Here is a 54,995-nt window from a genome sequence, read left to right on the forward strand (position 1 = left end):
CGCAAGCTCATCGACGTGCCGACCGGAGCCGCCCGCGCCGGCGTGATGGCGCTCGGCATCGTGGGCTACATCGGCAAGGGCATCGCGGTGGGGGTCACCGGGGTGCTGTTCGTGGTGGCGGCCGTGACGCAGGACCCGGAACGCGCTGCGGGTCTCGACGCCGCTCTGCACAGCCTCCTCAGTCTGCCGTTCGGCCGGCTCATCCTCGGTGCTGTCGGCGTCGGCTTCGCGCTGTACGGGGCCTTCTGCATCGCCCGCGCCCGCCTCGCCCGTATGTCCTAGTCCTTCCGTGCCTCCGCCGGGCCCCGGTCAGCCGGAAGATGGGAGACTGGAACGATGAGCGCTTCTCCCGGAGTCGACGTGATCACCCCGCTGACCGAGACCGAGGTGCAGCGGATCCGCGAGGACTTCCCGATCCTGCACACCCGCGTCCACGGCCACCCGCTGGCATACCTCGACTCGGGGGCGACGTCGCAGCGTCCGGAGTCCGTGCTCGACGCGGAACGCCGCTTCGCCACCACCATGAACGCGGCCGTCCACCGCGGCGCCCACACGCTGGCCGCCGAGGCGACCGAGCTCTTCGAAGGCGCCCGCAGCACCCTCGGCCGGTTCGTGGGCGCCGACGACGACGAGATCGTCTGGACCTCGAACGCCACCGAAGCGGTCAACCTCGTCGCCTACTCCCTCTCCAACGCCTCCCTCGGCCGGGGTGGTGCCGCGGCCGAGCCTCTTCGGCTCCGCGAAGGGGACGAGATCGTCACCACCGAGATGGAGCACCACGCCAACCTCATCCCCTGGCAGGAGCTCGCCGCGCGCACCGGGGCCACGCTCCGGGTCATCCCGCTCGACGACGACGGGGCCCTCCGCCTTGATGCGGCCGCGGAGCTCATCTCGGACCGCACGAAGCTCGTGGCGTTCACGCATGTGTCGAACGTGCTGGGCGTGATCAACCCGATCGAGATCCTCGTCGCGCTGGCGAAGGAGGTCGGCGCCTTGACGCTGCTCGACGCCTGTCAGTCGGCTCCGCACCTGCCGTTGGACCTGCATGCCCTGGGTGTCGACCTCGCCGTCCTCTCCGGCCACAAGATGCTCGGCCCCACCGGCATCGGCGCCCTGTACGGCCGGCGCGAGGTCCTCACCGCGATGCCCCCGTTCCTCACGGGCGGTTCCATGATCACAACGGTGACCACGACCGAGGCCGAGTACCTGCCGCCGCCGCAGCGCTTCGAAGCGGGCACGCAGCGGGTGTCCCAGGCGATCGCGCTCGCCGCTGCCGTCGACTACCTCTCCGCGGTCGGCATGGAGCGCATCGCCGCCCACGAGGCCGCGTTCGGGCAGCGTCTCGTCGAAGGACTCGGCGCGATCGACGGCGTGCGCGTCCTGGGCGCGGGCATCGAGCTGCCGCGGGTCGGTCTCGCGAGCTTCGACGTGGCCGGGATCCACTCGCACGACGTCGGGCAGTTCCTCGACGACCAGGGCATCGCGGTGCGGGTCGGTCACCACTGCGCCCAGCCCCTGCACCGTCGGCTGGGCGTGACCTCATCGACGAGGGCGAGCACCTACCTGTACACCACCGCGTCCGAGGTGGACGCCGTCATCGAGGCGGTCGCCGGGGCGATCGCGTTCTTCGGGAGGGGCGCATGAGCGACCTGCAGAGCCTGTACCAGGAGCTGATCCTCGACCACTCGCGCACGCCGCACGGCTTCGGCCTCCGCGAGGAGATCCCGGCCCAGTCGCATCAGCTCAATCCGACCTGCGGCGACGAGATCACGCTGCAGGTGCATCGCAGCGCCGACGGCGGCGTGGAGGCGATCGCGTGGGAGGGACACGGGTGCGCGATCTCCCAGGCCTCCGCGTCCCTGCTCGCCGAGCTCGCCGAGGGCCTCACCGTGGACGAGCTCGAGGTGCGGATCGCTGCCTTCCGCGAGGCGATGCGCTCCCGCGGCACGATCGAGCCGGACGAGGAACTGCTCGGCGATGCCGCGGCGCTCGGGGGAGTCTCGCGGTACGTGGCGCGCGTGAAGTGCGCCATGCTCGCCTGGGTGGCGGCGGAGGACGCGCTCACGCGCCTCTGACCGCGTTCGCCTCCCTCCTCGACGGGAATAGCATCCGGCGGCAGGCGTTGGCCCGAGCATGACAACTCTCGGAATCATCGGAGCAGGCAACATCGGCAGCCAGGTCGCGCGCGTGGCCGTGGCCAACGGCTATGACGTCGTGATCGCGAACTCGAGAGGGCCGGAGACCCTGGCCGATCTCGTCGCCGAGCTCGGGCCGCGCGCGAAGGCGGCGACGGCGGAGGAGGCGGCCGCCGCGGCCGACGTGGCCGTGGTGACGGTGCCGCTGCACGCGATCGATCAGCTTCCCGCCGCGCAGCTCGCCGGGAAGATCGTGCTGGACACGAACAACTACTACTTCGAGCGTGACGGGCACATCGAGGCCCTCGACAAGGGCGAGACCACCACGTCCGAGCTCGTGCAGGCGCAGCTCCCGGACTCGAAGATCGCCAAGGCGTTCAACCACATCTACGCCGCCGAGATCACCACGGACGGGACTGCGGCCGGTACGCCGAACCGTCGCGCGCTGGCCACGGCCGGGGACGACGCGGAGGCCGTGGCCTTCGTCACCCGCTTCTACGACGAGGCCGGTTTCGACACGGTCAACGTCGGCCCGCTCAGCGAGTCGTGGCGAGTCGAGCGTGACCGTCCGGCGTACGTCATCCGGCAGAACGCGGAAGAGCTGGCGGCGAACGTCGCGCGGGCGAACCGTCTGCCCTGACGCGGCGCGCGCCCCGGTCTGGGATACCAAACTTGGCCAATCCTGGGCCGGGGTGCGACAATGCCCGGATGGCGGGGGCTGTGGGGGTAAGCGGGGAACTCGAGTCGGTCAGGGTCACGAGGATCCTCCGGGATGACATCGTGCTGGGTCGGCGCGCGCCCGGTTCCCGGCTCGTGGAGCGGGATATCGCCGCCGAGCTGAATGTGTCCCGACTTCCGGTGCGGGAAGCCATCCGCACGCTGGTCGCGGAGGGCGTGGTCGTGGCACGGCCCCGGACGTGGGCCGTGGTGCGGGAGTTCACCCATGACGACATCCGCAACTTCGCGGAGGTGCGCGAGGCGATCGAGACCCTCATCTTCGTGTTCGCGGCCGAGCGTCACGACGCGAAAGGGCTCGCTCGGCTGCGCGAGGCGTACGAGCGCGAAGTCGCCGCGGCCCGGGCCGGCGACGCGGAGACGGCCCGGACGGCGGCCGCGGCGTTCCATGAGGTCGCCGTCGATCTGGCGGGCAACGAGATGCTCGGCGAGCTCATCGCCGTGTTCCTGACGCGCTTGCGCTGGTTGTTCGGACAGCACGACGATCTGGAGGCGATGGCGGAGGAGCACCGCGTCATCCTCGACGCCGTCCGTGCGCGCGATGTCGAGGCGCTGCGACGGATCGTGCCCGCGCACCTGGCGAGCGGGCACTCCGCGGCCGAACGGCGGCTGGCGCAGACGGCGACCACCTGAGGCGTCCGTCGGGAGAACGACCCCCGGACGCGCCGCGAGCGGTTGTATCCTTGTCCGGTCGGAGTCGGTCCGGTCTGTTCGCGCTGTCCTGGGGAGCGAGATGCGAAGTCTTGCTGTCGTCGTCGGGGGGATCCTCCTGCTCGGAGGTGCTGCGCTCCTGGTGGTGGCCGATCAGGAGCGCGCCGCCGGTGTCGCCGCCGTGAAGGCGGAGATCGCGCGGATCGAGCAAGTGCTCGCGGAGTCGCAGGCCGAGAACCTCGAACTGGCGGAGCGTCTCACCGCTCTGCGATCGCGCATCGCGGAGCAGGACGCCGAGCTGAACGACACGACGGGCTTCCTGCCGTGAGGCGCCGGGTGCTCGCAGTGACGGTGTCGGCGGCCGTGCTCGTCGCGGCGGCTGCCGTCGCGCGATCCGACGCACTGGACCAGGAGCGCGCCGAGGCGGTGGCCGAGCTCTCCGTGCTGGCCGACCGGTCCTACGACGCCGCACAGCGCACCGACCACCTGTCCGGCGCCGTGGCGCGGGCCGAGCAGGACGCAGAGGATCGGGCTGGCGTGCTCGCGGTGCGGCCGGCATTCCTGGAGGAGCTCTCGACGCTGGCCGCCGTTCTCCAGGGTGCGGACGGCAAGATCGACACGGCGGCACACCTCGCGTCCGCCCGGTCTGCCCAGGAGACCGTGCGCGCCGAGCGCCATGACCCGGACACCGTGGTCGCGGCGACCGCGACGGTGGAGGCGCTCACCCAGAAGGTCGGCACCGAGGTCGCCGGCTGGCAGGCGTCGCAGAGCGCCGGCCCCGGCGGGCCCGCATGGACATCGAGCGGGCCGGACGGCTACGCGCGGGTGCGCGCCGCCCTCGACAGGGTCGGCGGCGGGGGCGTGGGGCTGTACGAGTCGTCGTCGTGCGCGGGCGGCACGGCGCCTGCCTGTGCCAACAGCAACGGCTACATCAAGTACCGCGCCGACATCACCGGGTGGAGTGACGGACGCCTGAACTGGGCGATGGCGCATGAGCTGGCCCACATCTATCAGTTCCGCGTCTGGGGCTCCCTCACCTCCTCGGGCGCGTACGGGGCGATGTTCGGTGGCGACCCGGAGTTCCTCGCCAACTGCATGGCCGTGGTCCGCGGCTTCCCGGGGGCGGTGGGCTGCTCCGGCGAGCAGCAGGCCTGGGCCTCGGGGATCTGGGTCGGCGTCGTCGGCTGAGCCGCAGTCCGACGCGATGTCGGAGGTCTCCGGCATCCTGATCGGAGCCGTTCCGGCCGAGACTGCGCGGCATCGATACCGGTACGCTCGAGAGAAGGAGGTGCGGGTGGGACGGACTGCGGATGCCATCGCCGAAGGCGTCGCGATCGCGACGGCCGCTGCGCGCCTCGCCGTGAAGAATCACATCCTCATCGGCACCATCGCGGAGGACGGCGTCTTCGACCTCGACAAGTACGTCGAGGATGCGAGGGCTGCCCTCGGCGCGATGGCCGAGGAGTCGGAGGAGGCCGCCGCCACGGTCACGGCCCTGCGCAAGCGCGCCCGCGGCCGGCATTCCGATCCGGTCGGCACGCACGACTACCGTGACCGCGATGTGCGCAATCTTCGGCGGCGGGCCAAGCAGTCGCTCGGCGTCGCGCAGCGTCTGCGCGAGATGATGGACGACCGTGCCCAGCTGGAGAGCATCGTCGAGGAGGCGCGCGCGGCGGCCTGGGCCGACGTGCGGCACAACCTCGACCGCCGGCTGCGCGTCGAGGGCATGCGACCGGATCAGGACCCGGACTACGCGCGCATGCGGGAGGCGCGCATGCAGGCGCTGCGCCTTGTCGATCTCCAGGCGCTCTCGTCGCAGCAGCGGGCCAAGGAGAAACGGCGGAAGAAGCAGGAGAAGGCGGCCGCGAAGGGGGAGTGAGGCCTCGTTTCGCTTTCCGGTCCCGTCTGTTGTAGGCTGGTCGTCGGCCCGCTGAGCGGTAAAGCACCGCGGGTCCTGCGCCTCTAGCTCAATGGATAGAGCATCTGACTACGGATCAGAAGGTTGGGGGTTCGAGTCCCTCGAGGCGCACACTGTGTTGAGACAGTACGAGAACCCCCGTCGCGCAAGCGGCGGGGGTTCTCGCTGTTCCGGGGCGAGTGCTCCGGTCAGAGCAGGCTGGTGATCGCCGGGTCGCGCTCGGCGAGGTCGGCTGCCGTGGCCATGATGGCGGTGCGCATCGCGGCCACCGCGACCGCGGGGGTGACGTCGGAGCGATGGGCGAGACTGATCGTCCGCGACATCGCCGGGTGGGCGAGGCGCGCCGACCGCAGCGCGGGGCGTTCGTACAGCACCATGGCCGGGACCACCGCGACCCCGACGCCCCGTTCGACGAAGCGGAGCACCGCATCCATCTCCGCACCCTCCAGCGCGAGGGTCGGGGTGAGATCGGCGGCGCGGAAAGCGGCGTCCATCGCGGCCCGCAGCTCATAGCTCTCGTCGAACTGGATGAGCGGGAGGGTGGCGAGGTGCGCGAGGCTCACGGACGGGCCGTGGGTGACCGGAGGTGCGGACGCCGACGAGATCACCACGAGCTCCTCGGCGAGGAGCGGAACGTGCGTGAGGCTGACCCCCGCGGGCACCGGTCCCTCGGACTGGGTGACGAGGGCGATGTCGACCGCCCCGACCGCGAGCTGCTCGACCAGCAGCCGGGAGCCGCCCTCGGTGAGGTGGAGATCGATGCCGGGGTGGGTGGCATGGAACGAGCTGAGGGCCTCCGCCACGAGGCTGATGCAGAGCGTGGGCGGGGCGCCCAGGCGCACGCGGCCGCGGCGGAGTCCGGCGAGCTCGGCCACCTCGTCGCGGATGGCGTCGGCTTCGGCGAGCATGCGCTGCGCATGGGGGAGGACCGTCTCGCCGGCGGCTGTCAGGGCGATGTGACCGCGAGCGCGATGGAACAGCTCGGCGCCGAGTTCCCGCTCGAGGGTCGAGATCTGACGGCTCAGTGATGGCTGGGCGAGGTGGAGGTGCTCGGACGCGCGGGTGAAATGGCCGAGGCGGGCGACTTCGACGAACCCGCGGAGCTGCTCGAGGTTCATATCCATAGCGTACCCGCATGGTTTCCAGACCAACTATGCATTGGAGTTATTAGGATCGCCTAACTAGCGTCGAGAGCATGAATGCACCCGAACGACAGATCTCCACCACGGTCCTCGTGATCGGCACCGGAGGCTCCGGGCTCCGCGCCGCGATCGAGGTCGCCGAGCACGGCGTCGACGTGCTCGCCGTCGGCAAGCGCCCCCGGCAGGACGCCCACACGTCGCTCGCGGCGGGCGGCATCAACGCCGCTCTCGGCACGATGGATGCCGAGGACAGCTGGCAGCAGCACGCGGCGGACACGATCAAGGAGAGCTACCTCCTCGCCAATCCCCACACCGTCCAGATCGTCACCCAGGGCGCCGAACGCGGCATCCGCGACCTCGAGCGCTGGGGCATGGACTTCGCCCGCGAAGGGGACGGCCGCATCTCGCAGCGTTTCTTCGGCGCGCACACGTACCGCCGCACGGCCTTCGCCGGCGACTACACCGGCCTCGAGATCCAGCGGACGCTGGTCGCCCGTGCCGAGCAGCTCGACGTCCCCATCCTCGACAACGTCTACATCACGCGCCTGCTCGTGCGCGACAACGTCGTCTTCGGCGCCTACGGCTTCGATCAGGCGGACGGCACGCGCTACCTCATCCATGCGGACGCCGTGATCCTCGCCGCCGGCGGACACAACCGCATCTGGCGCCGCACGTCGTCGCGCCGCGACGAGAACACCGGAGACTCCTTCCGGCTCGCCGTCGAGGCGGGGGCGCGACTTCGCGACCCCGAGCTGGTGCAGTTCCATCCGTCCGGCATCATCGAGCCCGAGAACGCCGCCGGCACGCTCATCTCCGAGGCCGCGCGCGGGGAGGGCGGCATCCTCCGCAACGCCCTCGGCGAGCGGTTCATGGCGAAGTACGACCCCGAGCGGATGGAGCTGTCTACTCGCGACCGGGTCGCGCTCGCCGCTTACACCGAGATCCAGGAAGGGCGCGGCACCGCGAACGGCGGCGTCTGGCTCGATGTGTCCCACCTACCCCGCGAGACCATCATGACGCGGCTTCCGCGTGTGTATCAGACGATGATGGAGCTGCAGATGCTCGACATCACGGCGGAGCCGATCGAGATCGCGCCGACCGCGCATTACTCGATGGGCGGCGTGTGGGTGCGGCCGGACGACCACCAGACCGACGTCGACGGGCTGTACGCGATCGGGGAGGCGTCGAGCGGACTCCACGGCGCGAACCGTCTCGGGGGCAACTCCCTCATCGAGCTGCTCGTCTACGGCCGGATCGTCGGTCAGGCCGCGATGGCCCACGCCGCGGGGCTGGACGCCCAGCGCCGGTCGGCCGATGCGGTCGCCGCCGCCCGTGCCGAGATCGACGACCTCCTCGCCGCGGAGGGGCGCGAGAACGTGCGGGCTCTGCAGCGCGCGATCCGCAACCTCATGACGGAGTACGCCGGCGTGGTGCGGTCGGAGGACGGGCTGAACGCCGGCCTCGCCGACCTCGACATGATCGAGGGGCGGATGGAGGACATCGGCATCCACCCGGACATCGCCGGGTTCCAGGACCTCGCACACGCGTTCGACCTCAAGGCCTCCGCGCTCGCCGCCCGGGCCACGCTGGAGGCGGCGCGGGAGAGGCGCGAGACCCGCGGATGCCACAACCGCAGCGACTTCCCGGACACCGATCCCACGCTGCAGGTGAACCTCGTCTGGTCGCCGACCGCCGGCGTGACGCGCGAGGAGATCCCCGCGATCCCCGACGAGATCGCCGAGCTCATGCGCGACGTCGACACGACCGGCAAGCTCGTCGAGTAGTCCCCCGAGACCCCGCTTTCGCGTCGAGACCCCGCCCTGCAGATGTCTGCAGGGCGGGGTCTCGGCGATAGTGCGGGGTCTCGGGTAGGGGGTCAGTCGACGCCGAGGCCGACGGCCTCGTGGTCCGGCTCCGGGTCGTCACGCTTCGGGGCCTTCGGCTCCTCGCCCGGAGCCTTCTCGGTGCTGGGCTCCTCCAGCTCCTCGGTACTCGGGACCTCTGCCGGGTCGGCGTCTTCCGGAGAGTCCGCCTGCTCCGGCGTCGTCGCCTCGCCCTCCGTGGTGTCGGAGGCCGGGGTCGGGGTGGGGGTCTGCGCCTCGGGCGAGAGGTCGTCGTTCGCGGTCGGTTCGGGAGTGCTGTCGGTCATGATCGTCCCTTTCTGCGATGTCGTGTCCTCAGCCTGCCTCCGCCTCTGCGGAACATGAAGGGCCTTGACGCGGACCCGCCGGCCGCGCGGTTAATCGCGGTGAACCGGAATCCCGAACTCGGCGTAGCCTGGAGGGGTGACTGCGTACGTCTCGGCCTTCGACCTCTTCTCCATCGGCGTCGGCCCGTCCAGCTCGCACACCGTCGGACCCATGCGCGCCGCGCTCGACTTCGCGCGGCAGCTGACCGCCTCCGGGGAACTCGACCGCGTCGGCCGCGTCGAGTGCACGCTGTACGGCTCGCTCGGCGCCACCGGGATCGGCCACGGCACCCCGGATGCGGTCGTCGCGGGGCTTCGCGGTCTCGCTCCCGAGACGTGCGATCCGGCGGCCGTCCGTGCGGCGTGGTCGGCGTATCCGGAGGGGGAGCCGTTGCGGATCGACGGCGCCCATGCGGTGCCGTTCCGGAAGGACGACATCGTGTTCGCGCCCCGGACCCGCCTTCCCGGCCACCCGAACGCCATGACGCTCATCGCCCGTGATGCCGACGGGACCACCCTGTTCGAGCAGACGTACTACTCGATCGGCGGGGGGTTCATCCGGCGCGAGGGGGAGGAGGCGCACCTTTCGACCGGTGCCTTCCCGCATCCCTATGCCGATGCCGCCTCGCTACTCGCCCTCTGCGATGAGCACGGCCTGTCCATCGCGGAGGTCGCCCGCCGCAATGAGACGGCACTGCGCAGCGAGGAGGAGGTCGCCGCCGGCCTCGATGCGATCTGGGACGCGATGGCGGGCTGCGTGGACGCCGGCCTCCACGCCGAGGGCGTCCTTCCGGGCATGCTGCAGGTGAAGCGCCGTGCGGGCACGATCCGCGCGCAGCTCGAGGCGGTCGAAGCCGACGGGCACCGGGAGCTCCCCGGCGAGTGGCTCGGGGCTTTCGCGCTCGCGGTGAACGAGGAGAACGCGGCGGGTGGCCGCGTCGTGACGGCACCCACCAACGGCGCGGCGGGCATCCTCCCGGCGGTGGCGATGTACTGGTGGCGCTTCCTCGCCGATTCGGGTCTCGGAGCCGGGAACGCGGTGACGCCGTACGGGGAGCTCGTCGGCAGCGCGCTGCTCGGGTTCGACGGAGCTCCGCCGTCGCCTCCCGCGCTCGACGGCGAGGACGCGGAGATCGCGGAGGCCAACCGCCGCCGGGGCATCCGCAGGTTCCTGCTGACGGCCACCGCCCTCGGGTCGCTGTTCAAGGCCAACGCCTCGATCTCCGGCGCCGAAGGCGGGTGTCAGGCTGAGGTCGGCTCCGCCTGCGCGATGGCCGCGGGCGGGCTCACCGCGGTGATGGGCGGCACGAACCGACAGATCGAGAACGCCGCGGAGATCGCGATGGAGCACCACCTCGGCCTCACGTGCGACCCGATCGGCGGACTCGTGCAGATCCCGTGCATCGAGCGCAACGCCATCGCCGCCTCGACCGCCGTCACCGCCGCACGCCTCGCGCTCCGCGGCGACGGGAGCCACTACGTCTCGCTGGATGCGGTCGTCGAGACGATGCGCCAGACGGGTCTCGACATGTCGACGAAGTACAAGGAGACCAGCGAGGGGGGTCTGGCGGTGAACGTCATCGAGTGCTGACCTCGCCGAGCCACCCCCTTTCGCGCGCCCCGGCCCGCTGCGTGCGCACGGAGAGGGGTGGCAGGCACACAGAGGGGCGGGTCGACGGAGGAGGGAGAGGCACATGCGGCAGCACCCGGTCGTCGCGGTGCGGCCGAACGAGGAGGCGCCGATCCCGGACGGGACGTGGCCGACGAACATCCCCGCGGTGGCCCAGGTGCTGCGCGAGGGACTGGATCTCGGGCCGGGAGTGACCTTCGTCGTCGGTGAGAACGGCAGCGGGAAGTCCACCCTCGTCGAGGGCATCGCGATCGCGTACGGTCTCTCCCCGGAAGGCGGGTCGCGCCAGGCGCAGCACCGGACGCGGCCGAGCGAGTCGCCGCTGTCGGACTGGCTGCGCCTCCAACGAGGCGTCGGGGCGCACCGCTGGGGGTTCTTCCTCCGGGCGGAGACGATGCACTCGTTCTACACGTATCTCGAGGAGAACCCTTCCCTGCGCGGCGATGTGCCCTTCCATGAGATGAGCCACGGGGAGTCGTTCCTCGCCCTGCTCGACAGCCGCTTCGATGATCCGGGGTTCTACTGCCTGGACGAGCCGGAGGCCGCGCTGTCGTTCCACTCGACTCTCACGCTGATCGCCGTGCTGCAGCGCATCGCCGACGAGGGCGGCCAGGTGCTGTGCGCCACGCACTCGCCGGTGCTCGCGGCGCTTCCGGGTGCGGCCATCCTGGAGGTCGGGGAGTGGGGACTCCGCCCGGCCGCCTGGGAGGACCTCGAGATCGTGAACCACTGGCGCTCGTTCCTCGGACAGCCGCAGCGGTATCTCCGACATCTGCTCGGTGAGTGAGGATCCGCGGAGCCGTAGGCTGGCGGGCATGGCCGAGCAGAAGGCGTCGAGACGACGCGGGCGCCCGCGCGGCGGCACCGACTCCCGCGAGCGCATCGTGTCCGCCGCCGTCGACGAGTTCGGTGCGCAGGGGTACGACGGCGCCACGGTGCGGTCGATCGCCGCCCGCGCCGGGGTCGACTCCGCGCTCGTCCACCACTACTTCGGCACCAAGGCCGACCTGTTCGCCGAGGCCGCCGGAATACCGCTGCGCCCCGACCTCGACGTCCCCGAGATCCTCGCGGGGCCGAAGGACGAAGCGGGGGCCCGGCTCGTCCGCTATGTGCTCGACGCGTTCGAGAAGCCCGACGTGCGCCGCCGCGGCGTGCTGCTCCTGCGCACGGCGATCGGGAGCAGACTGACGACGCCCCTCCTCGCCGGTTTCCTCTCCCGCGAACTGCTCTCCCGTGTGGCGCGCCGCCTCGACGTGGAGGACGCCGACCTCCGTGCCGCCCTCGTCGCGTCGCAGATCGCCGGCATGCTCATCGGCCGCTACGTCCTGCAGCTTCCCGCGCTCGCCGGCGCCTCCGTCGACGAGCTCGTCCGCCGCGTCGGCCCCACGGTCCAGCGCTACCTCCTCGACTGACCCTCCCCGCGGCGGGCACAGCTTCGGAGATCTCGGTCGCCGCGCCGGACGGCACGGGCCGGCGGCGGCGTGTCGATCCGACGCTCCGAAGCTGTGCCCACCGAGGCGTTGACGCCCGACGAGGCGAGGCGCATAATTCATCGCATGATGAATAATGCGGCCGTCGAGATCACGCAGCTGCGCGCGCGGCGTGGGGCCGTGTCCGTGTTCGACGGCATCGATCTCGCCGTGCCGCGTGGCCAGATCACGGGTTTGCTGGGCCCCTCGGGGTGCGGCAAGACCACGCTCATGCGGTCGATCGTCGGTGTGCAGCGGATCGCCTCCGGCGACGTCACCGTTCTCGGCGAGCCGGGCGGGTCCCGCCGGCTCCGACTCCGTGTCGCGTACGGCACGCAGGGTGCCTCGGTCTACGGCGATCTCAGCGTGCGGCAGAATCTCGCCTACTTCGCGTCACTCCTGAAGGCGCCGAAGGGGGACGTCGACCGGGTCATCCAGGAGGTCGGTCTCGGCGCGCAGGCGGGGCAGCTCGTCGATGCGCTCAGCGGCGGCCAGGCGACGCGGGTGTCGCTCGCGGTTGCCCTGATCGGCTCACCGGAGCTCATCGTGCTGGACGAGCCGACCGTCGGACTCGACCCCGTGCTGCGCGCGGAGCTCTGGACCCTGTTCCGCCGGCTGGCCGACCGGGGCGTCACGCTCATCGTGTCGAGTCACGTGATGGACGAGGCGGTGCGCTGCGACCGGCTGCTGCTGATGCGGGAGGGGAGGATCATCGCCGACACCACGCCGTCCGCACTGCTCGCCGACACCGGCACGACCGACGCCGAGGCCGCGTTCCTGGCGCTGATCGAACGCGACAGGGCCGCCGGCGCCGCGCCCTCCCGGCGCGCACGCCGAGAAGCGCAGGAACGCCAGGAGGAGGACGGGACATGAACGGCCGCCGGCTGTTCGCGACCGCCGGCCGTGTGCTCACGCAGCTCCGACACGACCCGCGGTCCATCGCCCTGATGCTCATCGCCCCGAGCCTGCTCGTCGGTCTCTTCGCCTGGCTGTTCAGCGAGCAGGACGGTGTGTTCGACCAGTTCGGCGGTGCGATCCTGGCGCTGTTCCCGTTCATCGTGATGTTCCTCATCACGTCGATCACCACCCTGCGGGAGCGCCGTTCCGGCACGCTCGAACGTCTGATGACCACGCCGCTCGAGAAGGCCGACTTCATCCTCGGGTACGCGCTCGCGTTCGGGTTGATGGCGGTGCTGCAGGCGGTCATCACGGTGTCGTTCGCGGTCGGGGTGTGCGGGCTCGACGTGGACGGGCCGCTGTGGCAGCTGGGTCTCGTCGCGGTGGTCGATGCCCTGCTCGGCACGGCGCTGGGGCTCCTGGCGAGCGCGTTCGCCCAGACCGAGTTCCAGGCGGTGCAGTTCATGCCGTTGCTGGTGTTCCCGCAGATCATCCTCGGCGGTCTGTTCATGCCGCGCGACCAGATGCCCGACGTGCTGTACGCCATCTCCGACTGGCTGCCGCTGAGCTACGCGATCGACACCATCAACGCGGTCGCGGCGGGGGACGAGGGTGGGGACGTGTTCGGTCCGCTGCTCATCGTCGTGGCCTTCGCCGTCGGCGCTCTGGTGCTCGCAGCGCTCACACTGCGGCGGCGCACGCGCTGAGCCGAAGTCCTGGCCTGGATCAGCGCGGGGCGCGGTTCTTGGTGTGCTTCGTCGGCACGGCGGCCCACGGGTCCTCGGGCCACGGGTGCCGGGGGTAGCGGCCGCGCATCTCGGCGCGCACCTGGGCGTAGGGACCCGACCAGAACGAGGCGAGGTCGTCTGTGACCGCGAGCGGCCGCCCCGCCGGGGACAGCAGATGGAAGAGCACGGGGACGCGGCCGTCCACGAGCCGGGGAGTCTCCGCCCAGCCGAAGCACTCCTGCAGCTTCACCGCCACGACCGGGCGTGCGCTCGGATCCCCGTCGGGTTCCGGGTAGGAGATGCGCACGCGGGAGCCGCTGGGCACGTCAAGCCGTTCCGGGACGAGCGCATCGAGGTGCACGGCTTCGGGCCAGGGCAGCAGACGACGAAGGGCGGACGTGAGGTCCAGCCGGCCGATGGGGGTGCCGGCTGCCAGCGCGTCGAGCTCCGGTGCCAGCCAGGCGTCGAGCGATGCGAGCAGACCCGCGTCCGACACATCGGGCCAGGGATCGCCGAGCTCCCGTCGCAGCAGTGCGAGACGGCGGCGCAGGGCATCCGCGCCGTCGGACCACGTGAACATGCCGAGGCCATCGCGTCGGAGTGCTCGGCCCACGGCATCCCGGCCTTCCGAGGCCGCGGCGCGCACCGGCACCGATGACCGCAGGATCGCACCGATCCGGCGTTCGCGGCGGGCCTGCACCCGACCTCCGACGAACTCGGCCTCGACACGGTCGGTCATCAGAGGGCCCGACGCACGCTCCATCTGCTCCTCGGTGAGTACCGCTGCGCAGCGGATGACCGCACCGGAGCCGGCTGCCGCCCGGGACGCGGCTCGGGTGACGTCGGCCACGGCGAGCCATTCCGACGCGGCCAGAGCGCCGCTGACGCCGGCCCGGGTGCCGGAGGCCAGCAGGAAGGTCGCTCCCGACCCGGTGCGTTCGACACGGTGAGCGACGCGCTCGGGGAAGGCCAGCGCGATCACGAGACCGACGCCGTCGAGACCGGCGCGGGTGCCCGGCGCCGGAGCGACCAGGCGTTCCAGGCGACGCGCCTCCTCGCGCCAGCGGCGGGCCTCGGCCGTGCCCCCTCCGCGCAACGCGACGAGAGCGTGGGCGATGTCGGCATTCGGGATGCGCTGGTCCCCGCCGAGAAGCGCCACGACCTCGGCGGCGAGCCGGCTCCCCACCGCGGGACTGCCGACCCGCGGCGCTCTGGCCAGCCGAGGATCGGTGGGGATTCGTGCCAGCGCACGGCCCTCTGCCGTGGCGCGCCCGTCGTCGTCGATCGCTCCGAGACCGCGGAGCACCGTGACGGCATCGGCAAGGCTGTCGGCTCGCAGCGGTTCGATCATGCGCAGGCCGGCGCCGCCCGGGGCGCCCCAGCAGGCGAGCAGGAGGGCGGCGTCGGTGAGGTCTGCCGTGGCGATCTCCGGCGACGGCCGCGCAGGAGCGGCAGCATAGGTGCGCTCGTCCACACAGCGGATCACGGTGCCGGGGCCCTGTCGGGTGGCGCGTCCGGCTCGCTGCACACAGGAGGAACGGGAGGCGGCGGTGGTGACCAGACCGGTCATCCCGCGGGCGGCGTCGCGCTGCGGCTGCCGGGCCAGACAGCTGTCCACGACCAGCCGCACACCCGGCACCGTGAGAGACGACTCGGCGAGGGAGGTGGCGACGATGATGCGGGGCCGGGCTTCCGACGCGCGACCGCGGATCACGGCGTCCTGCTCCGCCGGCGGGATCTGGCCGTGCAGCTCCCGGACGTCGAAGGCGCTGTTCCGGTCGCGGACTCGTCGCGCGATCTCCGCCACTTCGCGCGCGCCAGGGGCGAACACGAGCACATCCGCTTCGGGGTCATTCCGGACGAGCTCGGCGGCGGCGGTGGCGGTGACACTCGCGACGTGATCGAGGAAGCCCCGAGTGACTCCGCGTTCGTCGAGGCGGGGCGCGGAACCCGGTGCCCAGCGCTCGGTGAGGGGGAAAGCCGGGACGTCGTGGTCGACGATCGGCGCGGGAGACTCCTCGGTGCCGATGACCGCGGCGATCCGGTCGGCGTCGAGGGTCGCGGACATCGCGATGACGACGAGGTCGTCCCGCAGTTCGCGCACCTCGGAGAGCAGGCCGACGAGGAGGTCGGTCTCGAGGGCACGCTCGTGCACCTCGTCGATGATGACCGCACTCACGCCGTCGAGTCCGGGGTCGTCGAGCATCCGTCGCAGGAGCACGCCAGCGGTGACGAACTCGACCCTCGTGTCCGGCCCGACAGTGCGCTCGCCGCGGACGGTGAAGCCCACCCGGGAGCCGAGGGGTGTGCCGTCGAGCTGTGCGAGTCGGCGAGCGGCCGCGCGCGCGGCGATCCGGCGCGGCTGGGTGACGATCACGCGGCCGGTGCGGCGTGAGGCGAGGAGCGGCGGGACGAGCGTGGTCTTGCCCGTGCCCGGCGGCGCGGTCACGACCACGGATCCGCTCGTGTCGAGGGCGGTGGAGAGGTCGTCGAGGGCGCCCGCAAAAGACAGACCGGCGCCGATGGCGGTGAGGTCGAAGGCAGCGCGGGTCACCTGTCCAGTCTGCCCGGTCGTGAGACAGCGGATGCCGCGACCCGATCGGCCGCGGCATCCGCTGTCGTACGCTGCTTACTCCACAGCGGGAGCGGGCGGCGCGGGCGGCGGTGGAGTGGTCGGCGCGGGCGTACGCGGCGCCGAGGCGGGCGCTGACGCTTCGGCGACTCCCGCCCCGAAGCCGCGGCCGACGGCCTGTCCCTGGATGATGCCGGCGAGGTCGAGGCCGGTTGCGGAGTGCACGCTGTCGAAGACCGAACGCAGGGCCTTCGCGCTGTCGGCACCGACGACGTTGGACGCGCCGTCCTCGCCGGATCCGCCGACGATCGAGACGTTGCCGATGGCGGCGTAGCCCTTCGCGAACTCGGACATGATCGAGGGCAGCACTTCCAGCACGCGCTGCGAGAGGAACGCGTCCTGGTTGGAGGCGATGGCTTTGGCCTCAGCCTCGACGGCGGCGGCACGGGCCTCACCCTCGGCGCGGATCGCCTCGGCCTCGGCGTTGGCGCGCAGGCGACGGGCTTCGGCTTCCGCCTCCGCCTGGGCGCGCAGCGCGTCGGCGTCACCGGTGGCCTTCGCGATCGCGGCCGCCGCCTCACCGTCGGCGCGCGCCTTGTCGGCCTGCGCCTGCTGCTCGGCGATGCGGGTGCGCGCCTCGGCCTGCTTGACCTGCTCGATCGCCGCCGCCTCGGCCGCGCGCTCACGCGTGTAGAGCTCGGCCTGCGCGCGGGTCTCCGCCTCGTACCGCTGCGCGTCCGCGACGCGCTTGACGTCGGCGTCGAGCTGCGCCTGCTTGTTCTCGGCCTGCTGCTGCAGCACGGCCTGCTCCGCCTGGGCGCGGGCGAGCTGCTCGGCCTGCTCCGCCTCGGCGCGCGCGCGGCCGATGCCGGCGTTGGCGTTGGCGGTGTTCGTGTCGAGCGCGGTCTGCTCGACGAGGTTCGCCTCCTGGTTCGCGATGTTCTTCTGGTTGATCGCGCGGTCGGCGTTGGTCTGCGAGATCTCCGCGGCCTGGCGCTTCGCCTGGATCTCCGGGGCACCGAGGGACTGGATGTAGCCGACCTTGTCGGTGATGCCCTTGATCTGGAAGGAGTCGAGGATGAGACCCTGCTCGGCGAGCTCCTGGGAGACGTCGGCGGCGATCTGGTCGGAGAACTTCTTGCGCTCCCGCATGAGCTCCACGACCGAGAGCGTCGCGACGATGCCGCGCAGGGCGCCCTCGAGCTGCTCGGTGGTGAACTGCTCGATGGCCTTGTCCTGGGAGGCGAAGCGCTCGGCGGCCCGGCGCACCAGCAGCGGGTCGGAGCCGATCTTCACGATCGCGACGCCGTCGACGTTGAGCGTCACGTTGTCGAGCGACTGTGCCTCGGCGTTGAGCGACACCTGCCGCGACCGGAGCGAGATGATCTCGTGGCGCTGGGTGATCGGGTTGACGAGCGACTTGCCGTTCACGATGACCGTGACCGGCGATTCCGACATCTCGGAACTGCTCGTGCCGTCGGCGCCGATCACGGCACGCTGCACCTTCTGCTTGCGTCCGGAGATGACGAGCGCTTCGTCGGCGCGAGCCACCTTGATCCAGCTGCGTGCGAACAGCAGCAGGATCAGCAGGACGACGATCGCGGCGACGACCGCGATCCCGATGACGATGAGGATGCCGACGATTCCGGCGATCTCCATGGATGACCTCCCTGGTTCCCCCCGAGGGGGCGGTCCGATATGCCCACGGTCGATGTGGGCGTGCGCAACCCACCCTGCCAGAAAAGCGCCGCCCGCCCCCGTCGCGGGCGCCATGATCCCGTCGTCGGTGGAGAGGTAACCGACCACGACGAGTGTGGAGGAGCGCGCGGGTCAGCGGGTGCGGAGCTTCTCCGCGAGGTCGCGGAGCAGGCGCAGCTCCTCGTCATCGAGCCGCGACATCCGGTCGGCGATGGACCGGCCGTGCACGGTCGCGAGCGCACGGAACGCCCGGGCGCCTTCGTCCGTCGCGCGGATCAGGGCGCCGCGGCCGTCGTCCGGGTCGGCGCATTTCGCGACCAGTCCCCGCGTCACCATCCGGTCGACGAGGCGGGAGACGCTCGGCTGGCTGATGAGCATGTTGGCGGTGATGTCGCGCAGGCGGGCGGTCATCTCCGGCGAGCGCGTGACGGTGAGCAGCACGTCGTACTCGGCCTGCGTGATGTCGCCGGTGTCGAAGTCGGCCGCCATCTCGGTGAACAGTTCGTGCTGCGCGCGGAAGAGGCTTTCCCAGGCCTCCAGCGCGAGCTTCCGATCGGTCATCCTCACAGAGTACCGGGCGCAGTAAAGGGCCGGTCGGAGAGGCTCCCGACCGGCCCTTGTCCCTTGCACCAAGAGTGTCCTGCAATCACATGCGGTGGATGCCACAGCAAACATTCACCGTGCGATCACTGTATAACGGCAAGGTAACGAATGCAACGGTTTGGTCACGGATGTTCCCGCTGGCCCCCGCCGCAGTGCGGCCGGTGGGCGCGCGACCGACGGGTTCAGACGAGGAAGGCTGCGGTCACCAGCAGATACGTCGGCGCCGTCCGTCTGTTCCCCCACGCGTAGATGCAGCCGTACAGGACGGCGGCCGCCATCGCGTAGACGCCCGTCGCGGGGCCTTGGAGGAAGATGTGCACGGCGCCCCAGGTGAGCGCCAGGACGAGCCCGCCCCAGGGGAGAGCCGGGCGTCCGAAGGCGATCTCTCCCGCACGCTGTCCTAGCGCGATGACGAGGAGAATCACGCAGGCTTCACAGAGGTAGTAGACGAGCAGCAGGGCGAAGGCGAGCGGCGTAGCCTCGCCCTGGGCTGCGGACAGTCGCTCGTATTCCCCGACGAGTTTCCACTCCTGCAGGACGACGACGCGGACGCCGATGGCCACGGCGCCCGCGACGAGCACACCGAGTGCACGGAGTGCCGTGTGTCCGCGAAGTGGGGCGAGCTCGGCGGCGGACGCGCCGGCTGCACGGCGCGCCGCGCGGAAGACGAGGAGCGCCCCGATCAACCACCCAGCCGCGGTGACCGCCCAATGCAGGAGGGCACCGGCCGCAGCGCCCACCGAAGCCCACAGCGGATCGAGCAGCATCGTCGCGACGAGCTCCCAACCGAAGACGGCGAAGGCGTACAGGGCCAGGACGAGCGAGTGACCCGCAGTCGACGTCAGGCGCGGGTCGTCTCGGCGTTCCGTCACCGGACGAGCATATCGACGAGCGCCAGCGCCCGTCGCCGGCGGGGGCGTGAGAAAGACGCTCACGCGAACCGGGCCGCGCAGGCCGGGCGGATACTGGAAGGGACGGTTTCGAGAGCCCCCGCCTCCGCACCGCGCGGCAGACCTCTCGAACGCCAGGAAGAAGATGCTCATGAAAGCTCTCCGCTACGTCGAGATCGGCAAGCCCCCGGTGGTGGTCGACATCCCGATTCCGAAGCCCGGCCCCGGACAGGTCCTGCTCAAGATCACCGCGGGTGGTGTCTGCCACTCCGACGACTACGTCATGGGACTCTCCGAGAAGGACTACCACGAGCAGGGCTACCCGCTGCCGTTGACGCTCGGGCATGAAGGCGCCGGCGTCGTGCACGAGATCGGCGAGGGCGTCGACTCGGCCCTGAAGGTCGGGGATGCCGTGGCCGTCTACGGGCCCTGGGGCTGTGGCCGCTGCCACAACTGCTCGATGGGCAAGGAGAACTACTGCACGAACGCCGCCGCCGAAGGCATCCGTCCTCCGGGCCTGGGCAGCCAGGGGTCGATGGCCGAGTACATGATCGTCGACGACGCGCGCCACCTCGTGCCGCTCGGGGACCTCGACCCCGTGCAGAACGTCTCGCTGACCGACGCGGGCCTCACTCCGTACCACGCGATCAAGAACTCGCTTCCGAAGCTCGGCGCCGGCACGGTCGCGGTCGTGATCGGCACCGGCGGGCTCGGCCACGTCGGCATCCAGATCCTCAAGGCCATCTCGGGTGCCACGGTCATCGCGCTGGACGTGAACGACGAGAAGCTGAAGCTCGCCACCGAGGTCGGCGCGGATCACGTGCTGATCAGCGATGCATCGGCCGCCGAGAAGATCCGCGAGCTCACCGGCGGTCTCGGCGCGAACGCCGTGTTCGACTTCGTCGGCGCGAACCCGACGATCGCCCTGGCGCAGAGCGTGGCCGCGCTCGAGGCCGACATCACGATCGTGGGCATCGGCGGAGGCAGCATGACCCTCGGCTTCGGCTCGATCGCCTATGACGCGGCCGTGCGCATCCCCTACTGGGGTTCGCGCGCCGAGCTGATCGAGGTGCTGGACCTCGCCCGCGCCGGCAAGATCCACGTCCAGACCGAGAGCTACACGCTCGACGACGGCCCGAAGGCGTACGAGGACCTCGCGTCGAACAGCATCCGCGGGCGAGCCGTCATCGTCCCCTGACGTCGGCCTCGAACGCCCGGGAGGGATCGCCCTCCCGGGCGTTCGTCGCGTCCGTACGCCTCAGCAGACCATTCCCCGCACCTCTTTCGATGCTCGGCGCGTCGCGTGGTCAATACTCAATTGACTTGAATATCATGTCGACATGACTGCGAGAGAGATGCGTGAGCCGACGTTCCTGATTTTGACGGCACTCGCCGGAGGGCGGAAGCACGGTTACGCGCTCATCGCCGAAGCGGGCGAGCTCTCGGCGCACCGCGTTCAGCTCAAGGTGGGCACTCTCTACGCAGCGTTGGATCGTCTGGGAGCTGAAGGGCTGGTGAGGGCGGCGGGGGACGAGGTGATCGATGGTCGTGTCCGTCGCTACTACGAGCTGACGGACGAGGGGGCGGCGGCGTTGGCTGCCGCTGCCGAGCGATCCGCCCGGATTGCGGCCGAGGCTCAAACGAGATTGAAACGAACCCGTCCGGCGTTCGGCATGACCGTGGGCGTCGCATGACCGCGCTCGATCCCCAGCGATTCCGCCGCGCTTTCCTGCTTCATCCGCGAGCTTGGCGCGAACAGAATGAAGCGGCGGCGGTAGGCGTGCTCATGGATGCCGCGGAGTCCTCGGGTGAGGCGCGACTGCAGTTCGCAGAGCGACTGAGCATTTACTTCCATGCGGTGTCTGCGTGGCTTGAGTATGCCCTTGGCCCCGCCCGCAACGCGACCGCCTCGCTCGGACTGGGCACCGGCATCGCCGTAGCTGCTGTCTACCTGGTGGCCTTCGTGGTGGCCCCCGTGGCGGCGCAGGAGTTCGTCCCCGCGAGCATGGCGCTCGTCGGCGTAGCACTCGTCGTCCCGTGGGTCGCTGCGGGGCTCCTGGCGATGTCCGGATATGGGCGCGCAAGTCGGTGGGCTGTTGTGTCCGCAGTGCTCGCATGTCTCGCGGTCGGCATGGCGCGTCTCTGGCTGCCGGGTTTGCCTCTTCCATCAACGATGACCCTGTTGTTCTTCGCCCTGTCGGCTGTCGTCGCTCTGCTGGGCCGTTCCCGAGCGTCGGTGACCTGGGGGGCACTGATTGGGGTCGGGCTCTTCGTCGCGGCGATCGCGCTGGCGTCCGGGTTGTTCGGGAGTTTCACCGATTGGCGCCTGTGGGTGCAGTCGTCCTACTTCTTGATCTTCGTCCTGAGCGTCTGGTTCGTCGGTCTTCTCACGGCTGCCGCTTGCGGGCGCGAATCTGCTGCGCTGGCGGGCATGGTTTACGCCGCTCCCTGGGCGATCCTGATGGTCGCTGGGGCAGGGAGGGGTGGCGCCCCCGCGTGGGCCTTGTTCCTGATCGTTCTCATCTGGCTGTGTGCATCCGTCGCAGTAGCCGCTACCGTGCGTGTTCGGGGTTCGCGTCGGCGACGTCGCACGTACGTCCGCTGATCTGAGCTGCGGCACGTCGGGAGTCAGAGAGCAGCCGCCCTGCGAGGCCAGTCCGGAGTAGCGGCGAATCGCCCTCAGCCGCGGCGTCGCCGGTCGGCGAGGAGGGCGAGCGCCGCATCGATCGCACTTGCCGCCGCGTCGGGGGCCACGCGCACGAGGGCGAAGGCGGAGACCACGAGCCCCGTGCAGGCGTCGGCCAGGGTCTCGATCTCCGTTCCCGCAAGGTCGGGGAGGGCGGCCCGGACGCCGCGGGCGAACGCCCCTCGGAGCTCCGCGCGATAGGACGCGACGACCCGGGCGACCGCGTCGTCGGTGCCGATGGGGGCGGCGGCGGTGTTGACCAGCAGGCAGCCGCTCGTCGCCGGGAGGCTGCCCGTCGTCAGCAGGGCCGCACGCAGTCCGCCGAGATAGGTCTCCAGGGCCTCCGGCGCCACGACCTCGCCCGTCAACGGGGCGAGGCGCGGGCGGATGACCTCGTCCAGGTAGCTCTCGACGGCGGCGTCGAAGAGTCCGCGTTTGGAACCGAAGGCGTGATAGATGCTCGAGCGGCTGAGGCCGGTCGCGCGCTCGAGCTCCGGCAGCGGCGCGCTCTCGAAGCCGCGCTCCCAGAAGACGCCGCGTGCCGCGCGGACCACTTCCGCGGTGTCGAAAGTCTGTGTGCGCCCCATCCGCCCTGCTCCTGCTCTTTTGTGAATCGCTTGATCCAGTATATATTGGAACGACCGATACAGAATGCGCGGCCCCGCCGCGTCGAAGGGGGGACTGCCATGGTCATCGCCGGACTCGTGCTCGCAGGCATCGCGGCGCTCGTGCACGTCTATATCTTCTGGCTCGAGTCGTTCGCCTGGACCAGCGCGCGCGCTCGCCGCACGTTCGGCACGGGCACGGCGGAGGAGGCCGCACGACAGAAGGAGCTCGCCTTCAACCAGGGCTTCTACAACCTGTTCCTCGCGATCGCCGTCCTCCTCGGCATCGTCCTCTTCGCCACGGGAGCGACGGCCGTCGGCGCGACCCTCGTCTTCACCGGCGCGGGATCGATGGTCGCCGCGAGCCTCGTGCTGCTGCTGTCGAGCCCCGACAAGGCGTCCGCCGCCCTGAAGCAGGGCGTCATCCCGGCGCTCGGCGTCATCGCGCTGGCCATCGGCCTCCTCGTCTGAGTCCGGCCGCAGCACCCCCAGAACCTCACGAGGAGAGAAATGTCCCACGCCATCAGCACCCAGATCCAGCTCGCCCGCCGCCCCGAGGGGTGGCCGACCCACGACGACTTCCGCACCGTCGAGGTGGAGCTGAGCGATCCGGCGCCGGGGGAGGTGCGCGTGGCGAACGAATTCGTCTCCGTCGACCCCTATATGCGCGGGCGGATGAACGACGTCCGCAGCTATGTCGCCCCCTACGCCCTCGACGAGGTCATCGCGGGTGGCGCCATCGGCCGGGTCGTCGCCTCTGCGGCGGACGACCTCCCGGTCGGCACGGTCGTGCTGCACCAGCACGGCTGGAGCGATGTCGTGCAGGCGGACTCGGCGACCTTCCGGGCCGTGCCCGAGGTGCCCGGCATGCCGCTGTCGCTGCGCCTGCACATCCTCGGCATGACCGGCCTCACCGCGTACGTCGGCCTCACCGCGATCGCCGGACTCGCCCCGGGCGACACCGTCTTCGTCTCCGGCGCCGCCGGTGCCGTCGGCACGGCTGTCGGTCAGATCGCCAAGCTCCTCGGCGCGGGCCGCGTCATCGGCTCGGCGGGCTCGCCCGAGAAGGTCGCCCTGCTGACCGAGAAGTACGGCTACGACGCGGCGTTCAACTACAAGGACGGCCCGGTGCGCGAGCAGCTCGCCGCCCTCGCGCCCGAGGGCGTGGACGTGTTCTTCGACAACGTCGGCGGCGACCATCTCGAAGCCGCGCTCGACGTGATGAACGACGGTGGCCGGATCGCGCTGTGCGGCGCCATCACGAGCTACAACACCACCGAGCGCGTGCCCGGGCCCGACAACATGGCGAACATCATCACGCGCGGGCTCCGTCTCCAGGGCTTCACGCTGGCCGCGTACCTGCACCTGTCGCCGGAGTTCAGCGAGAAGATGACCCGCTGGTTCGCGGAAGGACGGATCGCCTACGACGAGACCATCGTCGACGGCATCGAGAACACGGTCGATGCGTTCCTCGACATGATGCGCGGAGCCAACACGGGGAAGATGCTCGTGCGCGTCACGCCCTCCGCCTGACGTCCGGGGCGGGCCGCCAGCGCATTTGAGATATATTGCTTGAGACGTAGAACTTCACTCTCCATGACCCCCACTGGAGGCAGTGTGACACTCTCTGGCGGCCCCCTCGAACGCCGGTCGATGAGCGACGAGGCTTTCGTGCGCCTGCAGGATGCCATCATCAGCGGCGAGCTTCAGCCCGGCGAGCGCCTGCGCGACTACGAGCTCGCCGAACGCCTCGGCACCTCGAAGACGCCGATCCGTCATGCCCTCGACCGCCTGGCCGACAACGGCCTCGTCGAGATGCAGCGCAATCGCTACACCCGCGTGGCTCCGATCGATCTGGAACGGGTGCGCAACGCCGTCGACCTGTTCGGCGACATCTGGATCGGCTCGGTCCGCCACGTCATGCCGGTGATCCAGGACGACGATGTGGCCTATCTCGTCGAGCTGGCCGACGACATGGCGGCGTCGGTGCAGGAGCGGGACATCATCGCGTTCGGTGCGGCGCTCCGCAGCGCGGCGACGGGTTTCGCCCGGATCGAGGGCAACGCCACGCGCGCCAACTCCATCGAGCGCCTCGGCCCGCAGATCCGCCGGTTCACCCAGCACGCGAAGGACGCCGTGGACTGGTCCGCCGTCGAGGAGTTCGTCGGCGCGATCCGCGAGGCGACGTCGGAGCGCGACGCGGTCAAGACCCGTGCCGTGCTGGTGACCTTCTTCGACGAGACGCTCCCGGCGATCATCGATCGGGCCGAGCAGTCGGGACTCGCCGAGATCTCGGAGTGATCGACCGCTGACGAACGAGGGCGACCGCACACCGCGGCCGCCCTCGTCGCGTGCCGGGGCTACGGCGTAAGGCGATGAACGTCGCGCGGGAACAGCGTCACCTCGCGGACGTTGGACGCCTCCACCAGGCGGCCTACCCAGCGCTCCAGTCCGATGGCGAAGCCGCCGTGCGGAGGCATCCCGTGCGCGAACGCCTCCAGGTAGCCGGCGTACGCCGCAGGCGATTCTCCGCGAGCCTCGATCGCAGCGACGACCTCGCTGTGCCGATGCAGCCGCTGTCCGCCGGTCACGAGCTCCAGACCGCGGAACAGGAGGTCGAAGCTGTTGCTCCCCTCCGCGTCGTCGGGCTGCGGATGCGTGTAGAACGGGCGTTTGCGCATCGGGTAGCCCTCGACGGCCAGCACGTCGCTGCCGAACTCCTCCTTCGCCCACGCCCCGAGCGCCCGCTCGTGCGCCGGGGAGAGGTCGGGCTCGTCGGCCGGAGCACCGACCCGACGCAGCGCGTCGCGGAAGTGGACGACGGGGATGTCCTCGGGGATGACGGGGAGCGTCACGTCGAGCAGCGCGAGCTCTTCCGCGGCGTCGGTGCGGATGCCGTCGAGCATGCCGCGCAGCACGTCGCCGAGGAGGTGCAGGACGTCGCGGTGGTCGCGGATGAACCCGAGCTCAACGTCCAGCGACACGTACTCGGACAGATGCCGCACGGTGTCGTGGGGCTCGGCTCGGAAGACCGGCCCCACCTCGTAGACGCGCTCGAACACGCCGACGAGCTGCTGCTTGTAGAACTGCGGGCTCTGCGCGAGGTACCCGGTCCGGCCGAAGTAGTCGACGGGGAACACGTTCGCCCCCGACTCGGTCACGGTGTCGACGATCTTCGGGGTCTGCACCTCGGTGAAGTCCGCAGCGTCGAGCACCCGGCGGAACGCGCGCACGCTCGCCGCGGCGATCTGCCAGGTCGCGCGGCGTGCGGGATGACGCCAGGTCACCGCCGCGTGGTCGAGCAGAGTCGGCAGGCTCGTCTCGAGCGTCGGGCGCCACAGCTCCACGACCGGCGGTGCGGCTGGCTCCGACAGGCTCTCGATCTGCGGGTCGACGATCTCGACGCCGCCGGGGGCCTGCGGGTTCGCGGCAACGGTCCCCGTCACGCGGACCACCGTCTCCTCCGGAGGGAGACCGTCCGCTGGATGCTCGGAGGAACGGACCACGACCTGTGCGAGCCCCGAACGGTCGCGGATGATCAGGAAGGCGACGGTGGCGAGTTCCCTCCGGCGATGGACGTGACCGAGCAGCGTGACGCGGCGACCGGGGACGGCCTCGGCGAGCTCCGCGGTGAGAGTGCGGGCGGGGTCGGGTGATCTCATTTCTCCTCCAGGTTGTGGGAGCCCTGGAGGTGTGGGCGGGGGCCAGATCGCGGTGCCACCACACCTTCGCCGGTGAGAAGCCGGCCTCTCGTCGGTACGCCGGACGCGCGGGGACCGCCTGCCCGGAGGCCGGGGGTCGTCACGCCCCGGCGGTCGCCGCGTCCAGTCTAGGGGCGTTCTCGGCAGATCCACAGAATCACTCGGGTGCCGTCTCGTACCCTGGATTATCCAAGGGGAGTACTCCGACACGGTCGGGTCGTCATTACGGATGCGTCTGCATCCCGGCCTACCGGTCCCGCTCGGGATGGGGAAGACTTTGGCGCTGTTCCGTCACGCCCGAGTCTGGAGTACCCGTTGGAAATCACCCCTTTGATCTGGGTCATCACGATCGCGGTCACCATCGCGTTCTTCGTGTACGAGTTCTTCGCGCACGTCCGCAAGCCGCACGAGCCGAGCATCGGCGAATCCGCACGCTGGTCGATCTTCTACATCAGCCTCGCGCTGCTCTTCGGCGTGGGCATCGGCATGGTGTCCGGCTGGACCTACGGCGGCGAGTACTTCGCCGGCTATCTCACCGAGAAGGCGCTGTCGATCGACAACCTCTTCGTGTTCCTCATCGTGATGACGGGCTTCGCGGTGCCGAAGATCTATCAGCAGAAGGTGCTGATGATCGGCATCGTGATCGCGCTGATCCTCCGCGGCGTCTTCATCGCCGTCGGCGCGACCCTCATCGAGAACTTCTCCTGGATCTTCTACGTCTTCGGCGCGCTGCTGCTCTTCCTCGCGTACCGCCAGGCCTTCAGCACTCACGAGAGCAACCCCGCGAACGGCCGCTTCATGACGTTCGTCCGTCGCCACCTCCCCGTCAGCGAGGAGTACAACGGCGACAAGCTCACGGTCGTCCAGAAGGGCAAGCGCTACGTCACGCCGATGCTGCTGACGATCATCGCGATCGGCTTCATCGACCTCGTCTTCGCCGTCGACTCGATCCCTGCCATCTACGGCCTCACCGACCAGGCGTACATCGTCTTCACCGCGAACGCGTTCGCCCTGATGGGTCTTCGGCAGCTGTACTTCCTCATCGGCGGGCTGCTGGAGCGCCTGGTGTACCTGGCTCAGGGCCTCGCCGTCATCCTCGCGTTCATCGGCGTGAAGCTCGTGCTGCACGCCCTGCACGTCAACGAGGTGCCGTTCATCAACGGCGGTGAGCCGATGCTGTGGGCGCCCGAGATCCCGATCTGGTTCTCGCTGCTCTTCATCGCCGCGACCATCGCGGTCGCCACCGTCGCGAGCCTGATGAAGACGCGCCGGCACCGCAACTCCGTCTCTTCCTCGACCGATTCCACCCCCACCATCGACAAGGAGCACTCTTGAGCGCGCAGCGCTGTTCTGACTCTTCGGACTCTGACAGTACGAGCACCCGGTTCATCCCGGGTGCTCACCCCGCCACCGAGGAGGTCGCCCGCTGATGGGCGATCTGCTCTGGAACATCGCCCTCGTCCTGCTCTTCGTGCTGATCGGCGGTGTCTTCGCTGCGACGGAGATGGCCCTGGTCACGCTGCGTGAGAGCCAGCTCAACGCGATCGCCGCTCGCGGCCGTCGCGGGGCGAAGGTCGCCGCCCTGGCCCGCAACCCCAACACCTTCCTCTCAGCGGTGCAGATCGGCGTGACCGTGGCGGGGTTCGCGTCCGCCGCCTACGGCGCGACCTCGATCGCGCCGTCCGTCGCGCCGCTGCTGGAGGGCTGGGGTGTCGCGCCTCCGCTCGCGATGACGCTCGCCACCATCGTGCTGACGCTGATCATCGCGTACCTGTCGCTCGTGCTCGGCGAGCTCGTGCCGAAGCGGCTCGCGATCCAGCGCAACGCGCAGTTCGCGTACGCCGTGGCGCCGTCGCTGAACGGCTTCGCGACCGTCATGCGCCCGGTGATCTGGCTGCTGTCGGTCTCGACGAACGCCCTCGTCCGCGTGCTCGGCGGCGACCCGCACAAGACGAGCGACGAGCTCACCGACGAGGAGGTGCGCGACATCGTGGCGACCCACCAGGGCCTGCCCGACGACGAGCGCCGCATCCTCGACGACGTGCTCTCCCTGCGCGGACGTCAGGTGAGCGAGGTCATGCGCCCGCGTCCCGAGGTCGTGGCGCTCGACGAAGCGGCGACCGTGGGGGCGGCGATGGAGCAGGTCCGCGAGCTGCCCTTCTCCCGGTACCCCGTGTCCCAGACGTCGATCGACGACATCACCGGCTTCGTGCACGTGCGCGACCTCTTCGAGGCTGCGGCCGACGATCCGGAGCGTCCGCTGCAGGGGCTCGTCCGCGACATCCCCTACATCCCGTCCACCGCGCGGGTGCTGCCCACCCTGACGCGCATGCGGGCGGAGGGGCACCACATCGCGGTCGTCGTGGACGAGTACGGCGGCACCGATGGTCTCGTCACGCTGGAGGACCTCGTGGAGGAGGTCGTCGGCGAGATCTTCGACGAGTACGACGCCGAGGTCTTCATCTCCGCCGACGACGGCTTGGACGGGCGCCTCAACCTGCAGGACTTCGAGGAGGCGACGGGGCTCGCGATGCCCCGGGGGTCTTCCGACACGATCGCGGGGTTCGTCACCGAGCAGCTCGGCCGGCTCGCCGTGGTCGGCGACACCGTCGAGGTGCCGGGCGCGACCATCCAGGTGGCCGAGGTCGATCGGCGGCGCATCGCGCGGGTGCGCGTCTCGATGCACACCGATCCGGGTGCCGAGCGGGGCACCGAGGACTGATGCTCGACCGGGTGGCGGGGCGCGTCAGTCGCGCGCTCCGCTGCCCAGCTCGCGCAGTCCGTCGCCGAGGACCTCGGTCAGGAGTCGGGCGTAGCGGCCGTCCGGATCGAGGTCCGGGTCGAACACGGTGATGCTCGCCCCGATCGCCTGCGGGGCGAGGGCGCGTAGGAGGGCGGTGAGCTCCGCGGCACCGAGACCGCCCGGGTCTGGGCTGTCGACGGCGGGCATCACCGACGGGTCGAGCACGTCGACGTCGAGCTGCAGCCAGTAGCGACCGCCGGCGGACGCGGCGGTCTCAGCGGCGACCGCGTCGGCTCCGCGCGCCAGCACGTCGGCCGCCGGCGTGACGCGCGCGAGGAGGCCGCGGACCTCCGCCTGCTCCTCGTCGTCGTCGCGGTGCCCGATGTGGGCCGTGCGTGCGGAGGAGAAGTACGGCGCGAGTCCGTCGATGTCGGCGATCGCCGGCCAGTGCTCGCCGACCGCGGCCGCCAGCGCTTCGCCGGCCACGCTCGCGCACTCGTCGCTGTTGCCCGGGTGGCGGAAGTCGGTGTGCCCGTCGATGTGCACGAGGCCCGCGCCTCCACGGCGCTTCACGGCGATCCCGGCGCCGACGAGGATGCCGCAGTCGCCCCCGATCACGAGCGGGGCGCGGCCCTCGTCGAGGACCTCGCCGATACGCGAAGCCAGGCGGAGGGAGTGGTCGACGAAGGCGGCCTCGTTCCGCACCCGGCCGGCGGGCCGCGTGGCGTCGTCGTCCACGTAGCGTCCGGCGAGCACGATGCCGCCGTCGCTCGCGCCCTGATCGGTGAAGCGCCGGAACAACCCCGCCTCCCGGAACGCTTCCGGCGCCTTCGCGGAGCCGGGTACGCTGCCGGGCTCCGGCGGGCGCAGGCCGAGGTTGCTGGGGGCCGACAGCAGAGTGATCATGCGCTCATCCTGCCCCGGGCCCCCGACATCGCCTCCGCTCAGCGGATGGCGTAGACGGCGCTGCCGACGATCACCGCGATGACAGTTGTCCAGCCGATGATCGCGACGGCCTGCCACACGAGGATGCGTCCCTTGCCGATGCCGGACGCGGCGAGCATGGTGGCGGTGAAGTGCGTCGGCAGCAGCAGCGGTCCCAGCAGGCTCACCCCGGGGACGCCGTAGCGCTCGAACGCGCGCTGGAACTTCTCGCGGCGGGCGGAGCCGTGTCCGGTCTCCACCGGGACGCCGTCGGCCTCCAGGCTCGTCCCGCCGCCCACCGTCACCGGCTGCTTCGCCCGCGAGCGGTCCACGATGGCTCGGCGGGCGCCCGCGCTGGCGAGCACCAGGATCGCGACGCAGAGGAAGTTGCCGACCATCGCGGCGACGGCTGCGACTACGGGCGGGATGCCGCCGAGGATGCCGATGCTCGCGGCACCCTCGCCTTCGACGAACGGCACCGCTCCGGCGAGGGCGACGATGAGGGGCTGGACGAGGTCGGGGACCTGGGCGACGAGGTTCTGGAAGGTCTCGATGAGGTTCATGGGGGAAGCTCCGGGTGTCGGTGCAGACGGTCTCTCCGTCGCGATGACCCCAGTCCAGTCGATGGCGGCCTGAGGCGGCAGTGCCGCCGCGTCATCGCTCTCCGTGCGGTTCGCACCCGGATCCCGTGACATGTGTCACGCCTCTATCGTGGGGAGCGTGAGCAGTCCTTCCCTCGCTTTCTCCGATCCCGGTCCCGGTGCCCGCCAGCTCGCGCGGGGCATCACCGCCACCTGGTGGTACACGGTGACGGCCATCCTCTTCATCGAGCTCATGCTGGTCGGGGCGTGGACTGGCATCGCGGTGGCCCGTGACTTCTCCGGCGTGTCACTCCTCGTCGTGGGCGTCGGCGGCATCGTCTGGACCGCATCCACCCTTCCGCTGCTGATCGACTACCGTCATCGTGTCGACGCCGGGCCGGGAGTGGCATGGCCTCGACTGCTCGTGGCGGTCGTGGTCGCGCTCGCATACGGCGGTGTCGCGGGTGCCATGATCGGCTCCTGGCAGCTCGCCGCGATGCCCGTGGTGCAGGTTTTCGTGCTGTTGAGCTGGCCGCGCGGGGTCCGCGTGCGGGTCGTCGTGGTCGCGACGGTCATCCTCGTCGCTCTCGCCCTGGTCGACTCGGCCATGGCCTTCGCCGCCGGAATCCCGTGGTGGGTCCCGGTGATATACGGCGCCATGCTCCCGGGGATCATCGTGAGCTCGCTGTGGTGGTGGGACGTGCTCGTGACCCTCGATCGGGCACGCGCCTCGGAGGCGCGACTGGCCGCGACGCAGGAGCGCCTGCGCGTGGCGACCGACGTGCATGACCTCCAGGGGCATCATCTCCAGGTGATCGCCCTGCAGCTCGAACTGGCGGAGCGCCTGCTGCCCACCGATCCGCAGGCGGGGATGGAGCAGCTCCGCGCCGCCAGGGCGAGTGTGGACGACGCGCGACAGGGCACCAGGGACCTCGCCACGCGGTTCCGGTCCGTGCCCCTCGGAGACGAGCTGGCGAACGCCCGAGACCTGCTCGTGGCGGCAGGGCTGACGGTGGAGGCGCGGATCCACCCGGATGCGGACGCGGCACCCGCGGCCGACCTCGGCCCGGTGATCCGGGAGACGACCACGAACGTCCTGCGGCACGGACGCGGCGGTCACGCGCGCCTGATCCTCGACCGGACGGCGGACGCCTGGCGGTACGAGGTCGCCAACGACGTCGACTCCGCGGCCGAGGACGGGGCGGGCGGCTCCGGGCTCGAGGGCGTCCGCCGACGGATCGGCGAGGCGGGCGGCACGTTCGAGCAGCGGCGGGACGCCGACGAGTTCGTCGTGACGGTCACCGTGCCCGCGCGGGCGGAGATCGTCCGATGATCCGGGTGCTGCTCGCCGACGACGAGGGCATGATCCGCTCCGCGCTCGCCGCGCTGCTGCGCCTCGAGGCCGACATCGACGTCGTCGCGGAGTGCGCGGACGGCGAGGAGGCCGTCGCCGCCGCCGTCCGGCTCGAACCCGACGTGTGCCTGCTCGATCTGGAGATGCCGGGACTCGACGGCGTGCAGGTCGCCGAGAGGCTCCACCGCACGATCGCGACCCGCTGCATCGTCGTCACCCGGCACGCCCGCCCCGGGGTGCTCCGGCGGGCGCTCGCCTCCGGCGTCTCCGGGTTCGTGCCCAAGTCGCGAGGAGCGGACGAGCTCGCCGCGATCATCCGCCGCGTCGCGGCCGGCGCCCGGTACGTCGATCCGGAGATCGCCGCGGATGCGCTGAGCGACGAGCGGTCGCCGCTCACCGATCGGGAGCTGGATGTGCTCCGCGCCGGGCGTCGAGGGGAGACCACGGGACAGATCGCGCGGGCGCTCGCGCTGGCGCCGGGGACGGTGCGCAACCACATCTCCGTCATCCTCGGGAAGCTCTCGGTGAGCACCCGTCAGCAGGCCGTGCTCGTCGCCGAGGAGCGCGGCTGGATCTGAGCATCGTCACGCGTCCGATTCGGTCGTCACGGCCTGCGAGAATGGAGGCGCCGAGTCCCGAGCCGAGGAGCACACGTGCCGTTCATCTCCACCCGCGGCGGCATGCAGCCGCAGTCGTTCAGCGAGACGCTGCTGGAGGGCCTGGCGCCCGACGGCGGCCTGGCCGTCCCCGACGTCATGCCCGAGGTCGACGGCGAGACGCTCGAGCGCTGGCGAGCCCTGACCTATCCGCAGTTGGCGACCGAGGTGCTCGGCCTCTTCGCGACCGACATCCCGCGGGAGGACCTCGCCCGGATGACGGCGGCGGCGTACGCGGACTTCCCGGACGGCGTCGTCCCGCTGCGTCGCGTGGACGACGACCTCACGCTGGTCGGCCTCTCCGAGGGCCCGACGCTGGCGTTCAAGGACATGGCCATGCAGTTCCTCGGGCAGGTGCTGGAGTACACGCTCGAGCGCCAGGGCTCGGTCCTCAACATCCTCGGCGCGACCTCGGGTGACACCGGCTCGGCCGCGGAGCACGCCCTGCGCGGCAAGGAGCGCGTCGCGGTGTTCATGCTGTCGCCGCAGGGCCGGATGAGCGCGTTCCAGCGGGCGCAGATGTTCTCGCTCGACGACGCGAACGTGCACAATATCGCGGTGGAGGGCGTCTTCGACGACTGCCAGAACCTCGTGAAGAAGCTCGCCGGCGACCTCGACTTCAAGCGCGCTCAGCACCTGGGCGCCGTGAACTCGATCAACCTCGCCCGCATCACCGCGCAGACGGTCTACTACTTCTGGGCGTGGCTGCGCGCGACCGACGCCGGCGGCTGGGCCGAGGTGTCGTTCACCGTCCCCTCGGGGAACTTCGGCAACATCCTCTCCGGATTCTTCGCGAAGCAGATGGGACTGCCAATCCGGCGCCTCGTCCTCGCCGCGAACGAGAACAACGTGCTCGACGAGTTCTTCCGCACGGGGGTGTATCGTCCCCGCAGCGCCGCCCAGACGCTGGCGACCTCGAGCCCCTCGATGGACATCTCGAAGGCGTCGAACCTCGAGCGGTTCATCTTCGAGCTCGTGGACCGCGACCCGGCGCGCGTGGTCGGGGCCTGGGATGACCTGGAGGCGCAGGGCTTCTTCGACTTCTCGTCCGAGCAGCCGCGCTTCGCGGAGGAGTTCGGCATCGTGAGCGGCACCTCGACGCACGAGGACCGGCTCGCGACCATCCGCGACGTGTACGAGGCCTCGGGCGAGGTGATCGACCCGCACACCGCCGACGGCGTGAAGGTCGCACGGGAGTATGTGGAGCCCGGCGTGCCGATGCTGGTGCTGGAGACGGCCAAGCCCGAGAAGTTCGCCGAGACGATCCACGAGGCCATCGGAGTCGAGCTGGCGTACGCTCCCGAGCTCCGCGCCATGCTCGACGCCCCTCAGCACGTCACCGAGATGCCCGACGACGAGCACGCTCTCCGTGCCTTCATCGAGGCAAACGCCCTGCACTGACCCGCGAGACCCCTCTTTCGCGCCGAAACCCCCTGTCCCGGACGCCGGAGACAGGGGGTTTCGACGTGAACCCGGGGTCTCGGCGAAACGAGAGGGGAAGTGTGCGAGATGCACAGTGCGAGGAGGGATCGGGGCGGAGTGCACATGTCGTGGGAGCTGACGGGGTGAGTACCGTGGCGGTCAACCCGTTCCCTCCTCCCGAAGGATCCTCATGGCACGCACGGCGCACGCAGACGACTTCGCGCTCTCCCGAGTGACTCCTGAGGCCCGCAAGCCCTGGTTCGGAATCGCCGTTCAGCGATTCGGACAGGTCTCGGCCCTCTCGCAGTTCCTCCTCGGCGCGACCCTCGGTTACAGCATGACCTTCGGCGAGGCCGTCCTCGCCTTCCTCTTCGGCTCGATCATCCTCGAGGTGATCATGTGCGTGGTCGGCTTCATCGGCCAGCGCGAGGGCCTGAACACCGCGCTCCTCGCCCGCTGGACCGGCTTCGGTGAGATCGGCGCCTCGCTGGTCGGGCTCGCGATCGGCATCAGCCTCATCGGCTGGTTCGGCATCCAGTCCGCCATCTCCGCGCAATCGCTCGATGCCCTGATGCCGGGGGCCCTGCCGGTGTGGGCGTGGAGCCTCATCTTCGGCCTCGCCGTCACCGCGATCGTCGCCTTCGGCTTCGTCGGCATGCAGTGGCTCGCGAACATCACGGTGCCGCTGTTCCTGATCCTCGTGGGCTGGTCGGTCATCTCCGAGCTCACCCGCCACGACATCGGCGAGCTGCTGACCGGCCCCGCACCCGGCCCGACCATGAGCGTCTGGGCGGGCACCGGCATCGTCGCCGGTGGTCTCATCGTCGGGGCGATCATCACCGGCGACATGACCCGGTTCAACCGTTCCCGCGCCGATGTCGTCAAGCAGACGGTGCTGGGCGTCTCTCTCGGCGAGTTCGTGATCGGTCTCGCGGGCGTGCTCCTCGCCCACGCGGCGGCGACCGGCGACATCGTCGCGATCGTGACCTCGTCCGTCGGCTTCATCGGTCTGTTCATCGTCCTCACCGGCACGCTGAAGATCAACGACTGGAACCTGTACTCCTCCACCCTCGGCCTGGTGAACTTCATCTCCACCGCTTTCGGGAAGAACCTGCATCGCGTCACCACGACGATCGTCCTCGGCGTGGTGGGATCGGTGCTGGCCGCCGTCGGCATCCTTGGCCAGTTCACCGAGTTCCTCGTCGTGCTCAGCGTCGCGTTCCCACCGATCGCCGGGATCATGGTCGCGGAGTACTACGTCGTGCGGCGCTGGCGTCCCGAGCTCGACGCGACCCGCGAGGCTGGAACCCTGCCGGCGACCGCCCCACGGATCGTCCCCGCCACGATCATCGTCTGGCTGGTCTCCTCGCTGGTCGGCTACTTCGTGACCTGGGGCATCCCTTCCCTGCTCAGCCTCTTCCTGTCGATGGTGCTCTACATCGTCGCCGGCAAGCTCGGCTGGGTGAGCGGCGTCGGCGTCGCGACCACCCGGCAGGCGAGCCCCGTCGACAGCGCCCCCGCCGCGGTCTGAGCAGACCCGCCGGAAAAGAACCTCCCCACGAAAGCGAGCATCATGCACATCGGTATCGACGTCGGCGGCACCAACACCGACGCCGTCCTCATGGACGGCACCCGCACCCTGGCCGGGGTGAAGCACTCCACCACCCCGGACGTGACGAGCGGGATCGTCCAGGCGATCGAGGACCTGCGGGCGGGCCACTCCTTCGAGGGGGCTGACATCGATGCGGTGATGATCGGCACGACGCACTTCATCAACGCACTTGTGCAGGCGAGCCGGCTCGCCCCGGTCGCGGCACTCCGGCTCGGCCTGCCCGCGACGCGGGCCTTGCCGCCGCTGATCGACTGGCCGGAGGTGCTCGTCGCCGCCACCCAGGCGCGCAGCTATCTCGCGCACGGAGGCTACGAGTTCGACGGCCGTCCGATCTCGCCGCTCGACCCTGACGAGATCCGCGCGCACGCCGAGGACATGAAGGCGCACGGCATCCGCTCCGTCGCCATCTCCTCGGTGTTCAGTCCGGTCAATCACGACCTGGAAGTGCAGGCCGCCGAGATCGTCGCCTCGGTGCTGGGCGAGGACGCCGCCATCTCGCTGTCGCACGAGATCGGCCGCATCGGACTGCTGGAGCGCGAGAACGCGACGATCATCAACGCCGCCCTCCGCGAACTCGCGTCGGAGATCGTCGACGGGCTCACCTCGGCGGTCCGCGCGCAGGGCATCGAGGCGCCGATCTTCCTCAGCCAGAACGACGGCACGCTCATGGACGAGGACTACGTGCGGCGGTACCCGGTCGCGACCTTCGCCTCCGGCCCCACCAACTCGATGCGCGGGGCGGCGGCCACCAGCGGTCTCGTCGACTGCGCCGTCATCGACGTGGGCGGGACCACGGCCGACATCGGTCTGCTCATCAACGGGTTCCCCCGGGAGACGGCGAACGAGGTGAAGGTCGCGGGCATCCGCACGAACTTCCGGATGCCGGACGTGCTCTCCCTCGGGATCGGCGGTGGCAGCATCGTCGACGAGGAGACGGCCGAGGTGGGCCCGGCGTCGGTCGGGTACAGGCTGACGACGGAGGCACTGGTCTTCGGCGGCTCGACCCTGACCGCCACCGATATCGCGGTCGCCGCCGGGCGGGCGCAGGTGGGGGATCCCGCCAAGGTCGCGCACCTCGACTCCGCGTTCGTCGAGCGCGTGCTCGCCCGCATCGCGGAGCGCGTCGCCGAGGCGGTCGACCGCATGCGCACGTCGCCGGAGCCCATCGCGGTCGTGGCCGTGGGCGGCGGGTCCATCCTGCTGCCCGACGAGCTGCCCCTGTTCGGCACCGTGCATCGTCCGGAGAACTACGCGGTCGCCAACGCCATCGGCGCCTCGATCGCGCAGGTCGGCGGCGAGATCGACAAGGTCTACGCCATCGAGCCGGGGCGTCGCGACGAGACGATCGCCGAGGTGCGCGCGGAAGCCGTCGACAAGGCCATCGCGGCCGGCGCCAAGCCCGCCACCGTGTCCGTCATCGACTTCGACGAGGTCCCCATCCCGTACCTTCCCGGCAACGCCACGCGCATCCGCGTGAAGGCCGTCGGCGACCTCGACATGGGGGCCTGACATGGGCACGACGATCACCGCCGCCGACATCGACGGCCTCGCCCGCGGTGCGGCCGTGCTCGGCACCGGAGGAGGCGGCGACCCCTACATCGGCGCGCTCCTCGCCCGCCAGGCTCTCGCCACCGGAGATGTCACGGTCGTGGCGCTCGACGAGGTGTCGGACGACGCCCTCGTGCTGTTCGTGGCGATGATGGGCGCGCCCACCGTCATGGTCGAGAAGCTGCCGAGCCTCGCGGAGGTCATCGAGCCGGTCAAGGCGCTCGGCGTCCACCTCGGCCGCCCGGTCACGCACATCGCCTGCGCCGAGGTCGGCGGGGTGAACTCGACGATCCCGATCGCCGCCGCCGCCGCGCTCGGGCTTCCGCTCGTCGATGCGGACGGCATGGGACGCGCGTTCCCCGAACTGCAGATGGTGCTCCCGACGCTCTACGGCGTGACGGCCTCGCCGCTCGCGTTCAGCGACGAGAAGGGGAACACCGGCGTGCTGCAGACCGCCGACAACTCCTGGACCGAGCGCATCGCCCGCGTCGCGTGCGTCGAGATGGGCTGCTCCGTCATGATCTCGGGCTTCTCGATGTCGGGTGCCGCCGCGCGGCAGTCGCTGGTGGCGGGATCGCTGTCCCGCTGCATCGAGATCGGGAAGCGGATCGCGGGGGCCCGCGAGGCGAAGACCGACCCGGTCGCCGCCGTCGTGGAGCTCCTCGGCGGCCGGGAGCTGTTCAGCGGCAAGGTCGCCGACGTGAACCGGGCCACGACGACCGGCTTCGCGCGCGGTCGGGCACGGATCGACGGAGAGAGCGGGGCCTCGCTGACGCTGCAGTTCCAGAACGAGCACCTCGTCGCGGAGGCGGACGGGCGGGTGCTCGCGACCACCCCCGACCTCATCATGGTCCTCGACGGCGAGTCGGGGGAGCCCGTCACGACCGAAGGGCTGCGCTACGGCCAGCGCGTCCGCGTGATCGCCGCTCCCGCTGACGAGCGCTGGCACTCGGACGCGGCTCTCGCAATGGTCGGCCCGGGGTACTTCGGCTACGACATCCCGGCGCACCGGTTCGACGGCACGGTCTCCGCCGGAGACGCCGCGACGGGGGCCGCCGCATGAGCTGGGAGCTGACGGCGGCGGACCTGCCCGACCTCGCCCGCGGCGCGACGCTGCTCGGCACCGGCGGAGGGGGCGACCCCTACATCGGCAAGATGCTGGTGGAGCGGGTGCTCGGCGACCGGTCGATCACGATCCTCGACCCGGACGACCTCGCCGACGACCTCTTCGTCATCCCGACCGCGCAGATGGGGGCGCCGACCGTGATGGTCGAGAAGATCCCCGCCGGCACCGAGCCCACGCTCGCCCTGCGCACCCTGGAGGACCACCTCGGACGCCGGGCCGATGCGACCATGCCGATCGAGTGCGGGGGGATCAACTCGATGATCCCGCTCATCGTCGCCGCGGAGACCGGCCTTCCGGTCGTGGACGCGGACGGCATGGGCCGGGCGTTCCCCGAGCTGTCGATGGAGACCTTCGCGGTCTACGGCGTGCACGGCTCGCCGCTCGCGCTCGCCGGAGAGCGCGGAGAGCGCGTCGTCATCGACACCGGGGACGACGATCGTCAGATGGAGTGGCTCGCCCGCGGGATCACGATCCGGCTGGGTGGCGTCGGTCACATCGCCGAGTACGCCATGACCGGTGCCGACGTCCGGCGCACAGCGGTGCCGCGGACCATCTCGATGGCCCTCGCGCTCGGCCGGGCGATCCGGCTCGCCCGGGAGGAGCATCGCTCGCCGTTCCAGGCGATCGCCGCGACGCTCGCGACGACGCTCTACCCGCATGTGCGCGAACTCTGCGTCGGGAAGGTGGTGGACGTCGAGCGACGGACCACCGAGGGCTTCGCCAAGGGGAGGGCCGTCATCGCGCCGCTGGGGGCCGAGGACGACACGTTCGAGATCGCGTTCCAGAACGAGAACCTCACCGCACGGCGCGGCGGACAGCTCGTCGCGATCGTTCCCGATCTCATCTGCGTCGTCGATCACGAGACCGCCGAGCCCATCACCACGGAGGGCCTCCGCTACGGTCAGCGGGTCCGGGTGCTCGGCATCTCGACGCCGGCGATGATGCGCACGCCCGAGGCTCTGGCCGCCTTCGGGCCCTCCGCCTTCGGGCTGACCGAGGAGTTCGCTCCCGTCGAGGGGATGGCCGCGTCCTAGGCTGGATCCCATGAGGCTGGAGCGGGACGACCTGGAGGCGCTCGCCCGCGGGTACGCCCTGCTCGGCTCCGGCGGCGGCGGGTCCACGACGATGCTCGAACTCATCCTCGGAACCACCGCGCCCTGGCCCCTCGACGTCGCGCCGGTGGATGCGCTGGACCCCGCCACGCCGTGTCTCGGCGTGGCCTTCGTCGGGTCGACGATGCTGCTCGGCGAGCGGATGCCCGGTGCCGCGCCCTTCGCCCCGCTGCTGCGGGCGGTGGAGAGATGGCTCGGGCATCCCGTCCCGGCGGTGTGCTCGCTCGAGGGCGGAGGGATGAACGGCCTCGCGCCGCTCACCCTGGCTGGATCGCACACCGTGGTGGACGCCGACTGCACGGGTCGTGCGGTGCCCGGACTCGACCAGATGTCGCTGTTCGTCGACCGCGTGCCGGGGCTGGTGTTCGCGTGCGAGACCGGGGCCGACGGGGTGGCGCTCGTGGAGGCGACGAGAGCGATCGATGCCGAGCGCGTGGTGCGTTCGGCCATCATCCAGGCCGGAGGCGTCGGCTGCGCCGTTCTCGCCGGCTTCACCGTCGGCGACCTGCGGGAGCACGCCATCGCCGACCACCTCGCCCGAGCGCTCGCCCTCGGCCGCAGCTTCCTGGCGCACCGGGCCGCGCCGCTGCCGGTCCTCGCCGAGGTCCTCGGGGGGACGCTGCTCGCCGAGGGCCGCATCGTGACCACCGCGTCCTCCGCGGCCGACCCGCACGTGAACGCGGTCGAGATCGCCGGACTCGGCGGCGCGGTGCACCGCATCGTGACACGGTCCGAGACGCTGGCGGTGCTCACCGACGGTCTGCTCGTCGCCGCGGCGCCCGAGATCATCGTCCTCCTGGACGCCGTCTCCCGAGACGTCCTCGAAGTCACCGAGCTGGCCCCCGGGCGCACCGTTGCGGCCCTCGCCCTCCCCGCTCCCGCATGGTGGAACGCCCGCCCCGAGCGCCGGGCCCGTGTCGTCCCTTCCGCCTACGGGCTCGTCGATCTGGACGCGGCATGAGCGGGGCGCTCGCGCTGCCGGCGCTGCTGGCGCAGGAGGAGAACGGTGTCCTCCGCCACGTCGCAGGCCCTCGGGATGTGGCGTGGGATGCGGTGGTGGTGGAAGCCGGCGAGTCCGACCTGCCCGACGAGGGCACCGGCCGGCTCGCGATCCTCACGGCCGGGGCGCCGATCGCCACCTGGCAGCAGGACGCGATGCTGCGCCGCGTCCGCGACCGCGGGTTCACGGGGCTCGCCCTCCCCGGTGCCGCCGGTGTCGACCCCGGGGCGCTCCGCCTCGCGGACCGGATCGGTCTGGCCCTGCTCGACGTCGAGAGGCCGGTCCAGCTCGCCCGCGCCTGCTGGATGCTCATCGAGGCCCGCGACGCTCTGACGCTCACGAGGGTGCGCAAGGTCGCGCAGTCGTTCGAGTACGCCGCCGACGACCTCGGCGACCTGCTCGGACACCTCGCGGCGAACCTCGGTCTGGGCGTCGCCCTCGTCGACGCCGCGGGAGTGCTCCGTGAAGCCGGCGGACACCTGGATGCCGAACTGCACGCGGCGATCCGATTCGATGCGTGGAGCGACAGTGCCAGGGCGGGGGAGGGCGCGGCCGCCTCGGTGCGGGTGGACAGCCCCGGCCGGTCCGGTCTGCGTCTCGTCCTGTTCGGCCACGGCTTCGGAGAGGCCCAGCTGCGGTCGCTCCTGGTGGCCGCGGAGGTCGCCATGCCCGCGGTGGCCGCCCGCATCCTCATCGACGAGATCGCGGCCGTCAACGACGTCGCGGCCTCCTCAGGACTACTGCGGGACTTCGTCGAGCTCCGCGGAGCCGCCGATGCCGATGTGGAACGGCGCATGGCGGAGCGCGGGTGGCGCACCGGCGGGCATCACCTCGGCTTCCGCATGGTGGCGCGCAGCCGGCTGGAGCCGCTCGCACTCCTCCGTGCGATCAGGCCCGGGCTCAGCGCGATCGACGCCGAGGCGCACGCGACCACGGCGGGTCGAGGCCTCAGCGGCTGGCTCTCGTTCGCTGAGGCCCCGGGGCCCGACCGCATCGAGCGGGCCGTGGCGGCACTGCGCGACCTCCACCTCGCGGCGCTACGCGACTTCGCGGTGGCGACCGGGGTGGGCTCCGCACAGACCGGGCCGGAAGGACTGGCGGCGACGCTCGATGAGGCCGGCGACGCGGCGCGCATCGCCGCGGACCGATCGGCGACGGGATGGTTCGTCCGCGTCGACAGCCTCGGGCTCGAGCAGCTCCTGCTCGCCTGGACCGGCAACGACACCTTCGTCCCGGCCGCGCAATCACTGCTCGCACCCCTGCGGGAGGGGAACGGGGAGCTGCTCACGACCCTGTCGGCGTACCTCGACCACGAATCCGGCATCGCGGCGACGGCGACCGCACTCGGACTGCACCGCAACACGGTGGCGGTGCGGATCCGCCGCGTGCAGGAACTCCTCGGCATCGACATGCGCGACCCCGAGGCGCGGCTGGCGCTGCATCTCGCGTGCCGGGCGGTGCTGCCGCGCTGAGTCCGGCTGACCGCCCGGCGGTCACTCCGGGTCGCCGTGCAGCATCCAGGCGATCCCGAAACGGTCGACGAGCATGCCGAACGTCCCGCCCCACGGCGGCACATCGAGCGGCATCGTGATCGTGGCGCCCTCGGAGAGGCGGTCCCACACCTGCCGGGTCACCTCCTGGGTGTTGCCGCTCAGGGACACGGAGACGCCCTGCGGCTTCTCGTAGGTCATGCCCTCCGGGGTGTCCGAGGCCATGAGCACGAGGCCGTCGGGGGTGGTGAGCTGCGCATGCATCACGAGGTCCTTCTGGCTCGGATCCTGCACCATGTCGGGGAAGTCGCCGAAGACCGTGATGTCGAGATCTCCGCCGAGGACTCCCCGGTAGAACTCCATGGCCTCGCGGGCCTCGGTGCGGAAGGACAGGTAGGGATTGAGGTTCGCCATGCGTGCTCCTGGTCGCTCGACTGCTGGAAGACCCCCGCCCTCCTCAGTCTGCGCGCGCCGGCACCGCCTCGGCAAGCCATTCTGCGAACGTCTGCGTCCCGCGCACGGCATCCGGTCCCGGCAGCGCCTTCCCCGCGCGCATCCCCGCCATCTGCGGGCCGGGCACGTTCAGCGCCGGGATCCAGCCGCGGTACCCGATGCGCCGCGCGTACGCCCGCACCATGTCGGCGAGCTGCTCTTCGCGGGGGCCGGCGAAGTCAGGCACTCGACCCTGCGCGTCCCCGATCGCGAGCGTGACGAGCCGCTCCGCGACCTCGCGGGCCGCCACCGGCTGCGTGCGCGCACGCGGAGCGAGATGCAGCGGCCCCGCCTTCGCGCGCGCGAACATCTGGGCGGCGAACTCGTGGAACTGCGTGGCGCGGAGGATCGTCGAGGGGACGGCGGCCGCGGAGACCAGTTTCTCCTGGGCCACCTTTCCCGCGTAGTAGTCGTAGGGGATCCGGTCGATGCCGACGATGGAGAGCAGGACGACGTGTCCCACGCCGGTGTCCGCGGCGGCGGCGAGGAGCTTCCCGGTGGCGGCGGTGAAGAACTCGATCGCCGTGCTCGCCTTCAGGGTCTCGACGCTCACGACATCGATCACGGCATCGGCTCCGGTCAGCGCCGCCTCCAGCCCGCGCCCGCTGACCAGGTCGACGCCGTGCGAACGACTGAGCACGACGGCCTCATGACCGGCGCTCCGGACGGCCTCCACCGTGGGCGTGCCGACGACGCCTGTCCCTCCTGCGACGACGATCCTCATGCGTCGATCCTCAATCCCGATCCAGCCCGAACGTGCGCTTCACGAGCGCCTGCACATGAAGGTCGAGCCCGTCGATGCGGGTGTTGACGCCGTCGATGCGTGTGCCGACCGCGTCGAAGCGGGTGTTGACCGCATCGAAGCGCGCGGTCATCTCGTTGCGCAGGCCGCCGATCTCGCTGCGCAGGACGCGGATGAACAGCGTCGAGACGACCGTCAGCATGCCCATCATCAGCGCCGTGAACGCGCCGATCATGGTCCAGACCTGTGCACCGTCCATGGTTTCCATCCCCTCATCGTGGCACCGGATCCTTCAGCCTGCCAGCATCCTGGCGGACGCCACGCCCGGCGACTCGCGCTCTGTGGAGATACCGGGAATAGCGGGGATTGGGGAGGAGGGGCCGGGCGAGGATCCCTCCTCACCCGGCCCTCGGTCAGTCGCCCTTCACGTTGACGAGCTGGCGCAGCGTGTGCCGGATCCGCACCAGGCTCGCCGCATCGTCCATCACCCGATCGATGGGCTTGTAGGCCTGGGGGATCTCATCGATGAAGGCGTCGGTGTCCCGGAACTCGATTCCGGCCATCGCCTCCCGCAGCTGCGCGTGCGTGAACGTCTTCCGTGCCGCGGACCGCGAGTACTCCCGCCCGGCTCCGTGCGGGGAGGAGTTCAGCGACAGTGGATCGCCGCGTCCCTCCACCACGTACGATGCCGTGCCCATCGACCCGGGGATGAGGCCCGGCCGACCCGCGTCCGCCTGGATCGCGCCCTTGCGGGACACCCAGACGCGCTTTCCGAAGTGCATCTCCGACTCCGTGAAGTTGTGGTGGCAGTTGATCCGCTCCTTCTCCTCGACCGGGGCGCCGAGGAAAGCGGAGAGCTGCCGGATGACGCGGTCCATCATCTCCTCGCGGTTCAGCAGCGCGAAGTGCTGCGCCCACCGGAGCTCGCGGATGTAGCGCGTGAACTCCGGCGTGCCCTCGACGAGGTAGGCCAGGTCGGGGTCGGGCAGGTCGATCCACCACTGCTTCGCCAGCCGCTGCGCGACCGCGATGTGGTGCCCGGCGATCCTGTTGCCCACGCCACGGGATCCGGAATGCAGGAACAGCCAGACCCGGTCGAGCTCATCCACTGACACCTCGATGAAGTGGTTCCCCGAGCCGAGCGTGCCGAGCTGGAGCCGCCAGTTCTTCGCGTAGCCCTCGGGGTCGAACTCGGCCGCACGTGCTCGCTCCTCCAGCTCGGCGATGCGCGGTGCGGCCGTCGCCACGACCTTGTTGTTGTAGCGCCCGGCGGACAGCGGGATCGCGCGCTCGATCTGCTCCCGGAGCGCGGCGAGGTCGCGCCCGTCGACGTCGTCCTTCGTGAACGGCGTGCGGACGGCGATCATGCCGCAGCCGATGTCGACGCCGACGGCCGCGGGGATGATCGCGCCGAGCGTCGGGATGACAGACCCGACGGTCGCGCCCTTGCCGAGGTGCGCATCCGGCATCAGCGCCAGGTGCGGGTGGATGAACGGCATGCGTGAGGTGGTGCGGGCCTGATCGAGGGTCTTCTCATCGATCAGAGACGCCCACGACAGCAGCCGCGCGGAGAGCCTCTCCATGATTCCTTTCCTTGTGGTGGTGTCCGGCCACAGGTCAGGGAGTCTTCCGACGGAAAACGCCCCGGACCTGACGGTGCGAGGCGTTGCGAGAGCGGATGCTGTCACACGGCGCGCGCCGGAGGGTACGACTCGTCGCGGTCATTGCGCTTCTGCGGAAGGGGCAATGCCACGTTCTGGGGAAGATTCCGCGGGGCGGTCATCCGTCGTCTCCTCGGCTGGTGTGCGGCGCCGGTCGGCACAGCCTTGCCACCCTAGGCGGCGACACGCCCGGGCGTCAAGCGTCCTTCGGCGGGTTGTACATGAACTCGAGCCGGATGCCGTCGGCGTCCTCCACGAAGGAGGCGTAATACCGCTCGCTGTACCGCGGATACTCCTTCGGCTCGCGCACCGCGGTCCAGCCGGCGTCGAGAGCGAGGTCGTGGAGTCGGTCGACCTCGGCGCGCGACGGCACCGCGAAGGCCATGTGCTGCCAGCCGACGCGGCCGTGGCGGTGGGGGGTGGAGTCGTCGTCCCACGTGTAGAGGATGATCTCGGTCTCGTCGCCGGTGTGCCAGGAGATCGAGTGATCGTCCTCCCCACCGAGCTCGTAGCCGAGCGCGGTGAGCACGGGATGGAACTGCGCGCGTCCGCGTTCCAGGTCGGCGACGGTGATGCCCAGGTGATCGAGGAGAGCCATGCGCCCAGTCTGTCAGCGCAGCGGTCGCCTGTCAGTGCGGAGCGTGGTATTCGGCTTCGCCGCGCTTCCAGTAGCCCTTCACGACGGCGTTCGCGCTGTCCACGCCCCAGCGTGCGAGCAGGGCACGGCCGGGCTTCACGATGGACTGCTCGGCGGCGATGAACACGAACGGGTCGTCTCCGACGACGTCGTCCGTGGTCAGCGCGTCGAGGAAGGCGATCAGCGCGGAGCCGGCCGGCGCGTCGCCGCGGTGCAGCCACTCGACAGGCACCGGAGCGTCGATCTCGAGCTCGCGGCCGGCCGACACCGTCTCGATGACGATGCGTGCGGGGGTGCCGGCAGGGATGAGGGCGGCGAAGCGGCGGATCGCGGGGATGGCGGTCTCGTCGCCGACGAGGAGCCAGGATCCCGGCTCTCCGGTGAGGACCGCGGCGCCGCGCGGCCCGCCCACGCCGATGGTCGACCCGAGCGGGGCGTTCGCGGCCCACGGGGCGGCCACGCCCTGATCGCCGTGCACGGCGAACTCCACGTCGAGCCAGTCGTCACCCCAGGCGAGGGGCGTGTACTCGCGGCTCGGGGAGGCCCGCAGCTCCTCCACCGAGTCCACGGGGCCGCTCGGGAAGAAGAGCCGCATGTGGTCGTCGGAGCCCGGGGAGTCGAAGCCGGCGAGGTCGGGCCCGGTCAGGCGGACGCGCACGAAATCCGGAGCGAGCCATTCGCGGGCGCTCAGCGTGACGTTGCGGAAGCGCAGCTCGAGGCCGCGACGCTCGATCGAGAAACCGGATTTCGTATCGCTCATAAAGTAAGGCTAACCTAAAAACCGACGAGGTCGGCTCACCCGCCCGTCGGACCGGCGCCCCGCGAGGGCGCACACATCCCCGCAGAACAGGAGTCTCTCCATGTCCGTGCCCAGAACCCTCACCGCCACGAGCGTCGCTCTCGTCGGCCTGCTCGCCCTCTCCGGCTGCGCGTCCGGCGGCGAAGCCGAACCCGAAGAGACGACGGCGGAATCGGGGACCGTGACCATCGAGGACAACACCGGCACGCACGAGATCACCACGCCGCCGGCCTCGGTCGTCGCTCTGGACAACCGGACCTTCCAGACCCTCTCCGACTGGGGTATCGAGCTCTCCGCCGGCGCGGTCTCCCTCATGCCGGAGACCGTCTCCTACGTGAAGGACGAGGACATCGTCGACATCGGCCTGCACACCGAGCCCGACCTCGAGGCCATCGTCGCCGCCGACCCCGATCTCATCATCAGCGGCCAGCGGTTCACGCAGCACAACGAGGCCATCGCCGAGCTCGTGCCTGACGCCACGATCATCGACCTGGAGCCGCGGGACGGCGAGCCCTTCGACGAGGAGCTCAAGCGGCAGACCACCGCCCTGGGCGAGATCTTCGGCAAGCAGGACGAGGCCCAGAAGCTCGTCGAGGAGTTCGACGCCGCTGTGGACCGCGCGAAGGCGGCCTACGACGACGCCGACACCGTCATGGCGGTGAACACCTCGGGCGGGCAGATCGGCTACCTCGCTCCGACCGTCGGCCGCTCGCTGGGACCGATCTACGACATGCTCGGCCTCACGCCGGCACTGCAGGTCGACGACGCGACCGACGACCACCAGGGCGACGAGATCTCGGTCGAGGCGATCGCCGCCTCGAACCCCGACTGGATCCTGGTGCTCGACCGCGACGCCGTGTTCGCGGCGGAGACGCCGGACTACGTGCAGGCGGCGGAGATCATTGAGAACTCCGAGGCGCTCGCCGGCGTGACCGCCGTGAAGGACGACCAGATCGTCTACATGCCCACGGACACCTACCTCAACGAGAGCATCCAGACGTACACGACCTTCCTCAACGACCTCGCCGACGCGCTCGAGAAGAGCGCCGACAAGTAAGGGCTGTGCGGCGGCGTCCCGACCGGGGCGCCGCCGCCGGCATCCCCCATGACCTCTCCTCTCCTCACACCGACACCGCGATCGTCCGCACGGCTGTTCGATCCGAAGCTGCTCATCGGCGTCCTCGTCGTGGCGGCACTCCTGGTGATCTCGCTCTTCACCGGCGTGTACGACATCGCCGGCGCGGACGACGGCGCGCAGATGTTCCAGATCACCCGCATCCCCCGGACCATCGCGCTCGTGCTCGCGGGCGCGGCGATGGCGATGGCCGGCCTCGTGATGCAGCTGCTCACGCAGAACCGCTTCGTGGAGCCGACCACCACCGGGACCACGGAGTGGGCAGGGCTCGGGCTCCTCATCGTGATGGTGCTCGTGCCGCAGCCCTCCCTTGCGCTGCGCATGGCCGGAGCCGTGCTCGCCGCGTTCGTCGGCACGATGGTGTTCTTCGCGTTCCTCCGCCGCGTCGCGTTGAAGTCGTCGCTCATCGTGCCCATCGTCGGCATCATGCTGGGCGCGGTGGTCGGCGCCATCACGACCTACTTCGCCCTCGCCACGAACTCGCTGCAGATCATCGGCGTCTGGTTCGCGGGCAGCTTCACGTCGGTCATGCGCGGCCAGTACGAGATGCTGTGGATCGTCGCCCTCATCGGCGTCATCGTCTTCCTCGTGGCCGACCGGCTGACCATCGCCGGGCTGGGGGAGGAGGTCGCCACCAACGTCGGGGTGAACTACAACCGGATGATCCTGCTCGGCACCGCCCTCATCGCGGTGACGACCGGCGTGGTCACCGTCGTCGTCGGCAACCTCCCCTTCCTGGGGCTCATCGTCCCGAACATCGTCTCGATGGTCCGCGGCGACGACCTGCGCAGCAACCTGCCGTGGGTGTGTCTTCTCGGCATCGCGATCGTCACGGTCTGCGACATCATCGGGCGGACGATCATCATGCCGTTCGAGGTGCCGGTGTCGCTGATCCTCGGTGTCGTCGGCGCGGTCGTGTTCGTGCTCCTCCTCCTTCGGCAGCGTCGTCGTGGCTGAGGCGACGATGACGGCGACCCCCGCCCCGCGGACGACGCGGTCGGCCGGGGCGTTCACGACCCCACGGGCGCGCCGCCGCTACATCGTCGTGCTGGTGGTGCTCGGCGTGATCGCCCTCGGTTCCGCCTTCGGTCTCCTCGCCTGGGACAACCCTCTCCCCGTCGGCACCCCCGGTTTCTGGCGCATCGCGCAGCACCGCGCGACCGCCGTGGTCGTGATGGCGCTCGTCGCGGTCGCCCAGGCCGTCGCCACGGTGAGCTTCCAGACGGTCACGAACAACCGGATCATCACTCCGTCGATCATGGGCTTCGAGTCGTTGTACCGCGTCGTGCAGACCACGACCGTGTACCTCTTCGGGGTCGCGGGGCTGGTGGCGATCCAGGGCGTCGGTCAGTTCGCCCTCCAGGTGCTCGTCATGGTCGGGCTCGCCGTCGTGCTCTACGGGTGGCTGCTCTCGGGGCGATACGGCAACCTCCAGATCATGCTGCTCGTGGGCATCGTGATCGGGGGCGGCCTCGGGGCGATCGCCACCTTCATGCAGCGGCTGCTCACCCCCAGCGAGTTCGATGTGCTCGCCGCGCGGCTGTTCGGCAACGTCTCCAACGCCGACCCGTCGTACCTCCCGCTCGCGGTCCCGCTCGTGATCGCGGCGTCCGCCCTGCTGTGGCTGCGGTCCCGGCGGTTGAACGTGCTCGCGCTCGGTCCCGATGCCGCGCGGTCGCTGGGGCTCGACCACCGCAGGGAGCAGTTCCTCGTCCTGACGCTCGTCGCGGTGCTGATGGCCACCTCCACCGCCCTGGTCGGACCGATGACCTTCCTGGGCTTCCTCGTGGCGACGCTCGCCTACCAGTTCGCCGACACGCACGACCATCGGCTGATCTTCCCGGTCGCCGTCCTCACCGCGTTCTCGATCCTGGCGGGGGCGTACTTCGTCATGAAGAACGTCTTCTACGCGCAGGGCATGGTGTCGATCCTCATCGAGATCGTGGGCGGCACCGTGTTCCTCATCGTCATCCTCCGAAAGGGCAGACTGTGATCGCACTCGACGGCGTCCGCCGTGACTACAGCAGCGAGGTGGCGATCGGCCCCGTCGACCTCCGTATCCCGACCGGCGGCATCACCGCCCTCATCGGGCCGAACGGTGCGGGCAAGTCGACGCTCCTGACCATGATCGGCCGGCTGAACGGGATGGACGCCGGAGCCATCGAGATCGCCGGGCTCGACGTCGCCTCCACGAAGTCGAAGGATCTGGCCAAGGTGGTCTCGATCCTCCGCCAGGAGAACCACTTCGTGACCAGGCTCACCGTGCGGCAGCTCGTGGGCTTCGGCCGCTTCCCGCACTCCCAGGGGCGGTTGACGAGGGCCGACGAGGAGGTCATCAGCCAGGCGATCGACTTCCTCGATCTGGGGGCGCTCGAGGGGCGCTACCTCGACGAGCTCTCCGGAGGACAGCGGCAGCGGGCCTACGTGGCCATGGTCCTCGCGCAGGACACGGAGTTCGTGCTGCTGGACGAGCCCCTCAACAACCTTGACATGCGGCATGCCGTGCAGATGATGAAGCACCTGCGGCGGGCGGCGGAGGAGCTCGGGCGGACGATCGTCATCGTGCTGCACGACATCAACTTCGCCGGGCACTACGCCGACCACATCTGCGCCATGAAGGACGGCCGGGTGGTGGAGTTCGGCCCGCCGGCGGAGATCATGACGGACGACGTGCTGAGCCGGGTGTTCGACACCCCGGTACAGGTCATGGAGGGCCCGTCCGGCCCCCTCGCCGTCTACTACTGACGGGCGTCAGAGCTCGACGCCGTGGTCCTCGTCGTTCACGCCCGCGTTGTGGCCGCGGCGGGACTCGTAGCCGAGGAACCAGCCGAACCACACGATCGCGGCGAGCAGCACGCCCAGCCAGACGTTCTGGAAGATGAGGCCGAGGACGACACCGGCGATCAGCAGGCCGACCGTGACGAAGGTGCGCAGGGCGGTACGGGACATGCGCTCAGCATACGTCGGTCGCTGCGATCACAGACCGATCAGCGTCGGCGGTGGTCTTCCGGGGCGAGCCGGGGCCCGCGCCGTGCCTCGGCGACGCCGCTCGCGAAGATGAGCCGGATGACGCGCTGCCGGTGGCCGGCCCAGGGAGCGAGCAGTTCGATCATGCCGGCATCGTCCGTGCGGTGCCCGGTCAGGGCATGCCCGACCTCGTGCGCCAGATGGTAGTCGCCCACACTGACGGCATCGGGGTCGCCCAGCGCGCGGATCCGGGTCTCCGCAGCGGTCCAGACGCCGACCCCGGGCAGGCTCGTGAGCACGCGGTCACGGTCAGCGCCGGTCGTGGCCGCTCGGACGGCAGCGGCGATGCGGTCGCCGCGCTCCGCCGCCCGCACGATGGTCTTCGACTGGGGCGGCTCCACTCCGGCGCGATGCCACGCCCAGGACGGGATGCGTCGCCACTGCGCCGCCGTGGGAGCGACGGCCATCGGTCGCGGCGTCGGCCCCGGTGCCGGGTCGCCGTAGCGCGACACGAGGTACCTCCAGGCGCCGAAGGCCTGCATGGAGGTGACCTTCTGCTCGAGGATGCCGCAGGCGAGGGCATCGAAGACCTCATCCGTCCGCGCGAGCCGGATGCCGGGGTGTCGCCGGGCCGCCTCGGCGATGAGGGGGTGCAGGGAGGGATCGAAGCCGGTCGGGTCGTCGCCGGCACCGCACAGCGCCGGCACGAGGGCGAGGGCGTGCTCGGCACCCGGACCCCAGGCGGTCGCCTTGACCTCGTTCCCCGACATCCGCAGAGCGAGCGTCGACGGACCCTGCGGTGTGCGGACCGCGCGCCAGATGACCGGGCCGTCGAAGACCGTCGTCGGATCGGTGCCGCCGCGGCGCAGCATGCCGACGGTGCGCCGGAGATCGAGCGGATGCGGCGGGCGGTACGTCGTCTCCCGCGGAGGGTCCGCGTGGACGGCGCCCGCCGTCGCGGGGGCGGCGGCGAGGGTCATACGCCCACCCTACGCGCGGCTCCTGACACCGGCCTCCCGGCGAGGGGAGCGCGTCAGAAGCGGTCGGGCGACGGGGTTCCGTGGCCGTAGCGGATGACGACGTCGGCGTGACGGTCGAACCGGTAGCCGATGCCGCGCACGGTGCGGACGATGTCCTCGTACCGGCCGAGCTTCGCCCGCAGCCGGCGCACGTGCACGTCGATCGTGCGCTCGCCCGGCGTCTCGTCGTCCTGGGCCTGCCAGAGGGCGGCGACGAGCTCGCTGCGCTCGATCGTGCGGCCCTCGCGGAGGACGAGGTACTGCAGCAGCTCGAACTCCTTGTAGGTGAAGGCGGCGGATTCGCCGTCGATGAGCACGCGCTTGCGGGAGATGTCGACCGTGACGCCGGACTCCTCGGGCGTGGTCTCCTCCTCGGCAGCGGCCTTGGTGCGGGCGATCGCGCCGGGTTCCTGCAGGGCGAGACGCACGACGTCGAGGTCTCGGCCGCCGGAGCCGTGCGGGGCGAGGGCGACGGTGGCGTGGGTCTCGGCGCCGGGCGCGAGCTCGGCCAGCGTGCGGCGGAGGGCGTCGACGAGCAGCGGAAGGCTCACACCGGCTTCGGCGGCCTTGATCTCGTCCAGGCCGACGTAGAGGGCGAAGCCGCGGGGCGAGCGGACGGCGGGGAGATCGGCGCCGGCCGGGGCCAGCGGGGCCGACGACTCGGCGGGTCGGACGGTGCGGTTCGGGGCGGTGACGGCGGGACGCTCGAGAAGGGCGGAGTTCGACATGATGATGGGTCCTCAGGACGTGAGCCCGACGGGAGGGGGCTCGGATGCGTTGCACGAATGACCGGCGGAGCCGGGGAAGCGAGCACGGGTGTGTGCTCGGGACGCTGCTCTCGCAGATGGCGAGGAGTCAGGTCAGGCGAGGTGGCTGTTCGTTCAGCGACACATTCGGCAACACATGTCAACGCGACCGGGCATCATCATCCCGGCAGTCCCGTTCGCCTCCTGGGCGGACAAAGGGCGTGCGTTGATGGTCATGGGGGGATTATGTCCGATCGTGACGGGACATGTCAAAACGCCCGGGCGCGTCGCAAGAGGCGTAACCTGACACGGATGACGATCTCGCACACCGTCGGCGGCTTCATCCTGACCGACGAGAAGGACGCATCGCGGTACACCCTCACGCGCGACGGGAAGCTCGTCAGCGTGCTCGACTACCGGGACGACGGCCACACGGTCGCGCTCACCCGGGCCTACACGGTCCCGGCATTCCGCGGGAACGGGTACGCCGGGAAGGTGGTCGAGGGGGCGGTGGCCGACATCGCGGAGCGCGGCGACCGCAAGGTGGACGCCGTGTGCTGGTACGTGGCGGAGTGGTTCGCCGCGCACCCCGAGCAGTCGGGTCTGCTCCGCACGCGCTGACCTTCCGCCTGTATGACGAACTGTTACGGCCGCCGCCTGCGAGGATGAGGGCATGAGACTCGCCGAAGCCCTCGCCGCCCGCGCCGACCTGCAGCGCCGCATCGAGCAGCTGCGGGCGCGCATCGTCGCGAACGCCCGGTACCAGGAGGGCGAGGAGCCCGCCGAGGACGCGACGGCGTTGATCGAGGAGGCGGATGCTGCGTTGACCCAGCTGCAGAGCCTCATCCGCCGCATCAACGTCACGAACGCCCGGCTCGACCTCGGCCCGGACGGAACCATGACCGACGCGCTGGCCGCGCGGGACGTGCTGCGCCTGCGTCACGCCGTGCTCACGGACGCGGCGGCCGCGGCTTCGGGGGCGAACGAGCAGTACCTGCGCCAGATGCGCTCGGAGCTGCGGCAGGTGTCGGCGCTGCCCGTCGCCGCGCTGCGTGCGCGGGCGGATGCGGTCGCCCAGGAGCTCCGAGAGCTCGACAACCGGATCCAGCAGGCGAACTGGTCGCACGACCTCGAGGAGGAGAGCGGAAGTCGGTAGTCGCGACGGAGCGGGCACAACCCTCAGCCGGCGGGGCAAGCCCGGCTCCTGTGGGCGGAGGGCAGCCCTGATCTCGCATCGCGCAGCCCCGCACGCCGCACAGGTGAAGGTGCACAGCGCATCTTGCATCACCGCGTGCCGGCCGCCGCGACGAGGGTGGGTCAGGGGACCTTCCGCTTCCTCCTCGTGACTCGGGAGATGGCGCTCCCGGCACGCCTCGGAGGGAATGTCCGAGGGTCTTCGTACCGTGGGGGTATGCGGATCCTGCACACCTCGGACTGGCACATCGGCCGGACGTTCCATGGCAACTCCACCATGGATGCGCTCACCGAGGTGCTCGCCGCCCTGACCACGCAGGTCAGGGAGCACGAGGTGGACGTCGTCATCGTCGCGGGCGACGTGTTCGACTCCGCCACGCCCTCGGCCGCCGCCTACACCCTGCTCGGAGACGCTCTCGTCGGTCTGCACGAGACGGGCGCGCGGGTGGTCGTCACCAGTGGCAACCACGACTCCGCCGCGCGGCTCGGGTTCCAGGCCCGACTGCTGCGCGACGGCATCCACGTGCTCACCGATCCCCTCGCGGTCGGTACGCCCGTCACGATCGACGATGCCCACGGTCCCGTGCACTTCTTCGGTATCCCGTACCTGGAGCCCGCGATCGTCCGCCAGCACTGGCCGGAGGGCGACGCCGAGGGGCGGCAGCTGCGCACGCAGGCCCAGACCATGACGCACGCGATGACGCTCGTCCGCGCGGGCATGCAGGAGCACGAGGGCCGGTCGGTCGCCATCGCCCACTGCTTCGCCGCGGGCGTGGAGCCGACGGAGGGGCTGGAGCGCGAGGTGCGGCAGGGCGGCCTCGACGTCGTCCCCGTCCGCGCGTTCGACGGTCCCGACTACGTCGCACTGGGCCACATCCACGGTCGCCAGCAGGTGAGCGAGCGGGTGCGGTACGCCGGTGCTCCGCTGCACTACAGCTTCGGCGAACAGCACAAGCCGCGCGGCTCCTGGCTCGTCGACCTGGATGCCGACGGCCTTGCGGGCGTCGAGTGGCTCGAGCTTCCGGTTCCGCGGCGACTGGTCACGCTGACCGGCACCTTCGAGGAGATCCTCTCCGCAGGGAGCGTGGCCGCGCACGCCGACGCCTGGGTGTGCGCCGTCTATACCGACGCCGTGCCGCAGACCGAGCCCATGCGACGGCTCCGCGAGGCGTACCCGCACTGTGCCATGGTGCAGCATCAGCCCGCTGCGACGGGAGAGGAGCGCGAGCGCTCGTACGGTGAGCGGCTGCGGTCCGCGGTGACCGATGCCGACCGCATCGAGGCGTTCCTCGAGCACGTGCGCGCCGGCCAGGGAGCCACCGAGGTCGAACGCGAGCTGATCCGCGAGGTGCTCGACGACCGGGTCCGCGCGGAAGCTCTCGTCTAGTGCGGCTGCATCGTCTGGAGGTCGAGGGGTTCGGCCCGTTCCGTGCGCGGCAGACCGTGGACTTCGACGCCTTCGCCGACGACGGGATCTTCCTCATCGCCGGCCGCACCGGAGCGGGGAAGTCGAGCATCCTCGATGCGGTCTGCTTCGGGCTGTACGGCGGGGTGCCGCGGTACGACGGCGGGGAGAAGAGGCTCCGCAGCGACCACAGCGAACCGGACGACCCCTCCGAGGTCGTCGTCGAGTTCAGCACGCCGTCCGGCCGCTACCGGGTCACGCGTTCCCCCGAGTACCTCCGGCCGGCCCGGCGGGGAGGAGGCCTGACGAAGCAGGCGGCGGCGGTCTCCCTGGAGGAGCTCACGGATGACGGCTGGGTCGGCCGCGCGGCGCGGGCCGTCGA

Annotated in this window: 58 protein-coding genes and 1 tRNA gene (2 of these 59 running past the window's edge); 40 read left to right on the top strand and 19 right to left on the bottom strand. The window is 70.7% G+C overall.

Annotated features, from left to right (window positions below):
• From CJ226_RS00380 to CJ226_RS00420, 9 genes are all read left to right on the top strand, one after another.
• On the top strand, positions 1-282 hold the final stretch of the coding sequence (locus CJ226_RS00380) for a DUF1206 domain-containing protein (protein WP_102208001.1). The gene continues 522 nt to the left of window position 1, outside the view; the window shows 282 of its 804 coding nt (coding positions 523-804); the start codon falls outside the window, past its left edge; its stop codon occupies positions 280-282.
• 54 nt (positions 283-336) lie between these two features.
• Entirely contained in the window at positions 337-1,644 is a 1,308-nt protein-coding gene (locus CJ226_RS00385; protein WP_102208002.1) for a cysteine desulfurase, read from the top strand.
• Entirely contained in the window at positions 1,641-2,075 is a 435-nt protein-coding gene (gene sufU, locus CJ226_RS00390; RefSeq protein WP_025104553.1) for a Fe-S cluster assembly sulfur transfer protein SufU, read from the top strand. The genes CJ226_RS00385 and sufU overlap by 4 nt, the downstream gene beginning before the upstream one ends.
• Before the next feature lie 58 nt (positions 2,076-2,133).
• Positions 2,134-2,775 (top strand): NADPH-dependent F420 reductase, encoded by a 642-nt coding sequence (locus CJ226_RS00395; RefSeq protein ID WP_102208003.1) that lies wholly within the window; start codon positions 2,134-2,136, stop codon positions 2,773-2,775.
• Positions 2,776-2,843: 68 nt separating this feature from the next.
• Positions 2,844-3,503: a GntR family transcriptional regulator gene (locus CJ226_RS00400; protein WP_102208004.1), complete on the top strand. Its 660-nt coding sequence runs from the start codon at positions 2,844-2,846 to the stop codon at positions 3,501-3,503.
• 100 nt (positions 3,504-3,603) lie between these two features.
• A complete protein-coding gene (locus CJ226_RS00405) occupies positions 3,604-3,849 on the top strand; it encodes a hypothetical protein (RefSeq protein ID WP_025104550.1) in 246 nt (81 codons plus the stop codon).
• Between the two features lie 8 nt (positions 3,850-3,857).
• Positions 3,858-4,709, top strand: coding sequence for a hypothetical protein (locus CJ226_RS00410; RefSeq protein WP_257996411.1), 852 nt, complete (start codon positions 3,858-3,860; stop codon positions 4,707-4,709).
• 106 nt (positions 4,710-4,815) lie between these two features.
• Entirely contained in the window at positions 4,816-5,400 is a 585-nt protein-coding gene (locus tag CJ226_RS00415; RefSeq protein WP_062635572.1) for a hypothetical protein, read from the top strand.
• Positions 5,401-5,477: 77 nt separating this feature from the next.
• Positions 5,478-5,550: transfer RNA gene (locus CJ226_RS00420), tRNA-Arg, on the top strand.
• Between the two features lie 77 nt (positions 5,551-5,627).
• On the opposite strand, the gene CJ226_RS00425 is transcribed toward CJ226_RS00420, so the two are convergent.
• Complete coding sequence (locus tag CJ226_RS00425; protein ID WP_180964500.1) at positions 5,628-6,563, bottom strand: LysR family transcriptional regulator; 936 nt, start codon at positions 6,561-6,563, stop codon at positions 5,628-5,630.
• A 71-nt stretch (positions 6,564-6,634) separates the two neighbouring features.
• On the opposite strand from CJ226_RS00425, the gene CJ226_RS00430 reads away from it, so the two are divergent.
• A complete protein-coding gene (locus tag CJ226_RS00430) occupies positions 6,635-8,365 on the top strand; it encodes an L-aspartate oxidase (RefSeq protein WP_062635576.1) in 1,731 nt (576 codons plus the stop codon).
• Positions 8,366-8,457: 92 nt separating this feature from the next.
• Here the strand turns inward: CJ226_RS00430 and CJ226_RS00435 are convergent, their stop codons facing one another.
• A complete protein-coding gene (locus tag CJ226_RS00435; RefSeq protein WP_062635578.1) occupies positions 8,458-8,730 on the bottom strand; it encodes a hypothetical protein in 273 nt (90 codons plus the stop codon).
• 136 nt (positions 8,731-8,866) lie between these two features.
• Here CJ226_RS00435 and CJ226_RS00440 point away from each other — a divergent pair, with 136 nt between their 5' ends.
• From CJ226_RS00440 to CJ226_RS00460, 5 genes are all read left to right on the top strand, one after another.
• The gene (locus CJ226_RS00440; protein WP_102208006.1) at positions 8,867-10,360 is read left to right on the top strand and encodes an L-serine ammonia-lyase, iron-sulfur-dependent, subunit alpha; all 1,494 of its coding nucleotides are present in this window, start codon (positions 8,867-8,869) and stop codon (positions 10,358-10,360) included.
• Between the two features lie 103 nt (positions 10,361-10,463).
• Positions 10,464-11,186 carry an AAA family ATPase gene (locus CJ226_RS00445; protein WP_102208007.1) on the top strand — a complete coding sequence of 241 codons (723 nt, stop codon included), beginning with the start codon at positions 10,464-10,466 and terminating at the stop codon, positions 11,184-11,186.
• Between the two features lie 28 nt (positions 11,187-11,214).
• Positions 11,215-11,811, top strand: coding sequence for a TetR family transcriptional regulator (locus CJ226_RS00450; RefSeq protein WP_102208008.1), 597 nt, complete (start codon positions 11,215-11,217; stop codon positions 11,809-11,811).
• Between the two features lie 144 nt (positions 11,812-11,955).
• The gene (locus tag CJ226_RS00455) at positions 11,956-12,741 is read left to right on the top strand and encodes an ABC transporter ATP-binding protein (protein WP_102208009.1); all 786 of its coding nucleotides are present in this window, start codon (positions 11,956-11,958) and stop codon (positions 12,739-12,741) included.
• Complete coding sequence (locus CJ226_RS00460; protein ID WP_102208010.1) at positions 12,738-13,472, top strand: ABC transporter permease; 735 nt, start codon at positions 12,738-12,740, stop codon at positions 13,470-13,472. The genes CJ226_RS00455 and CJ226_RS00460 overlap by 4 nt, the downstream gene beginning before the upstream one ends.
• Before the next feature lie 19 nt (positions 13,473-13,491).
• Here the strand turns inward: CJ226_RS00460 and hrpB are convergent, their stop codons facing one another.
• The 4 genes from hrpB to CJ226_RS00480 all read right to left on the bottom strand — a co-directional run bounded on the left by hrpB (position 13,492) and on the right by CJ226_RS00480 (position 19,238).
• Positions 13,492-16,047: an ATP-dependent helicase HrpB gene (gene hrpB / locus CJ226_RS00465; protein ID WP_102208011.1), complete on the bottom strand. Its 2,556-nt coding sequence runs from the start codon at positions 16,045-16,047 to the stop codon at positions 13,492-13,494.
• A 75-nt stretch (positions 16,048-16,122) separates the two neighbouring features.
• Complete coding sequence (locus CJ226_RS00470; RefSeq protein ID WP_102208012.1) at positions 16,123-17,724, bottom strand: SPFH domain-containing protein; 1,602 nt, start codon at positions 17,722-17,724, stop codon at positions 16,123-16,125.
• Between the two features lie 171 nt (positions 17,725-17,895).
• Positions 17,896-18,324 (bottom strand): MarR family winged helix-turn-helix transcriptional regulator, encoded by a 429-nt coding sequence (locus CJ226_RS00475; RefSeq protein WP_025104537.1) that lies wholly within the window; start codon positions 18,322-18,324, stop codon positions 17,896-17,898.
• 224 nt (positions 18,325-18,548) lie between these two features.
• Positions 18,549-19,238: a hypothetical protein gene (locus CJ226_RS00480; RefSeq protein WP_102208013.1), complete on the bottom strand. Its 690-nt coding sequence runs from the start codon at positions 19,236-19,238 to the stop codon at positions 18,549-18,551.
• A gap of 169 nt (positions 19,239-19,407) precedes the next feature.
• Between CJ226_RS00480 and CJ226_RS00485 the strand changes: the two genes are divergently transcribed.
• The 3 genes from CJ226_RS00485 to CJ226_RS00495 all read left to right on the top strand — a co-directional run bounded on the left by CJ226_RS00485 (position 19,408) and on the right by CJ226_RS00495 (position 21,861).
• Positions 19,408-20,454, top strand: a complete 1,047-nt coding sequence (locus tag CJ226_RS00485) for an NAD(P)-dependent alcohol dehydrogenase (RefSeq protein WP_102208383.1) — start codon at positions 19,408-19,410, stop codon at positions 20,452-20,454.
• A 142-nt stretch (positions 20,455-20,596) separates the two neighbouring features.
• The gene (locus CJ226_RS00490) at positions 20,597-20,950 is read left to right on the top strand and encodes a PadR family transcriptional regulator (RefSeq protein ID WP_062635618.1); all 354 of its coding nucleotides are present in this window, start codon (positions 20,597-20,599) and stop codon (positions 20,948-20,950) included.
• Complete coding sequence (locus tag CJ226_RS00495; RefSeq protein ID WP_146008182.1) at positions 20,947-21,861, top strand: hypothetical protein; 915 nt, start codon at positions 20,947-20,949, stop codon at positions 21,859-21,861. The genes CJ226_RS00490 and CJ226_RS00495 overlap by 4 nt, the downstream gene beginning before the upstream one ends.
• 74 nt (positions 21,862-21,935) lie before the next feature.
• Here the strand turns inward: CJ226_RS00495 and CJ226_RS00500 are convergent, their stop codons facing one another.
• Positions 21,936-22,529, bottom strand: coding sequence for a TetR/AcrR family transcriptional regulator (locus tag CJ226_RS00500; protein WP_102208015.1), 594 nt, complete (start codon positions 22,527-22,529; stop codon positions 21,936-21,938).
• Positions 22,530-22,628: 99 nt separating this feature from the next.
• On the opposite strand from CJ226_RS00500, the gene CJ226_RS00505 reads away from it, so the two are divergent.
• The 3 genes from CJ226_RS00505 (at position 22,629) to CJ226_RS00515 (ending at position 24,848) form a co-directional block, all read left to right on the top strand.
• A complete protein-coding gene (locus CJ226_RS00505) occupies positions 22,629-23,018 on the top strand; it encodes a DUF1304 domain-containing protein (RefSeq protein WP_025104514.1) in 390 nt (129 codons plus the stop codon).
• 39 nt (positions 23,019-23,057) lie between these two features.
• Positions 23,058-24,080: an NADP-dependent oxidoreductase gene (locus CJ226_RS00510; RefSeq protein WP_102208016.1), complete on the top strand. Its 1,023-nt coding sequence runs from the start codon at positions 23,058-23,060 to the stop codon at positions 24,078-24,080.
• A gap of 120 nt (positions 24,081-24,200) precedes the next feature.
• On the top strand, positions 24,201-24,848 hold the full coding sequence (locus tag CJ226_RS00515; RefSeq protein WP_062635627.1) for a GntR family transcriptional regulator: 648 nt from the start codon (positions 24,201-24,203) through the stop codon (positions 24,846-24,848).
• Between the two features lie 59 nt (positions 24,849-24,907).
• Here the strand turns inward: CJ226_RS00515 and aspS are convergent, their stop codons facing one another.
• The gene (gene aspS, locus CJ226_RS00520; protein WP_102208017.1) at positions 24,908-26,209 is read right to left on the bottom strand and encodes an aspartate--tRNA(Asn) ligase; all 1,302 of its coding nucleotides are present in this window, start codon (positions 26,207-26,209) and stop codon (positions 24,908-24,910) included.
• A gap of 354 nt (positions 26,210-26,563) precedes the next feature.
• On the opposite strand from aspS, the gene CJ226_RS00525 reads away from it, so the two are divergent.
• Positions 26,564-27,583, top strand: coding sequence for a TerC family protein (locus CJ226_RS00525; RefSeq protein ID WP_102208018.1), 1,020 nt, complete (start codon positions 26,564-26,566; stop codon positions 27,581-27,583).
• Positions 27,584-27,677: 94 nt separating this feature from the next.
• Positions 27,678-28,970 (top strand): hemolysin family protein, encoded by a 1,293-nt coding sequence (locus CJ226_RS00530; RefSeq protein WP_102208019.1) that lies wholly within the window; start codon positions 27,678-27,680, stop codon positions 28,968-28,970.
• Positions 28,971-28,994: 24 nt separating this feature from the next.
• On the opposite strand, the gene CJ226_RS00535 is transcribed toward CJ226_RS00530, so the two are convergent.
• A complete protein-coding gene (locus CJ226_RS00535) occupies positions 28,995-29,897 on the bottom strand; it encodes an arginase family protein (RefSeq protein ID WP_102208020.1) in 903 nt (300 codons plus the stop codon).
• Positions 29,898-29,935: 38 nt separating this feature from the next.
• Positions 29,936-30,478, bottom strand: coding sequence for a small multidrug efflux protein (locus tag CJ226_RS00540; protein WP_102208021.1), 543 nt, complete (start codon positions 30,476-30,478; stop codon positions 29,936-29,938).
• 157 nt (positions 30,479-30,635) lie between these two features.
• On the opposite strand from CJ226_RS00540, the gene CJ226_RS00545 reads away from it, so the two are divergent.
• The 9 genes from CJ226_RS00545 to CJ226_RS00585 all read left to right on the top strand — a co-directional run bounded on the left by CJ226_RS00545 (position 30,636) and on the right by CJ226_RS00585 (position 41,798).
• A complete protein-coding gene (locus CJ226_RS00545; RefSeq protein WP_257996416.1) occupies positions 30,636-31,829 on the top strand; it encodes a sensor histidine kinase in 1,194 nt (397 codons plus the stop codon).
• Positions 31,826-32,428: a response regulator transcription factor gene (locus CJ226_RS00550; protein ID WP_062635637.1), complete on the top strand. Its 603-nt coding sequence runs from the start codon at positions 31,826-31,828 to the stop codon at positions 32,426-32,428. Before CJ226_RS00545 ends, CJ226_RS00550 begins: the two co-directional genes overlap by 4 nt.
• Before the next feature lie 75 nt (positions 32,429-32,503).
• Complete coding sequence (thrC, locus tag CJ226_RS00555) at positions 32,504-33,907, top strand: threonine synthase (protein WP_102208023.1); 1,404 nt, start codon at positions 32,504-32,506, stop codon at positions 33,905-33,907.
• A gap of 211 nt (positions 33,908-34,118) precedes the next feature.
• On the top strand, positions 34,119-35,459 hold the full coding sequence (locus tag CJ226_RS00560; RefSeq protein ID WP_102208024.1) for a cytosine permease: 1,341 nt from the start codon (positions 34,119-34,121) through the stop codon (positions 35,457-35,459).
• A gap of 42 nt (positions 35,460-35,501) precedes the next feature.
• A complete protein-coding gene (locus CJ226_RS00565; protein WP_102208025.1) occupies positions 35,502-37,049 on the top strand; it encodes a hydantoinase/oxoprolinase N-terminal domain-containing protein in 1,548 nt (515 codons plus the stop codon).
• 1 nt (position 37,050) lies between these two features.
• Positions 37,051-38,151: a DUF917 domain-containing protein gene (locus tag CJ226_RS00570; RefSeq protein ID WP_102208026.1), complete on the top strand. Its 1,101-nt coding sequence runs from the start codon at positions 37,051-37,053 to the stop codon at positions 38,149-38,151.
• Positions 38,148-39,248 carry a DUF917 domain-containing protein gene (locus tag CJ226_RS00575; protein WP_102208027.1) on the top strand — a complete coding sequence of 367 codons (1,101 nt, stop codon included), beginning with the start codon at positions 38,148-38,150 and terminating at the stop codon, positions 39,246-39,248. Before CJ226_RS00570 ends, CJ226_RS00575 begins: the two co-directional genes overlap by 4 nt.
• A gap of 10 nt (positions 39,249-39,258) precedes the next feature.
• Positions 39,259-40,287 (top strand): DUF917 family protein, encoded by a 1,029-nt coding sequence (locus CJ226_RS00580; protein WP_085603898.1) that lies wholly within the window; start codon positions 39,259-39,261, stop codon positions 40,285-40,287.
• A complete protein-coding gene (locus tag CJ226_RS00585; protein ID WP_102208028.1) occupies positions 40,284-41,798 on the top strand; it encodes a helix-turn-helix domain-containing protein in 1,515 nt (504 codons plus the stop codon). Before CJ226_RS00580 ends, CJ226_RS00585 begins: the two co-directional genes overlap by 4 nt.
• 21 nt (positions 41,799-41,819) lie before the next feature.
• Here CJ226_RS00585 and CJ226_RS00590 read toward each other — a convergent pair whose 3' ends face one another.
• From CJ226_RS00590 to CJ226_RS00615, 6 genes are all read right to left on the bottom strand, one after another.
• Positions 41,820-42,230 (bottom strand): VOC family protein, encoded by a 411-nt coding sequence (locus CJ226_RS00590; RefSeq protein ID WP_025104497.1) that lies wholly within the window; start codon positions 42,228-42,230, stop codon positions 41,820-41,822.
• Between the two features lie 43 nt (positions 42,231-42,273).
• Complete coding sequence (locus CJ226_RS00595; protein ID WP_102208029.1) at positions 42,274-43,032, bottom strand: SDR family oxidoreductase; 759 nt, start codon at positions 43,030-43,032, stop codon at positions 42,274-42,276.
• Between the two features lie 10 nt (positions 43,033-43,042).
• Positions 43,043-43,318, bottom strand: coding sequence for a hypothetical protein (locus CJ226_RS00600; RefSeq protein WP_102208030.1), 276 nt, complete (start codon positions 43,316-43,318; stop codon positions 43,043-43,045).
• A 145-nt stretch (positions 43,319-43,463) separates the two neighbouring features.
• On the bottom strand, positions 43,464-44,633 hold the full coding sequence (locus CJ226_RS00605) for an RtcB family protein (protein WP_102208031.1): 1,170 nt from the start codon (positions 44,631-44,633) through the stop codon (positions 43,464-43,466).
• A 274-nt stretch (positions 44,634-44,907) separates the two neighbouring features.
• Positions 44,908-45,309 (bottom strand): VOC family protein, encoded by a 402-nt coding sequence (locus CJ226_RS00610; RefSeq protein WP_025104493.1) that lies wholly within the window; start codon positions 45,307-45,309, stop codon positions 44,908-44,910.
• 31 nt (positions 45,310-45,340) lie between these two features.
• Entirely contained in the window at positions 45,341-46,108 is a 768-nt protein-coding gene (locus CJ226_RS00615; protein WP_102208032.1) for a siderophore-interacting protein, read from the bottom strand.
• 100 nt (positions 46,109-46,208) lie between these two features.
• Between CJ226_RS00615 and CJ226_RS00620 the strand changes: the two genes are divergently transcribed.
• From CJ226_RS00620 to CJ226_RS00635, 4 genes are read left to right on the top strand one after another with little or no spacing between them, the layout of a single operon-like run.
• Positions 46,209-47,204 (top strand): siderophore ABC transporter substrate-binding protein, encoded by a 996-nt coding sequence (locus tag CJ226_RS00620; protein WP_102208033.1) that lies wholly within the window; start codon positions 46,209-46,211, stop codon positions 47,202-47,204.
• 48 nt (positions 47,205-47,252) lie between these two features.
• A complete protein-coding gene (locus CJ226_RS00625; RefSeq protein ID WP_102208034.1) occupies positions 47,253-48,239 on the top strand; it encodes an ABC transporter permease in 987 nt (328 codons plus the stop codon).
• Positions 48,240-48,246: 7 nt separating this feature from the next.
• Positions 48,247-49,275 (top strand): iron chelate uptake ABC transporter family permease subunit, encoded by a 1,029-nt coding sequence (locus tag CJ226_RS00630; protein WP_062635653.1) that lies wholly within the window; start codon positions 48,247-48,249, stop codon positions 49,273-49,275.
• Complete coding sequence (locus tag CJ226_RS00635; protein ID WP_102208035.1) at positions 49,272-50,027, top strand: ABC transporter ATP-binding protein; 756 nt, start codon at positions 49,272-49,274, stop codon at positions 50,025-50,027. The genes CJ226_RS00630 and CJ226_RS00635 overlap by 4 nt, the downstream gene beginning before the upstream one ends.
• 6 nt (positions 50,028-50,033) lie before the next feature.
• Here the strand turns inward: CJ226_RS00635 and CJ226_RS00640 are convergent, their stop codons facing one another.
• Genes CJ226_RS00640 through CJ226_RS00650 form a run of 3 tightly spaced genes read right to left on the bottom strand, consistent with a single transcriptional unit; the run spans position 50,034 to position 51,996 of the window.
• Positions 50,034-50,231: a hypothetical protein gene (locus CJ226_RS00640; protein ID WP_102208036.1), complete on the bottom strand. Its 198-nt coding sequence runs from the start codon at positions 50,229-50,231 to the stop codon at positions 50,034-50,036.
• Between the two features lie 38 nt (positions 50,232-50,269).
• Positions 50,270-51,229 carry a DNA-3-methyladenine glycosylase gene (locus CJ226_RS00645; RefSeq protein ID WP_062635657.1) on the bottom strand — a complete coding sequence of 320 codons (960 nt, stop codon included), beginning with the start codon at positions 51,227-51,229 and terminating at the stop codon, positions 50,270-50,272.
• 53 nt (positions 51,230-51,282) lie between these two features.
• Entirely contained in the window at positions 51,283-51,996 is a 714-nt protein-coding gene (locus CJ226_RS00650; RefSeq protein WP_060921402.1) for a winged helix-turn-helix domain-containing protein, read from the bottom strand.
• Between the two features lie 330 nt (positions 51,997-52,326).
• On the opposite strand from CJ226_RS00650, the gene CJ226_RS00655 reads away from it, so the two are divergent.
• The 4 genes from CJ226_RS00655 to CJ226_RS00670 all read left to right on the top strand — a co-directional run.
• Positions 52,327-52,635, top strand: a complete 309-nt coding sequence (locus tag CJ226_RS00655; protein ID WP_025104484.1) for a GNAT family N-acetyltransferase — start codon at positions 52,327-52,329, stop codon at positions 52,633-52,635.
• Between the two features lie 52 nt (positions 52,636-52,687).
• On the top strand, positions 52,688-53,170 hold the full coding sequence (locus CJ226_RS00660) for a DIP1984 family protein (RefSeq protein WP_102208037.1): 483 nt from the start codon (positions 52,688-52,690) through the stop codon (positions 53,168-53,170).
• Between the two features lie 255 nt (positions 53,171-53,425).
• Positions 53,426-54,595, top strand: a complete 1,170-nt coding sequence (locus tag CJ226_RS00665) for an exonuclease SbcCD subunit D (protein ID WP_102208038.1) — start codon at positions 53,426-53,428, stop codon at positions 54,593-54,595.
• Positions 54,595-54,995, top strand: partial view of an AAA family ATPase gene (locus CJ226_RS00670; protein WP_102208039.1) — the 5' end (the start) only. The gene runs 2,593 nt beyond the window's last position; only the first 401 of its 2,994 coding nucleotides appear in the window; the start codon lies at positions 54,595-54,597; its stop codon lies off the right edge, out of view. Before CJ226_RS00665 ends, CJ226_RS00670 begins: the two co-directional genes overlap by 1 nt.

This window comes from Microbacterium sp. UMB0228, assembly GCF_002871415.1.
Taxonomy (GTDB): Bacteria; Actinomycetota; Actinomycetes; order Actinomycetales; family Microbacteriaceae; genus Microbacterium.

Bases quoted from the DNA above. Each gene is read 5' to 3' on its own strand.
- CJ226_RS00610 (WP_025104493.1), bottom strand. From the start codon at position 45,309: ATGGCTCTCCTCGATCACCTGGGCATCACCGTCGCCGACCTGGAACGC.
- CJ226_RS00395 (WP_102208003.1), top strand. From the start codon at position 2,134: ATGACAACTCTCGGAATCATCGGAGCAGGCAACATCGGCAGCCAGGTC.
- CJ226_RS00495 (WP_146008182.1), top strand. From the start codon at position 20,947: ATGACCGCGCTCGATCCCCAGCGATTCCGCCGCGCTTTCCTGCTTCAT.
- CJ226_RS00665 (WP_102208038.1), top strand. From the start codon at position 53,426: ATGCGGATCCTGCACACCTCGGACTGGCACATCGGCCGGACGTTCCAT.
- CJ226_RS00660 (WP_102208037.1), top strand. From the start codon at position 52,688: ATGAGACTCGCCGAAGCCCTCGCCGCCCGCGCCGACCTGCAGCGCCGC.
- CJ226_RS00595 (WP_102208029.1), bottom strand. From the start codon at position 43,032: ATGAGGATCGTCGTCGCAGGAGGGACAGGCGTCGTCGGCACGCCCACG.
- CJ226_RS00445 (WP_102208007.1), top strand. From the start codon at position 10,464: ATGCGGCAGCACCCGGTCGTCGCGGTGCGGCCGAACGAGGAGGCGCCG.
- CJ226_RS00630 (WP_062635653.1), top strand. From the start codon at position 48,247: ATGACGGCGACCCCCGCCCCGCGGACGACGCGGTCGGCCGGGGCGTTC.
- CJ226_RS00535 (WP_102208020.1), bottom strand. From the start codon at position 29,897: ATGATCACTCTGCTGTCGGCCCCCAGCAACCTCGGCCTGCGCCCGCCG.
- CJ226_RS00585 (WP_102208028.1), top strand. From the start codon at position 40,284: ATGAGCGGGGCGCTCGCGCTGCCGGCGCTGCTGGCGCAGGAGGAGAAC.
- CJ226_RS00645 (WP_062635657.1), bottom strand. From the start codon at position 51,229: ATGACCCTCGCCGCCGCCCCCGCGACGGCGGGCGCCGTCCACGCGGAC.
- CJ226_RS00615 (WP_102208032.1), bottom strand. From the start codon at position 46,108: ATGAGCGATACGAAATCCGGTTTCTCGATCGAGCGTCGCGGCCTCGAG.
- CJ226_RS00650 (WP_060921402.1), bottom strand. From the start codon at position 51,996: ATGTCGAACTCCGCCCTTCTCGAGCGTCCCGCCGTCACCGCCCCGAAC.
- CJ226_RS00450 (WP_102208008.1), top strand. From the start codon at position 11,215: ATGGCCGAGCAGAAGGCGTCGAGACGACGCGGGCGCCCGCGCGGCGGC.
- aspS (WP_102208017.1), bottom strand. From the start codon at position 26,209: ATGAGATCACCCGACCCCGCCCGCACTCTCACCGCGGAGCTCGCCGAG.
- CJ226_RS00590 (WP_025104497.1), bottom strand. From the start codon at position 42,230: ATGGCGAACCTCAATCCCTACCTGTCCTTCCGCACCGAGGCCCGCGAG.
- CJ226_RS00625 (WP_102208034.1), top strand. From the start codon at position 47,253: ATGACCTCTCCTCTCCTCACACCGACACCGCGATCGTCCGCACGGCTG.
- CJ226_RS00400 (WP_102208004.1), top strand. From the start codon at position 2,844: ATGGCGGGGGCTGTGGGGGTAAGCGGGGAACTCGAGTCGGTCAGGGTC.
- CJ226_RS00455 (WP_102208009.1), top strand. From the start codon at position 11,956: ATGATGAATAATGCGGCCGTCGAGATCACGCAGCTGCGCGCGCGGCGT.
- CJ226_RS00490 (WP_062635618.1), top strand. From the start codon at position 20,597: ATGACTGCGAGAGAGATGCGTGAGCCGACGTTCCTGATTTTGACGGCA.
- CJ226_RS00460 (WP_102208010.1), top strand. From the start codon at position 12,738: ATGAACGGCCGCCGGCTGTTCGCGACCGCCGGCCGTGTGCTCACGCAG.
- CJ226_RS00640 (WP_102208036.1), bottom strand. From the start codon at position 50,231: ATGTCCCGTACCGCCCTGCGCACCTTCGTCACGGTCGGCCTGCTGATC.
- CJ226_RS00475 (WP_025104537.1), bottom strand. From the start codon at position 18,324: ATGACCGATCGGAAGCTCGCGCTGGAGGCCTGGGAAAGCCTCTTCCGC.
- CJ226_RS00560 (WP_102208024.1), top strand. From the start codon at position 34,119: ATGGCACGCACGGCGCACGCAGACGACTTCGCGCTCTCCCGAGTGACT.
- CJ226_RS00550 (WP_062635637.1), top strand. From the start codon at position 31,826: ATGATCCGGGTGCTGCTCGCCGACGACGAGGGCATGATCCGCTCCGCG.
- CJ226_RS00435 (WP_062635578.1), bottom strand. From the start codon at position 8,730: ATGACCGACAGCACTCCCGAACCGACCGCGAACGACGACCTCTCGCCC.
- CJ226_RS00405 (WP_025104550.1), top strand. From the start codon at position 3,604: ATGCGAAGTCTTGCTGTCGTCGTCGGGGGGATCCTCCTGCTCGGAGGT.
- CJ226_RS00425 (WP_180964500.1), bottom strand. From the start codon at position 6,563: ATGGATATGAACCTCGAGCAGCTCCGCGGGTTCGTCGAAGTCGCCCGC.
- CJ226_RS00510 (WP_102208016.1), top strand. From the start codon at position 23,058: ATGTCCCACGCCATCAGCACCCAGATCCAGCTCGCCCGCCGCCCCGAG.
- CJ226_RS00515 (WP_062635627.1), top strand. From the start codon at position 24,201: ATGAGCGACGAGGCTTTCGTGCGCCTGCAGGATGCCATCATCAGCGGC.
- CJ226_RS00485 (WP_102208383.1), top strand. From the start codon at position 19,408: ATGAAAGCTCTCCGCTACGTCGAGATCGGCAAGCCCCCGGTGGTGGTC.
- CJ226_RS00575 (WP_102208027.1), top strand. From the start codon at position 38,148: ATGAGCTGGGAGCTGACGGCGGCGGACCTGCCCGACCTCGCCCGCGGC.
- CJ226_RS00505 (WP_025104514.1), top strand. From the start codon at position 22,629: ATGGTCATCGCCGGACTCGTGCTCGCAGGCATCGCGGCGCTCGTGCAC.
- CJ226_RS00385 (WP_102208002.1), top strand. From the start codon at position 337: ATGAGCGCTTCTCCCGGAGTCGACGTGATCACCCCGCTGACCGAGACC.
- CJ226_RS00620 (WP_102208033.1), top strand. From the start codon at position 46,209: ATGTCCGTGCCCAGAACCCTCACCGCCACGAGCGTCGCTCTCGTCGGC.
- CJ226_RS00580 (WP_085603898.1), top strand. From the start codon at position 39,259: ATGAGGCTGGAGCGGGACGACCTGGAGGCGCTCGCCCGCGGGTACGCC.
- CJ226_RS00500 (WP_102208015.1), bottom strand. From the start codon at position 22,529: ATGGGGCGCACACAGACTTTCGACACCGCGGAAGTGGTCCGCGCGGCA.
- CJ226_RS00430 (WP_062635576.1), top strand. From the start codon at position 6,635: ATGAATGCACCCGAACGACAGATCTCCACCACGGTCCTCGTGATCGGC.
- CJ226_RS00530 (WP_102208019.1), top strand. From the start codon at position 27,678: ATGGGCGATCTGCTCTGGAACATCGCCCTCGTCCTGCTCTTCGTGCTG.
- CJ226_RS00600 (WP_102208030.1), bottom strand. From the start codon at position 43,318: ATGGAAACCATGGACGGTGCACAGGTCTGGACCATGATCGGCGCGTTC.
- CJ226_RS00605 (WP_102208031.1), bottom strand. From the start codon at position 44,633: ATGGAGAGGCTCTCCGCGCGGCTGCTGTCGTGGGCGTCTCTGATCGAT.
- CJ226_RS00655 (WP_025104484.1), top strand. From the start codon at position 52,327: ATGACGATCTCGCACACCGTCGGCGGCTTCATCCTGACCGACGAGAAG.
- CJ226_RS00565 (WP_102208025.1), top strand. From the start codon at position 35,502: ATGCACATCGGTATCGACGTCGGCGGCACCAACACCGACGCCGTCCTC.
- sufU (WP_025104553.1), top strand. From the start codon at position 1,641: ATGAGCGACCTGCAGAGCCTGTACCAGGAGCTGATCCTCGACCACTCG.
- CJ226_RS00540 (WP_102208021.1), bottom strand. From the start codon at position 30,478: ATGAACCTCATCGAGACCTTCCAGAACCTCGTCGCCCAGGTCCCCGAC.
- CJ226_RS00470 (WP_102208012.1), bottom strand. From the start codon at position 17,724: ATGGAGATCGCCGGAATCGTCGGCATCCTCATCGTCATCGGGATCGCG.
- CJ226_RS00570 (WP_102208026.1), top strand. From the start codon at position 37,051: ATGGGCACGACGATCACCGCCGCCGACATCGACGGCCTCGCCCGCGGT.